The organism is Staphylococcus cohnii subsp. cohnii, from assembly GCF_002902365.1.
Classification (GTDB): domain Bacteria; phylum Bacillota; class Bacilli; order Staphylococcales; family Staphylococcaceae; genus Staphylococcus; species Staphylococcus cohnii.
Genome location: NZ_PPQC01000046.1, coordinates 258269 through 315939, shown reverse-complemented (window position 1 = coordinate 315939; position 57671 = coordinate 258269). Strand labels below are relative to the sequence as shown.

Sequence of the window (57671 nt, the reverse complement as noted above, 5' to 3'; positions counted from 1 at the left end):
AACACTATATATTGTGGTATAAATTATGTTTATATACAATATATAGAAAAGAAGGGGTAAAATGAATAAATTAGAACAAGATTTGACGAAACTTATTACAAAAGATCCTACAGTTATTAACGAAAATGCGAATAAAGATAGTGCCACTTTTTCTACGATGAGAGATTTAACAGCAGGTGTTGTATCTAAATCATATGCTTTAGATTACTTATTGCCTAAACATATAGCAGAGGCACATAAAAGTGGTGATATACATTTCCATGATTTAGATTATCACCCTTTCCAACCACTCACTAACTGTTGTTTGATCGATGCTAAAAATATGTTGAAACATGGCTTTCGAATTGGCAATGCATCTGTAACATCTCAAAAATCAATTCAAACAGCTTCAGCTCAGCTAGTTCAAATTATCGCTAACGTTTCTAGTAGTCAGTATGGGGGTTGTACCATTGATAGAGTAGATGAATTATTAAGTGACTACGTAAAATATAATGAAGCAAAACATCGAAAATTAGCGCAACAATTTGTTGAAGATACACATATTGATGCTTATGTTGATCATCAAATTACACAAGACATTAATGACGCAATTGAAAGTCTAGAATATGAAATAAATACACTTTATACTTCAAATGGACAAACGCCATTTGTCACTCTTGGTTTTGGCCTAGGTATAGATGAATATAGTAGAAAAATTCAACAAGCTATATTGAAAACACGAATAAAAGGACTCGGAAAAGATCGTATTACAGCCATCTTTCCTAAACTCGTTTTTTCCATTAAAAAAGGGGTGAATTTTAGTCAAGATGACCCTAATTATGATATTAAAAAATTAGCGTTAGAGTGTTCTACAAAAAGAATGTACCCAGATATATTAAATTATGATAAAACAGTAGAAATTTTAGGTGATTTTAAAGCGCCAATGGGTTGTCGTTCTTTTTTACCAGAATGGAAAAATAAGCAAGGTGAAGCAGAAAATAATGGAAGATGTAATTTAGGGGTAGTTACGCTTAATGTACCTAGGATAGCTATAGAATCAAATGGTGATATGGAAAAGTTCTGGGAAATATTTCATGAGAGAATGCAAATTATGCACGATGCATTAGTTTATCGCATTAAACGTATGGAACAAGCTACGCCTGATAACGCCCCTATTTTATATAAAAATGGTGCTTTTAAACATTATTTAAGTGATGAAGATAGTGTAATGTCACTATTTAAAAATAAACGTGCCACGCTGTCGATCGGTTATATAGGTTTGTATGAGGCAGCTACAGTGTTTTATGGCCCTAAATGGGAAAAAACAGCAAGAGGTAAAGCATTTACGCTTCAAATATTAAAAGCTATGAAAGTTTATCAATTGGAATGGACAGAACGCTACGATATTTGGTTTAGTATCTATAGTACACCAAGTGAGTCTTTAACAGATCGTTTTTGCAGATTAGATAAAGAAAAGTTCGGAGATATATTAGATATTACGAGCAAGGGATATTATCAAAATTCGTTCCACTACGATGTGCGAAAAGATATTACACCGTTTGAAAAGATAGATTTTGAAAAAGATTATCCATTTTATGCTAGCGGTGGTTACATACATTATTGTGAATATCCAAAATTAGATCATAATATTAAAGCATTAGAAGCGGTTTGGGATTATTCATATGACAAAATCAGTTATCTAGGAACAAATATCCCTATAGATCATTGTCGTTTATGTGATTTTAAAGGTGATTTTAAAACAACCCCAACAGGATATCAGTGTCCGGAATGTGGAAATAGTGATCCTAAAACCGTAGATGTAGTAAAACGGACATGTGGTTATTTAGGAAATCCAGTGCAACGTCCTACAATCGAAGGTAGACATAAAGAAATTTGTGCAAGAGTAAAACATATAAAAAATCAATCGATATGACAATATTAAATATCATAAATGGACAAGGTTATATTGCCAAAATAGAGTCACAAAGTTTCGTAGATGGCGAAGGTGTGAGATGTAGTTTATATGTTTCAGGATGTCCATTTGCATGTTTAAATTGCTATAATAAAGCAGCACAAAATTTTAAATATGGTGAAAAATTTAATGATGAAATTTTGAAAGAAATAATAGAAAATTGTGAACCGGATTATATAGAAGGTTTAAGCATTTTAGGTGGGGAGCCATTTTGCAACTTAGACATAACACTCAAATGTGCTCATGCATTTAGACAACGTTTTGGTCATGAAAAAACTTTATGGGTATGGACAGGATTTTTATTTGAATACTTAAGGAATGATCAATATCAAAGAAATGAATTATTAAAAAATATAGATGTACTCGTGGACGGTCCTTTCATTCATCACTTATACAAACCCAATTTACCTTATAAAGGTTCATTAAATCAGCGTGTCATCGATGTGCAAAAATCACTAGCTAGCGGTAGAATTCATGAATATATAATTTAATGTTGTGATTCCATAACTATTTCCTGAAATTTAAGCGAATTGCTATTATTATGATATAAAGTTAATTACAATCATAATGAAGACAAAAATAGATTTAGTAAAGTGCTATTAAAGGAGCGTATAAGCAATGTGTACAGGTTTTTCATTTATGTCTGAGAATCATCAAGCTATATTAGGTCGAACAATGGATTTTGTTTATCAATTAAAAGGCAACCCAGCAGTTCAACCACGTCACTATTACTGGGAATCACGTGTAGAGTATAAAGGTGAAACATTATATGGTTTCGTAGGTTCAGGCAGTGATATGGAAGGTTTTTTATTTGGGGACGGTGTTAATGAGCATGGCATTGGCGTTTCAGTACAATATTTCAGAGGCTACGCTTCTTACGCAAATGAAACTAAAGCAGGCTATATGAATATTGCTCAAAATGAAGTGATAAATTGGATACTAGGTTATAACAAAAACATAGCTGATTTAATAAAAAATGCCCAATCTGTCAATGTTGTGGCGCATACTCTGAATGACCTCTCTGAAGTTCCACCGTTACATTATCATATTTCTGATGATACGGGTAGAACAGTAGAGCTTACTTTTAATAAAGGTCAAATAGTGGTTAATGACAATCCAGTTGCCGTTTTGACTAACAACCCTGATTTAAATTGGCATTATGAAAATTTAAAGAATTACATAAACATTACACCCCAAAAGCCAAAAGAAAAAAAGTTTGCTAATATTAATTTGAAATCGTTGGGAAATGAAGGCGGCACGTATGGCTTACCAGGTGGATATACTTCAGCAGAGAGATTTATTCGCATTGCTTACTTGAAAAATTATTTAGAAGAAGCAACAAATAGTCCAGAACAAGACATACTTAATGCATTTAAATTATTGGAAATCATGAGTATACCTAAAGGTGCAGTTAGAGATGAAGAAAATGAGTTACATTATACCTTGTATCAAACCGTATTAAATTTAACGACACGCACATTTTATATTAAATGGTATAATTCTAATAAAATTACTGAATTACATTTATCAGAAGACTTACTAAATAAAAAAGAAATGACGATTTTTGAGCCAACTGAAGGATTAGCAATAACTCGTTTGAACTAAAATTCAAACCGAGTACATGTATCGAATGAACTTTAAATAATAAATAACTAATAAAAGACACATAAAAACTGCTGTTTTTATGTGTCTTTTTTATGTTTATTAACAATCATTTTTGATGGTAAAACGTATTAATCTCACTATTTTACTTAAAAATTCAAATTTTTTACTGACTTTCCATTGCGTATTTTTGTGAAGGAGCCGGATATATTATTACGGGCACTTTTTTAGTGGCTATTATTAAATCAATACCCTCGTTGTCAGATTATGCGGCATTAAGTTGGATGTTTGTTGGATTAGGTGCAATACCATCAACTATTCTTTGGTCTATGTTGGCCGATGTTTTAGGTCATGGTAAGGCAACGTATTTAGCTTTTATTTTACAAATAATAAGTGTTATTTTACCGATATTATCAGAAAGTATGTTGAGTTTAATATTAAGTTCATTATTATTTGGTTCAACGTTTTTAGGGCTTACTACATTATTTATGTCCAAAGCACAAGCTTTAATGTATCAGAATAATAGTAGATTGAACTTAGTTGCGATATTGACTGTTATATACAGTTTGGGACAAATGATTGCACCTGCATTATCTGGGTTATTAATTGGAAACGAAGGGAACTTCAATGCAGCATTGATTTTTGCTGCTGTTATTTTATGTGTAGGTTTATTTAGTAGTATGTATAGTTATCGGACTAGGAATTAAATGAAATTTGTCTTATAACTTTGATATTTTTGCTAAAGATATGAAGAAATAATAGTATAGATTGTTTCCATGTGTATATCTTGAACTGCTTTCTGAGTCTTTCAAGCGTACAATAGACTTTTTAGTGATTGTGTGTGATGTTTCAATTATTTAAGTAATGAGTCTTAGTTGGGAGTTGCTTTTTGGAGTGTTTAAATCTTTTTGTATAAGTCTTATTTTTGTGGTAATATCGTCATGAATAAAAATTCGAGATAATAATAGATAAGAAGGTTAAAAAATATATGAAAGAAAATTTTTGGCGTGAATTACCGCGTCCATTTTTTGTTTTGGCGCCTATGGAAGACGTAACAGATGTAGTCTTTCGTCATGTGGTCAGTGAAGCGGGAAGACCTGATGTCTTTTTCACTGAGTTTACAAATACGGAAAGCTTTTGTCACCCTGAAGGTGTACACAGTGTACGTGGCCGTTTAACGTTTACAGAAGACGAACAACCCATCGTTGCACACATTTGGGGAGATAAACCTGAACATTTTCGTGAAATGAGTATTGGTATGGCAGAGATGGGTTTTAAAGGTATTGATTTGAATATGGGTTGTCCAGTTGCGAATGTTGCAACAAAAGGTAAGGGTTCAGGTTTAATACTACGCCCAGAAACAGCAGCTGAAATTATTCAAGCATCTAAAGCAGGAGGACTACCTGTAAGTGTTAAAACGCGATTAGGTTATTCTGAAATTGATGAGTGGAGAGAATGGTTGAAACATGTTTTCAAACAAGATATTGCGAATCTATCCATCCACCTTCGTACACGTAGAGAGATGAGTAAGGTAGACGCACACTGGGAATTAATCGGCGAAATAAAACAACTGCGTGATGAAATTGCACCAGACACATTATTAACGATAAATGGTGACATTCCAGATAGAAAAACAGGACTTGAACTGGCAGAAAAGCATGGTATTGATGGCATTATGATTGGTCGAGGAATTTTCCATAATCCTTATGCCTTTGAAAAAGAACCAAGAGAACATACGAGTGCGGAACTTTTAGACTTGTTAAGACTTCATCTTGATTTGTTCGACAAATATTCACAAGAAGAAACACGCTTGTTTAAACCGTTGCGCAGATTCTTTAAAATATATGTGCGTGGTATCAGGGGTGCAAGTGAGTTAAGACATCAACTGATGAGCACAAATACGACTGACGAAGCACGTGAACTATTAGATGAATTTGAATCTAATATGGAAACAACAATACAATAGTAAAAGTTTGAATATATAAAAAGGCTTGAAAATCTAAAATTTTAGATTTTCAAGCCTATTTTTGCTTAATGGTAAGCGAAATAACGAATGCAATAATCATAAAACTAGTAATCATTAAAACGACACCTGGCCATTGAATATAGTTATAAAACACACCGGCTAAAGTACCTCCTACAGAAGACCCCATATAATAAAACAATAAGTAGAGGCTAGAAGCCTGTGCTTTATGATCTTCCGCACGACTGGTAACTACTGCACTTGCGATTGCATGACCACTAAAAAAAGCATAAACACTAAAGGCTAAGCCAATAATTTTGAATGTTAGCGGTGGTAATAAAGTGATGTTAATACCAAAAATTAACAATAAAACACTAAATTTTAAAGCATTTAAAGTACCTAATTTAGTACGTAATTTTGCATTTAGTATTGAGGAAATCATACCTATTAAAAACAATAAATATATAAAACTAATGATACTATCATGTAAATTGTATGGCTTTTCTGATAACACGAAACCAATATAGTTAAAGGCAGCTATGTTACAACCAAGTAGCAGAAAGCCAATCATAAAAGGTTTGAGTAATCGAATATTTGTTAGATGTTTATAATAACTAATTAATAATGCTTTGACAGAAAAACGCTGCTTATCAAAATGTTTAGATGATGGTAGTAAAAATGTAAATAAAATGGCTGCAATGACACTGATAACACCTATGCAAATTAGGCCAGTTTGGTATCCATAAATACTTGAAATAAAGCCGGTGAATATTCTTCCAAAGGCACCACCAAAAGCGTTTCCACTAATATAAATACCCATCGCTTCAGGTAGATTGTGCGAAGAAATTTCTTCACCAATATATGCCATTGCGATTGATGGTAAACCAGCTAAACATATGCCTTGTATCAATCGTACAATTAAAAAGGTATTGAAATCTGTTAAAAATGGTTGGATTAAGGCGAGTAAGGATACAGAAAGAACGGAAAAAATCATTATAGGTTTACGGCCTAACACTTCAGATATGGCTCCGAAAAATAGCATGGCAAAGGCAAGTGTTAAAGTTGCTGATGATAAAGCTAAACTTGCCTTTGTTTCGCTCACATTAAAAGATTTTGTGAAATGAGGGATTAATGGTTGAACACTATAAAGTATTGAAAATATGGTGAATCCAGAAATAAAAAGAGCCACAATTACTTTAATATATGTCTTTGATCCTTTTACTGCATAATTATTATGAACTTCATACATGTTGAATCCCTCACTTTTAATTAATAGTTCTATGTTAGCACGTAATATAGCATACCAAAAAGACACTGTTTTTAATTTTTGATAAAGTAATTTGTAATATTTAAGAAAAAATGGATATGAAATTAGGAGGTTAAGTGTAAAAAGTTAACTGTTATAGTTGATTTACAACAACTGTAATATAGATGTATAGGGTTCAATTAAAAGTAATGGAAACGCTATCTGCTTATCTAGAAGGAATTTTCAAAAAATTTACGTTACATCACAAACAAATTACTAACAAATTAAAAAACAGTTTCTGCTATTCTCTTTATACAGTTTCTCTGATACTATTATGTATGTAAAAATTTTGGGAGAACTTATTAATTATGAAAAAAATGGTTACAGCAACAATTGCTACGTTATCTTTAGGTGCAATTGGTGTCGCACAGGGAGAAGCACACGCTTCAGAAAACAATCAATCAAATACACAATATACAAGCAATCACGCGAATAGTGATATTTTAACTATGGTTATATCGATCAAGATGATAATGGGAACTATCATCACACATTAGATGGAAACTGGGATCAATCTATGTTTGATCAACAACAATATTATTTCTATTTAATAGATAATGAAGGGAATTATCATTACTATTATTTCCCAATGAATAATCAAAGTGCTAACACTTCAAACGTTGAAAATGTAAATGCTTCAGATGATAATAACTACACTGATGACCAAAGTCATGAAGAAGTACAATCAGAAGGTTATGACATTAACCAACCATCACAAAACAATGATGTTGATAATAGTGCAACAACGAACCAAAGCACTGAATCTGAACAAACAGCACAAAGTAATTCTAATAACGTAAACAATACAGCAAATAATGTACAAAATAATACACAAAATAACGCATCAACAAATAACAATTATGAAACGAATTACACACAAAATAATGGTACTAATGATGTGCAACAAAACGCTACATCAAGTAATGATTCAACACCACAACAACAAGCTGCACCACAACAAAACAATACACAATCAGTAGCAGCGTCAAACAGTAGTAGTAATAATAGTACGCATTCATCCAATTGGTTAACTAAAAACCGTCAATTACAACCTTATGGTAGCTACCATGGTGGTGGTGCACACTATGGCGTTGACTATGCTATGGATGAAAATACACCTGTTTATTCACTAGCAGATGGTACTGTAATTCAAAGTGGTTGGAGTAATTATGGTGGTGGTAACCAAGTTACAATCCAAGAGAAAAACAGTGATAACTATCAATGGTATATGTATATGAATTCTTTAAATGTTAAATCTGGCCAAGAAGTTAAAGAAGGACAACAAATTGGTTTATCAGGAAGCACAGGAAATTCTACTGCACCTCATCTACATTTCCAACGTATGTCAGGTGGAGTGGGTAATGGATATTCTGTTGATCCAACTTCATATGTAAATTCAAAATCATAATATACGACACATATTGGTCGCCTTTGAAATCCTTTTAAGGATGTAGAAGGCGACTTTTTGTTTGATTTTCGACTGTAAACTATGATTTTTTGTCGATAATAACTTAGATAATTTGAATTATGGTTCATGACATATCATAATTACACTGAAATCACATTGAAAGGGAAGATGATATGTTTACAGTTTATGCTCATAGAGGATTATCAAGTAAAGCTCCTGAAAATACGTTGGCAGCATTTGAAGCAGCAGCAAATGTGACTGGATTAAAATGGATTGAGCTTGATGTTGCAATTACAAAAGATGAACAGCTGGTCATTATTCATGACGATTTTTTAGATCGAACAACAGATATGATAGGTGAAATTACACAATTAAATTATGATGCAATCAAAGATGTATCTGCTGGTAATTGGTTTAATGCAAAGTATGCAGAAGAAAAATTACCGACTTTTGATGATGTGATTGCATTTGCTAATAAATATAAAATGAATTTAAATATAGAATTAAAGGGTGTAACTGGTGGAAATGGCAGTGCTTTATCAGAAAGTATGGTTAAACAAATTGCAGAAAAATTAAAAGCATTAAATTCAAGCTCGGACGTTTTATTATCTAGTTTTAATATTGTTTTATTGAAATTATCACAGCAATTAATGCCACAATATAAGCGGGCAGTTCTTTTTAAAGCAGCAGCTTTTACAGGTGATTGGAGAACACTTTTAGATTATTGTGGATCAACGATTGTCAATATAGAAGATGCAAAACTGAGTCAAGCACGCGTGCGTTCAATTAAAAATGCAGGTTATGAGTTAAATGTATGGACTGTAAATAGTAAAATGAGGGCAAATCAATTGTCAAATTGGGGCGTAGACGGCGTCTTTACAGATAAAGCAGATGAGTTAGTCCATTTAAATAGTGGGTTTAATGCTTAGTAAGTTAAATATCATTATCGTATATAAAACGGGGCTATTTAAACGAATTGAAGTTTAGTAGCCCCGCTTTTATTTAGATATAAAAAAAGGAGAAGTTTTTTAAATACCGCTATGTTATTCATTATTTTTTATAATTAGCAATTGTTCAAAAATGATATAAAGTTATAAAAATTTAAAATGTCCTTTGCTTTAATTATACTATGAGAATTTCAGATATTATAGTCTGTATTTTCCAATAGATATTGCATATAATAATTTAACAGCTTAATGATTATGAGGGGGCTACACGATGAACAGTACAAAAGCGCAGTTTGGGCAAAATTTATATATACATGGGACGAAAGCTAAATTGGAGATTGGTGATTTATTATATACTTTGTATAAATCTAATTATCAGGACCGAATTATGAATCATATATATTTCACTGGTACATTAGAAGCAGCAAAATGGGGAGCTGAACTTGCAGTTGCTTTGTCTAAAGATATAGCAGAAGAGCATATTTATGTTGTTGAACCATTAGGAGAGTTCGAAGACGATCCGAATGTCACAGATAAAAAATTTCCTGGCAATCCAACGCTTTCTTATCGCTCTAGTGAACCACTGAAAATTGTCGCGGAATTAAGCGCATGGGAAAGACATTCGGATGGCGAAATTAATCAAATGCTCAAAAGCATAAAGGAATTGCGAGACAAAGGACTAGACGTTATTGAAGATTAATATACTGATATGAATGAGACATTCAACTATGCGTACCAATTGAATCAATGTACAGATAAAGGCATAATAAATTAAGTCAAATGAAAAAACGGTTATGAAATAATAATCTTATTTTACACATAAATAGTATGGACATAGTATAGTAATCATATAACTATATAATATAAAAGGATTAAAAATTATGTTTTATAAATTGATAAAAGTATTACCAACAGCTATTTGTGGATTAGCATTAGGGATCGCGTCGCTTAGTAATTTGCTGTTTAATATGACTTGGCATGGCTTAGCGGTGTTATTTTTTATATTGAGTTGTATCATTTTATTGTTATTTATACAAAAATGCATATTATATCCCAATACAGTACAGGATGAATTGAGCGATCGTAATATCTGTGCTACTTTCCCAACTTTTCCAATGGCTCTAATGACAATCATTTACATCATAAAGCATCACTTAAACGTCAATCTAGGTATACTAATATGGTTATGGTGGTTAACGATTATCATCCAATTCATCATTATCGTAGGTTTCATTTACTATCATCTAATATTACCTAACAAAGGTACTGTTTTGCCGAATACGAGTTGGTTTGTCACATTTGTAGGAATAGGTGTAATATCTGAAACTGCAAAAGAATTTAATCCAGTTTTAGGGGAATTCACGGTATATATAGCAACTTTTTGCTTTATAATATTAATAGCGATTATTTTAATCAAAAAAACTTGGCGCTTATATAACGAAAACCAATTTCCAATGGCAGTCATCATAGCGGCTCCAGCAGCACTTTGTTTTAATGGCTTTTTAATTAGTGCAAAATTTGATGACTTCATATTGACGATATTTGGCTTTATCATATCCCAATTACTTTTTGTAGTTTCATTAACGTTTATTCCTAAGTTAATGGCTATCAATTTTAAATTTTCATTTGCTGCTTTAACGTTTCCATGGGTAACAACAGCGACTGCTTATTTTAATTTTATGTATCATATGCGTTTTCCGAGCCCAATACATACCTTATTACAATTCATGTTGATATGTGAAATTATTTTTGTGTCATTGGCCGTGGTATATGTCATTTTGGGTTATATTGTTTTTTTGAGAAAAAGAATCAACAGTAAAGTGATTTAAGATAAAGGAGTGGTTGTAATGACTTATAATTTTAATGAAGTTGTTAATAGAAAACAGACGAGATCAGTTAAATGGGATACGATGGAGGATGTGTATCATATTGATGATGCTTCAGACATACTGCCAATGTGGATTGCAGATATGGATTTTAAGGCACCTCAACCAGTAATTGATGCATTGAAAAATTGTGTCGATCACGGCGTGTTTGGCTATTCTTATTTAGATGAACACTGTAAAAATGCAATTCAATCTTGGTTTAACAAACGTCATGAGTGGCATATTGGGAAAGATTGGATTCTTGCGCATTCTGGCGTAGTTCCTGCGATAGCGTCAATTATTGAGACATTTACGGCTCCAAAAGATAGTGTTTTAATTACGCCTCCAGTTTACCCACCTTTTTCCAATTTACCTTCAGGTATGAATCGACAATTAATTACGCGTGCTTTGATAGAAGATGATAGAAATTACTCGATTGACTTTGAAGACTTTGAAGAAAAGTTGAAGCAAGGCGTAAAAATGTTTATCTTATGCAACCCGCATAATCCAGGCGGGATTGTTTGGTCTAAAGACACTTTAAAAAAAGTGATTGAACTTTGTGTTAAATATGACGTGTTAATATTATCAGATGAAATCCACGCCGATTTGGTATTTCCAGGTTATCAACATATTTCTCTTGATAAATTAGCATCTGATAAAGAAGCACAAAAAATCATTACATGCACTGCACCTACAAAAACATTTAATCTAGCAGGTATTCATGCTGCTCTGATTATTTCGCCTGATAAAGATGTTAGACAAGCATTAGCGGCTAATTTTACGGCACATGGTTTAGGTGTTAACCGTATTAGTCCATTTGGAGCAGCTGCACTAGAATCTGCTTACAACCATGGAGAAGATTGGCTTAATGAGCTCATAAATATTGTTTCTTCAAATATGGATTATGTTATTTCAGAAATTACCAAAGCTATACCACAAATAAAGATTAAAAAGCCTCAAGCAACCTATTTGTTATGGATTGATTATAGAGAAACTGGCTTGACTGAAGAAGAAATAATGACAAAATTACTAGAAAAAGGTAAAGTCGCGCTTGAACCTGGGACAAAGTATGGTGAAGAAGGCAGAGGGTTTTTAAGAATGAATGTGGCTTGCGCACCCCAAACTGCTAAAGACGGCGTTGAACGTTTTATTAAAGCGTTGAAATAAATTTACCTCCCAAAATTTTAAGACATATTTAAAAAGGATTGTGACTTATGGAAATAAAAAATAATGACTATGAAAATTTGCTATTTTACTTTGCATATAAAACATTTATTACGACAGCGGATGAAATCATTAAAGATTATGGTTTGAATCGCCAACACCATAGATTTTTATTTTTTATTGAAAAAGTCCCTGGTATCTCGATTAAAGATTTATTGAAAAATCTAGAAATTTCAAAACAAGGTAGCCATGCAACTTTAAAAAAACTAAGAGATGAGGCATTCATTGTAGAAAAACAAGCGCCAGAGGACAAGCGTATTAAAACGTTGTATCCAACAGAAAAAGGCCGGAACTTAGTTCGTAAATTAAATAAAGCGCAAAATGATATGTTTAAAGAAATTCAAGAAAAAGTAGGCAATGATTGGTATGCAATTATGGAAGAATTTGCTTCGTATAGAGAAGGATTTCAATCAGTAAAATATTTGAAAGGCGACCAAGAATAATTTTTTAAGTATTTTTGTCAATAGTATAGCGAAGTTACATTTACTGAATACAATTATTTATATCAGAGGTTTGTTTTCTAGATTTTAGAAAGCAAGTCTCTTTATTTTGTTTGGAGGTATAAATAAGTCAACAAACTTGACCTAATTTATTTAACAAGTTATATTTAATGTGTAATGAAAATGAAACACATTAAAGGAGAAATGATGTATGCAAAAAAGAGTAGGACAATATTTGATGGATGCAATTCGCTCAGTTGGTGTTGATAAAGTATTTGGCGTGCCTGGTGATTTTAATCTTACATTTTTAGATGATATTATCAATCGAGATGATATGGAATGGATTGGTAACACAAATGAACTTAACGCTAGTTATGCAGCAGACGGCTATGCAAGAATCAAAGGCATTAGTGCTATGGTAACAACATTTGGTGTGGGAGAGCTAAGTGCGGTTAACGGTATAGCAGGTGCTTATGCAGAACGTGTACCAGTCATAGCAATCACAGGAGCACCAACTCGTGAAGTTGAACGTGCTGGTAAATATGTTCACCATTCATTAGGTGAAGGCACATTTGATGATTATCGAAAAATGTATAAACCTATCACGACAGCACAAGGATATATTACTCCAGAAAATGCACAAACTGAAATTCCAAGATTAATCAATGCAGCAATTAATGAAAAACGTCCCGTGCATATACACTTACCTATCGATGTAGCTGCTGTAAATATTGAAGTACAAACACCGTATCAATATACGGCGCCAGTCAAACAAGATGTTGACAGTTATATAGACATAATAGAAAACAAATTGAAAAATGCGAAGCAGCCTTTAATTATTACTGGTCATGAAATCAATAGTTTTGGGCTGCATGACAAACTAGAACAATTTGTTAACCAAACGCATATACCAGTTGCTCAATTGTCCTTAGGTAAAGGGGCTTTCAATGAAGAAAATCAATATTATATGGGTATTTATGATGGAAAGATCGCAGATGAACAAATTAAAGCTTATGTAGATCATAGTGATGTAATTTTGAATATTGGAGCAAAACTTACGGATTCTGCTACAGCTGGATTTTCTTATAAATTCAATTTAGAAAATGTAATCATGATTAATCATCATCATTTCAAAGTAGATGAATTACGCGATGAAGAAGTAAGACTTGCAGATTTACTAGATAGTTTATTGGAAATTGATTATACGGCTGACGTAAGCTATCCGCGTTATCAATTAACCAACGAAACAGTTGAATTAAGTGATGAGCCATTAAAACAGTCAACATATTTCAAATTAATGCAACAATTTATTCAACCCAAGGACGTTATACTTGCTGAACAAGGAACATCATTCTTTGGTGCTTATGACTTACTTTTCTCTAAAGATAATACATTTATAGGACAACCATTATGGGGCTCAATCGGTTATACTTTACCTGCGACTTTAGGAACACAAATTGCAGACAAACAACGTAGAAATGTGCTGTTGATTGGTGATGGTTCACTACAGTTAACTGTTCAAGCATTATCAACAATCATACGTGAGGATTTAAAACCAGTTATTTTTGTAATAAATAACGATGGTTATACAGTGGAACGTAAAATTCATGGTGAAAGCGCACCATACAACGATATCAAAATGTGGCACTACAAACAGTTACCGTTCGTGTTTGGTATGAAAGATACGGAAGTTAAGATACATGATGTTACAACAAGTAATGCGTTAGCAACAGCATTAAATGAAATCAATCAAACTCCTAACATGATGCATTTTGTAGAAGTGCACATGGATGTACATGATGCACCAGAAAAATTAGATGCGATAGGTAAAGCTTTTGCCCAACAAAACGGGTGATAATTGGAAATTTTTTAAAAACAGCACATATTCGTTTACAATGGAATTGTGACGTTAGGTTAACTATAGGTTTAAATAAAGTTATTATCAATAACACCAAAACAAAGGAGAGATTGTCATGACAGTAAATATAAAAGATTATGTTGATGAGAATTATGGATTGTTAATTGATGGTGAATTTGTAAAAAGTAATAGTGGAGAAACATTAGAAGTTGTTAATCCAGCTACAGGGGAGATACTATCAAATATTTCCAAAGCTGACGAAACGGATATCGACAAAGCTGTATCATCAGCCCAAAGCGCCTTTGAATCATGGAGTTTAACTTCTAAAACAGAGCGTGCGAATTTATTAAGAAAAATCAGTGAAAAATTGATGGCAAATAAAGATAAACTTGCAACAGTGGAAACCTTGAATAATGGTAAACCGATTCGTGAAACTTCAACGATTGATATACCATACGCTGCAAGACATTTTAACTATTTTGCAAGTGTTATTGAAACACATGAAGGTTCGGTTAATGATATTGATAAAGATACTATGAGTATCGTACGTCATGAACCTATTGGCGTTGTTGGTGCTGTAGTAGCTTGGAATTTCCCAATGCTCTTAGCAGCATGGAAAATTGCACCAGCCATTGCTGCAGGGAATACAATTGTTATTCAGCCATCTTCCTCAACGCCTTTAAGTTTATTAGAAGCAGGAAAGATTTTTCAAGAAGTATTGCCACAAGGTGTGGTTAATATTGTAACTGGTAAAGGTTCAGAATCAGGTAATGCTATTTTTAATCATGAAGGTGTAGATAAATTATCATTTACAGGTTCAACAGATGTCGGCTATCAAGTTGCCGATGCAGGTGCAAAACGTATTGTCCCTGCCACATTAGAACTTGGTGGTAAAAGTGCCAATATTATTTTGGATGATGCAAATTTAGATTTAGCTGTTGAAGGTATCCAACTCGGTATATTATTTAATCAAGGTGAAGTATGTAGTGCAGGCTCACGTTTATTGGTTCAAGAAGGTATATACGACACGTTAATTTCTAGATTAAAAGAGGCATTTTCAAATATTAAGGTTGGTGATCCATTAGATGAAGATACTCAAATGGGCAGCCAAACGAGTGATGAACAGATGAATAAAATATTGTCTTATATCGATTATGCTGAACAGTCAAATGCTGAGGTGTTAACTGGAGGCAAACGTATTGTTGAAAATGGATTAGATAAAGGATACTTTATAGAACCAACGCTGATTGCAGTTAGTGATAACCAAAATAAATTAGCGCAAGAAGAAATCTTTGGTCCAGTTTTAACAGTAATTAAAGTGAAAGACGATCAAGAAGCGATTAAAATTGCTAATGATTCTGACTATGGTTTAGCAGGTGGGGTATTCTCACAAGATATTACTCGCGCATTGAATATTGCTAAAGCAGTTAGAACAGGCAGAATTTGGATAAATACGTATAACCAAGTGCCTGAAGGCGCACCATTTGGTGGTTATAAAAAATCAGGTATTGGTCGTGAAACGTATAAAGCAGCATTGAGTAACTATCAACAAGTTAAAAATATATTTATTGACACAAGTAATGAATTAAAAGGTTTATATTAAACATTTGCCAATACACTTTGTGAAAATAGTATTAAAAAGCAGGCTCGGAAATTTGAACATTAATTTTCGAGCCTGCTTATTTAAAAAATGTTTAACAAAATATGATTAAAACAAATATCAAAGCGCATCTTAGTGCATTTTGTAACTAGTTATTAAGTATTGAATTTGTTGAATACATGTATGATGATTTTCATCGTGTGTGCTTTTAGAATCATAATTTTTATATCGTGGAAGTCTTATGTCCCATTTTTATGATCTACTTCTTTATAATTTACTTCATCATAATTTGTTTCAAGTTTACGCAATTCATCTCGAGTTTCTTTCTTTAATCCTTCACCATAATCCATCATTTTTACAATATCTTTAAAAGCAGCATAAGGGATAGCTAATTCATCTATATCTTCCAGAGTTACATGTAAATCTATGTCATTTGGTCTTTGTTCTTTTAATTTAGTAACGAAGTCTGGTTCAGTGACGAATGGTGATGACATGCCCACCATATCCGCATTTTGTAAGGCATCCAAAGCACTATCAGGAGAATTAATACCTCCGCTAGCTATGAGTGGAATGCGTCCGTTGAGATATTTATAAACGACCGCATTGACATATTCTCCGTTATATTTTCCTTCAGAACGTACTTTATTTTGATAGATTTGACGTCCCCAACTTGCAATCGCTAAATATTGAATGTCGGCAGTTTCTAACACCCAGTCTAAGTGACGGTTAAACTCATCAACAGTGTAACCTACATCACTACCACGTGTTTCTTCGGGTGTGGCACGATAACCTAAAATAAACTGTGAAGGTGCTTCTCGATCAATAACATTTTGAACAGCTTTTAATATTTCTAATTCAAAGCGTGATCTATTCTCTAAATTTTGGCTACCATATTCATCGGTCCTTAAATTAGAGAAAGTCGAGAAAAAAGTTTGGATTAATAAACGTTGTGCAGCTGAAATTTCAACACCATCAAACCCTGCTTTAATTGCACGTGATGTTGCATCTGCGTATTGTTGTATAACGGATTTGATTTTGTCTGTAGTCATAGATAAAACTTCATGCTTAATTGGAGAATTTAAGGTCATCGCACTTGGACCATATACTTGACCAAAGTTTAAAATAGCTTGATTTGAAAAACGACCAGCATGCGTAAGTTGTAGTATTGCTTTGTTGCCGTTTTGTTTCATAGCATTAGCTAAAGTTGTTAAGCCAGGAATACAACTATCATCAGTAATGCTAAAACCATATTCAAATAATTGTCCATAAGGTTCAATATAAGCGGCGCCAGTAACTTGAAGTGGTGCTGAGTGTGCACGACGTCGTGCATAATTAATATCTGCTTCTGTGACATGTCCGTCTTGTGTAGAAGAATTAGTTGTCATTGGAGATAAAACAAAACGGTTGTTTAAGACAATACCATTTGGCAATGTTAGTGGCTTTAATAATGCATTGTAATTCATATTCATAATTATAACCTCTATCTTCGTTGTTATTAATAATTTTAAAGTAACACTTAAATATAAAAGGGTCAAAACGATTAAAAAGTAGAAATTTTTTAAGCAAAATCTAACAAAAATTCTCTATATCCGTTATCCTATAAGGTGTAGACAATTTAAAGTGGACGCATGTTGTATTAAGTAGAGTGTATAGTGATGTTACGTTGCATTTATCTTAACTGAAAGTCATAAGATACTCAAATATACTTGCTTTAAGAACAATCGTTAACAAAGCGTATTGTATAATGTATGATTGGTGGAGGTGGTAATTCAAGTGGTTCAATTTAATGTGTTAGATTATGCTGTGATTGACGAAGGCAAATCTGCCGAAGAAGCTTTACAAGATACTGTTCGATTAGCACAGTTAGCTGACAAACTCGGCTATAAACGTTTTTGGTTAACAGAACATCATAATGTACCAGCATTTGCATGTAGTAGTCCTGAATTATTAATGATGCAAATTTTAAATAAAACAAAAAACATTTCTCTGGGGTCAGGTGGGGTGATGTTACCTCATTACAGCCCATATAAAGTTGCTGAAAACTTCCGTATGTTAGAAGCACTTCATCCTGGACGTGTCGATTTAGGTATTGGCAATAATGCAGGTACTGCTCAAGTGAAATCGGCGATGAATGAAACAAAATCACACTTTTTAGACTACGGGCAGTCTATTGAAGATGTGAGACATTATTTAACAGAACAACAGACGCAGCAGCGACATCATCGCGTTGTAGCACAACCAAGTACGAAATTCATGCCCAGCATGTGGTTGCTGAGCACCAGTGTAGCATCGGCTAAAAAGGCGGGGGCACAAGGTATAGGTTATACATTAGGTACTTTTCTATTACCTAATGCTAAAGCAATAGCTAAAGCAAAAGATAGTGTGAAAATGTATAGAGACGCATTTCAACCATCGTCATTAAATATGGCGCCATCTGTGATGATTACTGTTTTTATTGCATTAGCTGATACAGTAGAAGAAGCGGAAACTTTGGGCCGAAGTCTAGATATATGGTTATTAGGTAAGGAACAGTTTGCTGAATTTGAACGTATGCCCTCGCCTGAAACAGCACAATCTTATCATTGTACAGAGAAAGATGAGCGACAAATAGCTCAAAGTCGTGCACGCATCATTGTGGGCACCAAAGAAAGTGCGAAGCCACAAATAGATCGCATGATACAAGATTTTAATGCAGATGAAATCATGGTAGTGCCTTTGATACCGAGTATTGAAGCACGTTGTCGAGCTATTGAATTGCTTGCAGAAATATATTTATAAATTATTTATGAAGGGAAGTATTTATTATGAAAAAATTAGCGAATTATTTATGGGTAGAAAAAGTAGGCGCACAATATGTTTATAGTATGACGCCAGAGTTACAAGACGATATAGGTACAGTTGGGTACGTAGAATTTATAGGTAACGATGAAGTGAAAGTAGATGACGAAATAGTAAGTATTGAGGCTTCTAAGACAGTGTTAGATGTTCAATCTCCATTAGCTGGTATGATTGTAGAACGAAATACAAAAGCAGAAGATGAACCAACAATTTTGAATTCAGAAAAACCAGAAGAGAATTGGTTAGTTAAATTAGAAAATGTTGATGAAGCAGCATTTAACGCACTACCAGAGGCATAATATATGCAACAACAAGAGCGCTTATCTTATTTAATTGAATATTTATGGCGTGAAGCACATGGTGAAACAACTTTAAATTTACCGGAAGATGAAACATCACGTTGGGAAATGTATAGAGGGCTCGCCAATGTAAGATTACCTCGACCTATTGCTGACACTTATTTAGATGTACAAGATGCATTTTTACAAACGATGAATCGTCAACATGTTACTCATATTGATACATTGTCGCCAATGATTGGTGATGATGTATTTTTATGGCAAGGAGATATCACTCAACTCAAAGTAGATGGGATAGTGAATGCAGCAAACAGTCAATTATTAGGTTGTTTTGAAGCTAATCATAATTGTATTGATAACATCATTCATACTAAAGCTGGGGTACAGTTACGTTTGGCATGTCATGAAATTATGGAAGCACAAGGGAAAAAAGAAGGTATAGGAAAAGCTAAAATAACATCAGCATATAATTTGCCAGCCCAATATGTAATTCATACAGTAGGGCCACAAGTTCGCAAATTACCTGTATCTGATATGAATAAAGATTTGTTGGCACGCGCATATCGAAGTTGTTTAGAAATTGCAAAACAACATTCGCTAAAAAGTATAGCGTTTTGCTGTATTTCTACAGGTGTGTTTGGCTTTCCTCAAGCAGAAGCTGCAAAGATAGCCATTAACACTGTATTGGATTATAAAAAAGAGCATCATATGGATGATACGAAGATTATTTTTAACGTGTTCACTGATACAGATGCACAATTATATAAGGAGGAGCTAAAACGTTATGACTGAAACAACATGGCGTGTTATGTCAACAAATCAAAGTAGTCAATCTGATGTATTAGCACAAGCTATAGATGAAGCAGATGCAGTAGTTGTAGGCATAGGAGCAGGTATGTCTGCTTCAGATGGGTTTACGTATATAGGAAAAAGATTTATCCAAAATTTTCCGGATTTTATAGAAAAATAGGGTTTTTTTGATATGTTGCAAGCAAGTCTTCATACATTTGAAAGTTGGCAAGAATACTGGGCATTTCAAAGTAGATTTGTTGCATTGAATTATTTAGATCAACCAGTAGGTGCATCCTATGTTGCGCTGAAAGAAATACTAAAAAACAAAGCGCATCATATTATTACCACTAATGCAGATAATGCATTTGCAGTTGCTGGTTATGATTTGGACAAAGTATTTCATATCCAAGGTGAATATATTCTATGGCAGTGTAGTCAACATTGTCATCCACAAACCTATAGAGACGATGAGGCAATCCGTCAAATGATCCAAGAGCAATCAAATATGGAAGTGCCGCGCGAATTTGTACCACATTGTCCCAAATGTGATGCACCTATGGAAATTAATAAGCGAAAAGCACAAGTCGGTATGGTAGAAGATGCAGATTTTGAGGCACAATTATCTCGTTACAATCAGTTTCTTGAAAATCATAAGGAAGGAAAAGTCCTATATTTAGAAATCGGTATTGGTTATACTACACCTCAGTTTGTGAAACATCCTTTTCAACGTATGACAAGACAGAATTCTGATGCATTATTTATGACATTAAATAAAAAAGCATATAGGATACCTCAAAATATACGTGAACGAACAATACATTTAACGGATGATATTTCGACATTAGTTTTAGAAGCAAATAATAAATTAGCAAAGTAGGAGAAAACTATGTATTTAATTGAACCGATTCGAAATGGTGAATATATAACAGACGGTGCAGTTAATACTGCAATGCAAGTCTATGTAAGTCAAAATATTTTTTTAGATGATGATATTTTATTACCTTATTATTGCGATCCAAAAGTAGAAATAGGTCGTTTTCAAAATACAGCAGTAGAGATTAATCAAGATTATATAGATGAACACGGTATACAAGTGATGCGTCGTGAAACTGGAGGTGGCGCAGTTTATGTAGATCGTGGTGCTGTGAATATGTGCTGTCTTTTACAAAATGATAATTCGATATATGGTGATTTTCAAAAGTTTTATGAGCCAGCAATTAAGGCGTTACATAATTTAGGTGCTACTGAAGTCGTTCAAAGTGGGCGTAATGATTTAGAGATTAATGGAAAGAAAATTTCTGGTGCTGCAATGACTTTGATCAATGGACGTATCTATGGTGGTTACTCACTCTTATTAGATGTTGATTACGAAGCAATGATTAAAGTGTTGAAACCGAACCGTAAAAAAATTGAATCTAAAGGAATTAAATCTGTTAGGTCGAGAGTTGGAAGTATTCGTGACAATTTAGCAATTGAATATCAAAATATTACTATACATGAGTTTAAAGACTTAATGATTAAACAATTATTGGGCTTAGACGATATCAATGACGTTAAACGTTACGAATTAAGTGAAGCAGACTGGCATGTAATAGATGAAATGGTGGCAAAAAAATACAAGAATTGGGAATGGAACTATGGACGTTCTCCACGTTATGAATATAATAGAGATGCGAAATTAGCTGCAGGCACCATTGATATCACACTAGCCGTTGAACAAGGTCGTATTGTTGCATGTCGTATTTATGGTGATTTTTTCGGACAAGGTGAGATTAAAGAAGTTGAACAGCAACTTATTGGTGTTCGAGTTGTTAAAGCAGATTTGCTTGATGCTTTAAGTGAAATTGATATTCCTTACTATTTCGGTAAAACGTCAGCAGAAGAACTCGTTGAATTAATTTTAAGTTAATAACAAGAGTGAACATTTGCTAAAATCAATGTAGTGGTAAATGATTTGTACACAAGCAGTTATTTCTTGGGAAATAGTACAAGACCACGTAATAAAGTGATATTAACTCAACATTTAAAATTGTCCTGAAACATTCAAATATAATTATATACAGATGATAAAATGGACAAACAAACTATGACGTATTATGCATTATAAGGCTGAACAGATAAATATTACAGCCTTTATGATCGTAATGGATGATTTGATTTTTGATTCGAAAAAGTCATAGTTATTTCAATATAGACAATAAATTTTTATGATAAAAAAGGGGAAATTTATGAATATAGGTATAGTTGGAGCCGGAAAAATTGTAAAAGAAGCATTGCCAGTGATGTCAGAGGTACCTGAAATTCATATACAAAGCATAGTGACTACTGGACGTAATCCTGAGAATGTAGCTCAATTGCAAAAGCAATTTGATATTAAACAAGTCTATGAAGATTATCAAGCGTTTATAGAAGATGAAAAGATAGATACTGTTTATTTGGCTGTTCCCAATCATCTTCACTTTGAATACGCACGTAAAGCAATAGCGCAAAATAAGCATGTGATTTGTGAAAAACCATTTACATTAACTGCAGAAGAGCTCATCACACTAAAAGATTTAGCCGAGCAACAAAATGTGATTATAATTGAAGCTATTACAAATTTGTATTTAAGTAATTATGACGTACTAAAGCAAAGCATACCAGAAATTGGGAATTGCAAAATTGCTCAGTTTAACTATTCTCAGTATTCTTCAAGATTTGATGATTTTAAAAATGACATTATTCAACCAGCATTTGACCCAAGTAAGGGCGGAGGCGCATTAATTGATATAAATGTTTACAATATCCATTTAGCAGTAGGCTTATTTGGTAAACCTAATAAAGTGACATACTTTGCAAATATTGAAAAAAATATCGATACTTCTGGAATCTTACAATTAGAATATGAAGATATGAAAGTGGTTTGTATCGGAGCTAAAGATTCTAGTTCTGATAATCAATCTTATATTCAAGGAGACAAAGCTACAATTAATCTTAAAGGTCCTACAAACGAGTTGAATGCATTCGAATTAAAATATCACACTGGTGGTACACAGTATTATCAAGTAAATGCACACAAGCATCGAATGTATGAAGAATTTGTGAAAATCGAAAAAGTGATTCGGGAACAAAATACTATATTTGCAACAAGACAATTAGAACACAGTATTCATGTACTAGATGTCTTAGAGCAAGCATTAACGAGTGCAAATTTAAGCATAGGACCTTCAATTAAATAAAATTTGAACACAGTTGATTTCATAATATTAAAAATAACAGCTAAAAGACAGAAATAAGTCGTCAATACGTCAGTTGATCACTATTTCTGTCTTTTTTGTAAATAAAAGTTTTGAAATTACGTTGTTTAAAATATTAAAATACTATAATATGTGTAGTGTGATACTTATTTGTCATTGCTGCAATTACAGCTATTGTAGACAAACCGAATAATCCACTCCAAGGATCAAATATTGAGCCTAATAAGAGTCCTACCGCTAACCCAGAAAAATATTTTGTTGTTGTTAATAGCATACCTTTTTTTAAGGCTTTACCGCCAATTTTTAAATTCATTTGACTTCCTACACAAAAGATAAAAAGTGCAATTAAGACAAGTGCACTATCTTTGAATAGTTCTTGTGAAAATCCCCCGATTTGAAGCATTTCGTAATAGCCTTGTTCAGTTTTGGGTGCACCGAGTGACTTAAGTAGATTCATTATAGGGCTTAAATGTAATTGATCAACGGTGTTTATAGTAGCACCTAAAAGTAATGGGACTACCATCAATCCTCCAGGAATTTTTTCTATTGTATCTTTAATTCTCATAACTAACATCCCCTTAATATGTTATTGGTTATGGAAAAATGTTTTTACAATATTCTTGGTTGTTTGTTTTATCAATTTTTCCGATTTTGAAAATGTTTCTTCTAATGACATAGGTCCGTTACTTAAACTAAAAGCGCTGAGAATTCCACTGTCTTTTAGGTCTTTTGCATCAACTTCTACTGATCCTCCTATAAAAATAACTGGAATATCATATTTTTTGGCACATTGTGCAATGCCGATTGGTGCTTTTCCATAAAAAGATTGTTTATCAATTTTTCCTTCTCCAGTAAGAATTAAGTCTGCTTGTTTTAAGTATTTTTCGAATTGTATATATTCCATAACTACCTGAATACCTTCTTTAAAGTAACTTGGGAAAAACGCTTTGAATGCACCTCCTAAACCACCTGCTGCACCAGCACCAGGTAAATCGTGTAGTCTAACGCCTGTGGTATGTTCAACTAGATTAGCCCAATGCGTGAGATTATCATCAAGTTGTTGCATATTTTGTGCAGATGCACCTTTTTGTTTCCCAAAAATAAATGATGCACCATTAGGTCCTACTAATGGATTTTGAACATCAGTTGCTATAATAAAATTGCAATGATTTATTCGAGGATCAAAATTTGATAAGTTAATTTGAGCTAAACTTTGTAGTTCGCCACCCCCAAAATTTATTGAGTGATTTTGATTATCTTTTAACTCTGCCCCTAAAGCTTGTAACATGCCAGCGCCAGCATCATTTGTAGCTGAACCACCAATCGCCAGTATGAAATTTTTATATCCTTGATTCAAAGCGTGTAAAATTAATTCACCTGTACCATATGTTGTTGTAGATAAAGGATTTAATGCCTCTTGGGCCAAATGCTTTAATCCTGAAGCTTCTGCCATTTCTATGACACAAGTATGATTATCTAGAACCCCGTATTGAGCTGTTACTTTGTCACCAAGAGGTCCGGTTACACTGACCGTAGTAAACGTCCCATTTGTTGCATTTACTAATGCTTCCATTGTGCCCTCACCACCATCACCGATTGGTAAATCATGAATGGTAGATTCAGGGAAAATTTCCAGTATGCTATCTTTCATATACTTTGTTACTTCGCTTGCCTTCATACTTCCCTTAAATGAATCAGGTGCTAATATGATTTCCATTGTGAATTTCTCCTTTTAAGAAAGCGCTTTCTAAAATGTGTTGTTTTAAGTTTAACGATTTTATTATATTGAAAAAAGGGTTAAACTATACAAAAATAATACTTTGAATTTGTATATAAATAACAAGTGGTGAGATAAATGGATATATTGACTGAAGAAATGGCAACGCTAATCGTTAAAGAAACAGCTAAAAGAACCAAAACTAATATTAATATTATGAATTTTAATGGAGTAATTATTGCATCTTTCGATAAAAGTCGTATCGGTACGCTTCACGAAGGTGCTATTGAAGTGTTGAAACAAGAAAAAACAGTGGTAATCAACCAAGAAGATAGTTTGCATTTTAAAGGTACTCAGGCAGGTATAAACTTACCCATAATTTTCCAAGATAATATCGTTGGTGTTATTGGTATTACAGGTAATCCTAATCAAATAACACATGTAGCAGACTTAGTTAAAATGTCTACAGAATTGTTACTTTATCAAAATTATTTTACGTACGAATTGGAGGGACAAATACGAAGTCAAGAATTATTTATAGAGGAGTTATTAAAAAGTGAATCATCAAAATCCTTTATTCAATATTTAATGAAACAACTTAATATTGATTTATTAACTTATAGAAAATGTATCATTATCGATATCGAAAAACAGATATTTTCTAGAAATAGTATTGTTCGTTCATTAACGAGCAGGATAGATGCTAGTTCATTTACAATTGCATTTACGAATTATAACCGCATCGTTATTCTTGCTACTGCTCATTCGATGCAAGCTTTAGATAATAAAATCAATAATATATACCAAATATTTCAAAATTTAGAGCTGAAAGTCCAAATTGCCTCAAGTCTTATGTTTAAAAGATTAAAAGACTTTAGAAATGCATATGAAGAATGTGAGTTGGTGTTTATGTTAGCTGAAAATGGAAAGACTGTGACTTCATTTAAAGATGTGGAAGAAAAAACACTTTTATATCAAATTGATAAAAATATAAGAGAACGATTTAAAAAAAGGATATTAAGTAATGTGGATCAGCAGAGTATAGATACACTAAAAGCTTTCTTTCAAAATGATTTAAATATAACGCAAACTTCTAAAAAATTGTACATCCATAGAAATACTTTATTGTATAGGTTAGAAAAATGTGAAAAAGAAACAGGGTTAAATCCTAAAAAGTACTCTGATGCTGTCAAATTACAGATTGCAATATGGTGTTAACAACGAAAATAATCGGAGCGTTTTATAAGAAAGTTTAACAAAAATAATTGGTACAAAAGTAAAAATATTTTTAGTAATTAAAGCTTAAATGTAACTTTATTTTACTATTTTAATTATGACATACGTTAAAAATTAAAAGTCCTAAGCATGTGATGAAATCGTATTGCTTGGGGCTTTTTTATATGGTTTTATTTTAGCTGAGCAAATTAAGAAAGTGAACGATAAAAAGTAATCATTAAAATTGGTTGTTTTTTATAAAACAATATGACATACTCAATAATAATTAGCATGACATATTAAAAACTTGAGGTGAATCTGTATGACAAAATATATTTATGCATTTGATGAAGGCAATAAAGCCATGAAAGATTTATTAGGAGGTAAAGGTGCTAATTTAGCTGAAATGAAACGTTTAGGGTTACCCGTACCGGATGGTTTTACCCTTACTACACAAGCGTGTATTGAATATTTAAAGCAAGGCGCTCATCTTTCAGATGAATTAGTTGGGCAATTACATGAGCAATTAGAAGCATTTTCTCAACGCACACAAAAATCATTTTCTTCTAAAGAGTCACTTTTATTAGTGTCTGTAAGAAGTGGTGCAAAAATTTCCATGCCTGGAATGATGGATACTATTTTAAACTTAGGGCTGAATGATAATAATGTAAAAACATTAGCAGAAAAGACAAATGATGCACGCTTTGCATATGACTGTTACCGTAGACTGTTACAAATGTTTGGCGAAGTAGTATATGGCATACCGATGACGTCATTTGATACATATTTTAATCAATATAAAGCACAACACGATTATCAAAGTGATGCAGATATCCCAGCTGAAGGTTTAGAAGAAATATGTGATTATTTTAAAGGTGTTTATTTGGAAGAAGTATATAAACCATTCCCACAAGAGCCAATTGTGCAATTAACGGAAGCAATTGAAGCAGTTTTTAAATCATGGGATAATGATCGCGCACGTGTATATCGTCAATTAAATGAAATACCACACGATATTGGTACAGCAGTTAATATCCAAGAGATGGTCTTTGGTAATAGTGGTGCACAAAGTGGTACAGGTGTTGCATTTACGCGTAATCCAGTGACTGGTGAAGCAAAATTATTTGGTGAATACTTATTAAATGCCCAAGGGGAAGATGTTGTTGCTGGCATTAGAACACCAAAAGATATCAGTACATTGAAAGCACAAATGCCTCAAGTTCATCAACAATTTTTAGAAGTTTCTCAACAATTAGAAAAACACTATAAAGATATGCAAGATATTGAATTTACTATTGAAAATGAGCAATTGTATGTCTTACAAACGCGAAGCGGTAAAAGAACTGCTAACGCAGCGATTCATATTGCCGTAGATTTAGTGGAAGAAGGTATTATTTCTAAAAATGAAGCAGTTATGAATGTTGAAGTAAAATCAATTGATCAATTATTGCATCCTAATTTTGATGATAATGCCCTTGAGAAAGCTACAGATGTTTCGAAAATGGGACTGCCTGCTAGCCCTGGTGCTGCAAGTGGTGAAATCGTATTTTCTGCTGAAACTGCAAAATTAAAAGCTGAACAGGGATATAAAGTAATATTGATGAGACCTGAAACCTCACCTGAAGATATCGAAGGCATGGTCGCAAGTGAAGCGATAGTTACCACACATGGTGGTATGACTTCTCATGCGGCAGTTGTAGCCAGAGGAATGGGTAAATGTTGTGTGACTGGATGTTCAGACGTTGAAATTAATGTTATAGATAAAAAAGTGACATATCCTAACGGAACATTAAATGAAGGGGACATTATCTCAGTAGATGGCGCTAAAGGTGATATTTATTTAGGTGAAGTTGAAACGATTAAAGCTGAGAGAAGTAAGGCTTTTGAACAATTTATGCAATGGTCAGAAGAAATTGCAAGATTAGATGTTCGCATGAATGCAGAAACATCACAAGATATTCAAGCTGGCTACCAATTTGGTGCGAAAGGTATTGGTTTAGTTCGTACTGAGCATATGTTTTTTGGCCCTGAACGTTTGATTGAAATGAGACGTTTCATTTTATCCGATACACAAGATAAAAGAGTGAATGCTTTAAATAAAATTAAGGAATATCAAAAAGAAGACTTTGAAACTATCTTGAAGTTGTCTGGGGAACGTCCAACAATTATTCGCTTGCTTGATCCGCCTTTACATGAATTTTTACCTAAATCAACAGAAGAAAAAAATAGCGTGGCAAGTCAACTCAATGTCACTGTTTCAGAGTTAGAACATTATATTGAAAGTTTAAATGAAGTTAATCCTATGTTAGGGCATCGTGGATGTCGCTTGGCGATTACTTACCCTGAACTTTATATTATGCAAGCAGAAGCTATTATGGAAAGTGCATTGAACCTTAAACAACAGGGTATTGATTGTCAACCTGAGATTATGATTCCGCTCGTATCAACTGTTTCAGAATTTACAACGTTAAAGTCGCAAGTTGTTGAACGCATTGAAGCCTTACAAGCTGAAATGGGAGCAAGTGTTCACTATATGATTGGAACGATGATTGAAACACCAAGAGCATGTCTAATCGCTGGAGATTTAGCACGAGAATGTGATTTCTTTAGTTTTGGCACAAATGATTTAACACAATTAACGTTTGGTTTCTCACGTGATGATGCTGGTAAATTTATTAGCGCTTATTCAGAGCAAGGTATATTAACAATAGACCCATTCCAAACACTCGATATAGATGGCGTTGGACAATTAATTAAGCAAGCAACAGAACAAGCAAAAGCGGCAAATCCAACGATAAAAATTGGCGTATGTGGAGAATTAGGCGGTGATCACAAATCAATTCAATTCTTTAATCAATTAGATATGGATTATGTATCATGTTCTCCATTTAGAGTGCCAGGTGCCTTGTTATCAACCGCTCAAAGTGAAGTCGAAGGCGGTAGATTGCGTGTTAAATGATAATGAAAAAAACCAGTTAACGTTATTCGTTGTATCTGACTCTATAGGTGAAACAGCACAGCGAATGATTCATGCGACATTAACACAATTTCCAGATGTCACGCGTATAGAAATTAAAAAATTTCCTTTTATAAAAAATCAAGATGAACTACTTAATGTACTTTCATTGGCAAAAGCGCGTGGTGCAGTTGTTATAACGACTTTAGTTAATCCAGAATTTAATAAAAAAGGTCAGGCATATGCTCAAGAACAACAAATTCCGTATGTTGACTATATGTCTGATTTAATTAACATTATTCAAGAACATACGAATTGTTCACCCATTTTAGAAAGTGGTGCTTTGCGCAAGTTGGATGACAACTATTTTAAAAGAATTGAGGCAATGGAATATTCTGTTAAATATGATGATGGTAAACATTTCACGGATATAGGAGAAGCAGACGCTTTAATTTTAGGTGTTTCTCGTACATCAAAGACGCCTTTAAGTATGTATTTAGCGAATAAAGGTTATAAAATAGCTAATATTCCTTTAGTTCCAGAAGTTGATATCCCAGATGAGGTCTTTAGAAATAAAAATTTAAAAGTATTTGGTTTGACTGCGAGTCCTACTTATATCTTAAATATTCGTACGGAACGCGTGAAGGTTTTAGGTTTACATGGACCTACAGATTATAATAGTGTCGATAGAATTAAAGAAGAGTTGATGTATGCCGAAGAAATATTTGCTAAATTAAATGCTACAGTCATTAATACGGAGTTCAAATCAATTGAAGAGTCAGCATTTTATATTGAAAAGTTTTTATAAGAATGAAAATTATAATTAAGTATGCAATTCAAATGTATTGTTAAAACTTCAATTGTCTAAATCTGTGTTTAAAGGGTATGTTTGATATTAGAAAATGATATTAAAAAAGAGGGGATATTATGTTGAAATCGACAGTGCCGTATTTGTTTTTTAACGGTCAATGTAAAGACGCTTTGGCATTTTATAGTAAGGTGCTGAACGGGGAAATTAAAGCTACAATGACGTATGGTGAAGCGAATGAAAGTGTTGCAGATGATCCTAATCGTGTCATTCATGCGCAGTTAGAAGTTGATGGAAACTTATTCATGTTGTCAGATATACCCAAAGACGATGACACAATGCTCCAAGATAGAAATGTTTATATTGTTTTGGAATTTGATAGTGAAACAGCAATCCAAGAAGTGTATGAACAATTGAAAGACGAAGGCGATGTTCAAATGGAACTAGACACTATGTTTTGGGGAGCGAAATATGCCAAGCTGGTTGATAAATACGATATCGGTTGGGATTTAAGTTACACATTTCCACAATAATTAAAGTTGTAATTCGAATATAAATATTCACGAATATGTATGTTAGTCTGATTAAAGGTAAAGAGATGTTTATTAAAGTATAACTACAGATAATAAAAAACAACTGCATTTTCATTTTTGAAGAGAGCCCCTCAAGTTGCATAGCTATTTTAATGCTATCAATTGAGGGGCTTTACTTTAGAATGGATTTGTATTTTTTATTTGAAATGGTATGTAAACTGATCCATTGAAGTGACAAAACATTTAACGGCAGCAGCGTTTTTCACACTGCTAATGTTAAAATTAGGCCTTCATTTTTTATAAGTACGAATGATTTTGGATTTGGCTATCATATATATGATCAATCCTGTAATCATGGCAATGGTTGCAGTCGTTGGGATTTGAGAACTTAAAGCTGTGATTTTAGGAAGTTCTTGGTGTGTCACAAAGGGAATAAGGTAATTATTGATGTTGAAAATTATAAACATAACAAATGCAAATAGGATACTGCCGTTACGTGCTTTTTTGATGTATTTTTTGTATTCATCTTTAGAATCGACATCAAATAGGTCTACTTTTTTATTGTGAAGTGCGCGTGTGAGTATGATTGAAGCTACCATCAATCCAATCAATGCAATGATACTAACAAATGGTATTTGTTGAAAATACATAGAGATAAAACAATCTAGTGCGGAAATCATCAATGTTCCCCAAAATATCCAGACATAGAGTTTGGCGTAGAGGTTTAATAATACTTGCCGTTCATATTCATCAGTAAATCTATAGTTTGGAATTAAGCGAAGTGTTTTTTCATTAATCAAGATGATTGACCTCCTATTCTATTAATTTTATGCGCGAATCTTTGTTAACTGTAAAGATGACGATCAATATAAAGGGGATATAGGTACTTATATTTAATAAATAGCTAAAATTCATTGGGTTTCCTGCAAGTAGTGGTGCGATGATTGTTGCAGTCCCTAACATATAAATTAGGGCTATAACCAAGAAAATAATCCTTTTATTTCGTGTTTCTTTTAGTAGTTTATGATATGTATGTCGTTGATGTACTTCAATTTCAATAGCATCTGCACCGAGACGATTCATGCTCATTCTACAGAATAGAATAATAATTAACAGGGCACCACCAACGGTAAATGGTGATAAAAATGCTCGCTCTATATCAAGGAAAATAGATAAATAAACAAGTGCAAGTAACGTATATAAAGCAATAATTGAAATTTTTGCTAATGTTTTATCAATTTCATGTCGTTGATATTCATCAGGTGTATCAATTAAACCGGCGAAGTTTTGATATAACCATTTATCTCTTTTCTTCATCGTTATGATCCTCCCAAAATAAATCGTTTAATGTGACATTTAATGATTGTGCAATATTGATACATAAGTTTAATGATGGATTGTATTTATCATTTTCAATCATATTAATCGTTTGTCGTGAAACGCCTACGGAACGTGCAAGCGCAAGTTGAGATATTTGTTGTTGACTGCGAAAATGTTTTACCTTATTCAATTTAAATCATCACTTCTTTCTGATGTGTCAAATATATATGACATAACTTTTCTCGTCAAGGTAATATAAAAATTAATAAATAGTTATATATTAAATAAAGTGCGCTATATAAAATGTTTCTAAAAATAAAAGGGGTAGAAATCATTTGATAACATTTGATTTCTACCCCTTTTTTGATTGTATATGATAGTTCATCGTTGGATGTGTCGTACCTTGGCAACAGTATCATTGGTCGTTATTTTTAAGAAGCTTAATGACCATTTTGATGATGAATTTTATTTATCTGTGTATGTAACATTGATAGTATCTAATGTTAGGTGAAATTTTAATTCGATTGTTATTGTGCCTGATAATGAATAGTGGCGGTGAGTATAACAACTTCATCCGTTGGATTATAGTAAAGATGTGCTACATCACTATTAAAACGAAAAGCTTGGTTACTGCTAATTGTATAAGAAGTTTGAGCAACTTCAATTTTTAAAGTACCTGAGTTAACGATGATAAACTCTTCTGATTGTATATGATGTGGATCAGAAACCATTTTACCACCTGGTTGAATTTCCATTTTAAACATTTCGAAATGCTTTCTTTCATTGTAAGGGAAGTATGGGAAAATCTTAACTTTATCTTCAACAATAGGAATAATATCAGATTCATCTACAAAATCTACAGGCTCGTGCATTGTTGATGTCAGTTGTGACAGGGGTAAATGAAGCCCGTTAGCAATTTTCCATAATGTTGTAATTGTTGGATTAGATGTGCCTTTTTCAATTTGACTTAACATGTTTTTGCTAACGCCAGTTAGGTTGGCCATTTTATCTAAACTAAGTTGGTGTTTACTACGATAAGTTGCTAAATTTTTGGCAATAATATTTTGAATATAATACATGTGAATCGCTCCTATTTACATTATAACGTACATATTGTACCATATATAATGTTGTTTAGAAAATTTATGATGTAAGGTGAGCAAAATGGAAAATTATAGAAAAGTAAAACCATTTAATTGGCTATTATTTATAGGTATTTTATTAGTGGGTGCAAATTTAAGGGCGCCAATTACTTCCATCGGAGTTGCGCTACCTGATATAAAAAACGATTTGGCGATGTCTAACAGTGCTGTTAGTGTAATTACGGTCGTCCCATTAATCGCATTCGCAATCATTTCACTATTTGCAGCAAAAACGAGTTATCGTTTTGGATTAGAACGAACGATTTTTGTAGCTTTATGGCTAATATTGATTGGCGTAATCGTACGTTCTATCACAGGTGTTTCATGGTTATATATAGGTACCATCCTTATAGGTATTGGTATCGGTTTTGGTAATGTACTTGCACCTGCAGTAATCAAAGCGAAATTTCCATTGCATATAGGTGTGATGACGGGTTATTATACTGTCGTTATGAACGTATTTGGAGGATTATCTTCATATGGAACGGCACCGTTTGTCAAAGCGTTTAATTATAATATTGCAATTAGTGCGATCGGTGTCATTACATTGATAACCATTATTATATGGGCATTTCAATTGAAAAATAAAGAAGAAACAACGACATCATTACCCCAAGAGAGTGTCAATGTTTGGAAGTCGCCATTATCATGGCAAATAACGATACTTATGGGCGGACAGTCACTTATTTTTTATTCTCTAATTAATTGGCTACCAGCATATTTATCTCAAAGTGGTATGACTATCAGTGAAGCGGGGATGTATTTATCAATTATGCAAATCGCTATTATACCGTTAACATTTATTACACCTATATTTGCTACTAAAATGAAATCACAATTTTTATTAACTTTTATGACTGGTTTATGTTTTGTGGTGGGAGTTTCAATAATGTTATTTTCACCGCAACTTGCTTTAATTGCTACAATTTTAGTTGGTGTTGCAAGTGGTTTAGCGTTTGGACTTGTGAATACATTCTTTAGTTTAAGAACAGAACATAGTCAAACGTCGGCGAAGTTATCTGGCATGGCTCAATCTGTAGGGTACCTTTTTGCAGCAATAGGTCCTTTACTGTTTGGTATACTACATGATGTCACAGGTCAATGGATAGGTTCATTAAGTATATTATTAATCACTGCACTATTAATCACATTATTCGGCTCACAAGCAGGTCGTAATCGCACAATAGAAAAAACAATAGAACAATAGACAGTATCATGCAAATATTGTACGATATTTTACAACATGTTTTGTTTTTCAATGAGCTTTTAAAGTAATTGGATTTGATAAGTTGAGCTATATCTTAGTCAATTAAATGAGGAATATAGTTTCATTAAAATCTAATAAAAAACGATGAGGTGTCATTATGCAACTTATTTTTGATCCAAGTGTAAGTCCAATTTATAGAGGTGTACTTGCATTTTTCTTTGTTATTAATATAGCGCTCGCGTTTATTATTGTGTTTTTAGACAGAGATCGTAGAGACGCAACAGCGACTTGGGCTTGGCTATTTTTACTATTTGTAGTACCTATTTTAGGCTTTGTTATTTATATATTCTTTGGTCGAGCAGTGCGAAAAAAACGTGAACAAGGTTTCCATCATAATCAGATAGACGATGTGAAGGAACGAATGAAGACGCAGTTATCAGATGCTACCAACAAGATTAATCATTCAGATAACCGAATAGTTAAAAAACATGCAGATATTGTAAATACATTGCTAACGAAAGAACCAACGTTTTTAAGTTACGATAATAATGTCGATATTTATACTGATGGTCATGCGCTATTTGACCAAATGAAAGAAGATTTACGCAATGCAAAAACGTATATTCATTTAGAGTATTATGTGTTGAAATTAGATAAGTTGGGTTCTGAAATTGTCGATATTTTGCAACAAAAAGCTGAAGAAGGATTAGAAGTTAAAATACTTTATGATGCAGTAGGGTCTAAAACGGTACATAAATCAAAATTCAAAAAATTCCAAGAAGCTGGTGGACAAGTTGAGGCTTTCTTCCAAGCTAAAATTCCATTAATAAATTTCAGATTAAATAACAGAAATCACCGTAAAATTTTAGTGATTGATGGTATGACTGGTTATGTTGGTGGATTTAATATTGGTGATGAATATTTAGGTTTAGATGAAAAATTTGGCTATTGGCGTGATACACATTTAAGGGTTAAAGGTGATGGTGTTGACGCGTTACAGCTCAGTTTTATCCACGATTGGAACTCTCAATCACATCGTGAACAATTGGAGTTTAACGATAAGTATTTCCCAGATAATGCAAAGCAAGGTGGAGATGTGCCGATGCAAATTGCGCTTAGTGCTCCGAGTGATAATTGGCATCAGATAGAGTTTGGCTATATCAAAATGATCATGAACGCCAAAGAATCTATTTATATGCACAGTCCGTATTTTATACCAGATAAAGGTTATATCAATGCATTGCGTATAGCTGCAAAAGCTGGGGTAGACGTGCGGTTAATTATTCCTAATAAACCAGACCATATTTTTGTATACTGGGCGACAATTACGAGTGTCGCGCAGTTGATTAGAGATGGTGTCAAAGTTTATACGTATGAAAATGGGTTTATCCATTCAAAAATGATGATTATTGATGATGAAGTGGCAAGTGTAGGCTCATCAAATATGGATATACGTAGTTTTGAATTAAATTTCGAAATTAATGCATTTATGTATGATAAAAACATTGTCAAAGAGCTTAAAGCTGCTTTTATAGAAGATATGAAAGTATCTGAGGAATTGACAGAGGAACGCTATGAACAGCGATCAAATTGGATTAAATTCAAACAATCAATTGCTAAATTAGCGTCACCAATTCTATAAAAATATAAAGCACATTGAAGTGACAGTGCATACGATTATATGTATTTATCAATGTAACAATCGATTGCGTTTCTGGCGTTTCGATAACATATTGTAGTTTTTAAATCATAAAATTGGTCTGACGAGGGCGGAATATGAAATCAAATTTACGTTTTGGTTTCTATACCGTCCTCGTTTTCATTATAATGAGTGATATGAGACAACGGAAAAATGGATGAGGTGAAGAGGGGGATTGAATGCAACGAGAAAACGGTCAATTTATTTATCGTCAATTATACAGACAATTAAAAGAAGATATTCTCGCATTTAAATATGAGAGTCATGAAAAATTGCCTTCAAAAAGGGATATGGCACAACATTTAAACATTAGTGTGAATAGTGTAAAAGCAGCATATGAACAATTATTGGCTGAAGGCTATATTTATACTAAAGAACGAAAAGGTTATTTTATTGAGCCTTTAGAAAAATTAATCATTGATCCAAATGCGCAAATTCCTCTAGATGTGCAAGAACATCATATTGAAGCTACATACGATTATTCATTTTCACATATGAGTACTGATATTTCAGCATTTCCTGTAGAAATATGGACCAAGCTTGTTAAGCGTGTATTTCAAAATTATGATTATGAATTGTCTTCGATACCTCAAATTAAAGGTCCAATAGAGTTAAGGCAATCAATTGCTAAATTAGTATCTTATCAAAGAGGCATCCAATGTCATCCGGAACAAATTGTCATTGGTTCTGGAACTAATACACTGTTAACCAAATTAATTCAACTATTACCAGATGAAATCACAATAGCAGTAGAAAACCCTGGATACTCAAGATTTAGAACACTAATCAATCAAACATCTGCGCAGTTAAAACCGATTGCTTTAGACCGTAAGGGGATATCTATTGAAGAAATTAAGCAAGCTCAGCCTGATGCTACGATAGTGACACCTTCACACCAGTTTCCAATGGGTATAATCATGCCTGTATCGCGTCGTATTGATCTTCTGAATTGGGCAAGTCAAACGCAAAGTTATATCATAGAAGATGATTATGATAGTGAATTCAAATATGAAACAGATAATATACCTTCACTGTTTAGTTTTGATAAAAATGAACGCGTGATTTACCTAGGTACTTTTTCAAAAACTTTGATGCCGGGATTACGCATGAGTTATATGATTTTGCCTATAAATTTAATAAAGAAATTTGATTGTCTTAATTTAAATATGATTCCTGATTTTTCAACGATTCATGCACTTACGCTAAATTTAATGATCAAAGAGGGTTACTATGAAAAATATGTGAAAAAGATGCATCAGATATATGGAAAAAAACGAGAAACGCTCATCACACACTTATCAAATAGCTTTAAAAATGATATTCGAATTAAAGATACACAAGCTGGTTTGCACTTTATTGTAGAAGTTAACACACCATTTTCTTACCAAGAAATTGAAACGCGCGCTAAAGAAATGAAACTTGAGCTTTATACGTTAAATCGATTTTCTGTGAAAGCGCTTGAAAAAAATAATACATATAAAACGCTTATCATAGGTTTTTCAAAAATCAAGCAAGACCAGATTCCTCAGGCAGTCCAGAGATTGAAAGAAGTCGTATCGGGATAGTCTGGTTCCATTAAATTATCTTAACTGGTACTTTACACTATACCAATAATCCCTTAAATTTTAGAAAACCATGCGTCTTACGTGGAGACAAAGAGGAGGGATTATTGATGACAAATCAATTCGAAAGCTATAAAAAACAACGTGATAAATATGTAGCACGCGGTGTTGGGAACGGCAATCTGCATGTTGCGGATTATGCACAAGGTGCTACGGTCACAGATGTAGACGGTGCACGTTTCATTGATTTCGCGGGAGCTATTGGTACATTAAATGTTGGGCACACGCATCCTAAGATAACCAAACATTTAAAAGAACAACTGGACAAGTTTATACATCCTGGTTTCAATGTCATTATGTATAAAAGTTATCTTAACTTAGCACAAAAATTAACTGAAATTACGCCTGGTGATTTTGATAAAAAAACGATTTTACTTAATTCAGGTGCAGAAGCTGTAGAAAATGCTGTAAAAATTGCTAGAAAACACACCAGAAGGCAATCAGTTGTATCATTTGTAAGAGGTTTTCATGGCCGTACAAATTTAACAATGTCTATGACAAGTAAAGTAAGACCTTATAAGCTTGGTTTTGGTCCTTTTGCACCAGAAGTTTACCAAGCGCCATATCCTAATATTTCAGAAAAATCCGAATCTTTATCTGAAACAGCTTATATTGAACAAATGATTAATAAGTTACATGATTTCTTTGTTGAAACGGTAGATCCTAGTGAAGTAGCTTGTATCGTGATGGAACCTGTTCAAGGAGAAGGTGGATTTATTATTCCGGATAAAAAATTCGTCAAAGCAGTTAAAAAAATATGTGAAGATCACGACATTATTTTTGTGGCGGATGAAATTCAAACAGGTTTTGCTCGAACAGGAAAAACATTTGCGATTGAACATTTTGACATAGAACCTGATTTAATAACGGTGTCTAAATCATTAGCTGCAGGATTTCCATTAAGTGGTGTAGTTGGCAAAGCTGAAATCATAGATAGTGCATCTCCAGGAGAACTAGGTGGCACATATGCTGGTAATCCTTTAGCGTGTGAGGCTGCTTTAAAAGTCATTGAAATCATCGAAGAAGAAGATTTAAACAATAAAGCAGAACAAATTGGACAACAACTTGAAGATTTCCTATATCACAGCGCAGAACAACATTCATTTATAACGAACATTCGTAGACTTGGTGCTATGGTAGCCTGCGAAATCATCGATGATCAAACTGGCGAACCAAATAAAGCATTAACTGGAAAAATTACTCAAACGGCAAATGAAAATGGTTTGTTATTATTATCTGCTGGTATTAAAGGTAATGTTTTACGTTTCTTAACACCGCTTGTAATTTCAGACGATGAATTACAACAAGGATTAGAAATATTGTCTGAGACTTTTAAAAATGTAGACGCAACAGAAGCGCATACAAACGCCTGAAATTTTATTTTTAAATAGAGGGTATAGATAAGTCATACCTCATAACAAAAATAAGTGTAAGGGAGAGGATAAAAATGGGTCAATTAGAAGTTTATAATCCTTCTACAAATGAAGTTATAGAACGTTTGAATTACACGAGTCATGATGAAAGTAATTCAAAAATTGAACGTGCACATAAAGCATTTGAAGAATGGAAATTAGTGGATGCACACGAACGTTCAGCAAAGTTGTATCAATGGGCGAATCTCATTGATGAACATCAGGATGAACTTGCGGAACTGATTACACTTGAGGGTGGAAAACCATTAGCAGAAGCCAAAGGGGAAGTCATCTATGCTAATGCTTATGTTAAGTGGTACGCAGAAGAAGCTAAGAGAGTATATGGACGTACAATACCAGCAAACACGCCATCTAAAAAGATAATGATTGATAAATTTCCAGTAGGTGTAGTAGGTGCAATTACACCTTGGAATTTCCCGGCAGCGATGATAACACGAAAAATGGCGCCTGCATTGGCAGCTGGATGTACGATTATTTGTAAACCTGCTGTCAAAACACCATTAACAACCATTAAACTTGTTGCGCTTGCACATGAAGCAGGCATACCTGAAGGTGCAATATCTTATATTATTGCGTCTGGTAAAGATGCAGGTGATATCTTCACATCTCATAAATTGATTAATAAAGTGACATTTACTGGATCGACTGCTGTAGGAAAATCATTGATTGAACAATCCGCGCAAAGTGTAAAAAATGTAACGATGGAGCTAGGCGGTTTAGCACCTTTAATTGTGCATAAAGATGCTGATATTGAAGCGGCCGTAGATGGCACCATTGCTTCTAAATTTAGAAATGCTGGTCAAACATGTATCTGTGCGAATCGTATCTTTGTACATCAAGATATTGCTGATCAATACACAACGCGCTTGATTGAGAAAGTTAATGAATTAGCTGTCGGTGATGGTTTTCAAGCGGACGTTAAAATTGGTCCGCTAATTGATAAGGCCGCAGTTGAAAAAGTAATGACACATATCACAGATGCGCAAGCTAAAGGTGGAAAATTATCACGGACAGTGGATGATATACAAGCGTTAAATGGAAATTTCCTAAAACCAGTTGTTATCTCTAATGCAAATTTAGATATGAAAGTGATGCATGAAGAAACTTTCGGTCCTGTTGCACCAGTTATGGTTTATGAAGATTTAGATGAAGCAATAAAAATGGCAAACGATACAGAATTTGGTTTAGCTTCATATTTCTTTACAAATGATTATCGTACAGGACTAAAACTTTATAATGAATTAGAATATGGTGTTGTTGGATGGAATGATGGTGGCCCTTCAGCTGCTCATGCGCCATTTGGTGGTTTGAAAGAAAGTGGCTATGGTAGAGAAGGTGGCACTGAAGGTATAGAGCCATATTTAGAAACGAAATATTTATCCATAGGTATTTAAAGTGCAAGCGAAGCATTACTAGTGGTAAGTAAAGCAAAACTTATGAATCTATATGAACAAGAAAGTGATGATTAGATTGAAACTAATATAAAAAATTTAAGCTCATTCACTTTTAATTCAATGAATGTTATGGGGTATGTAAAATGAAATCTCAATTTAATAAGACGATGAATATTGTTGATGTCTTATTCTTGGCGATTGGCGCAATGCTTGGATGGGGCTGGGTCGTATTGTCAGGGGAATGGGTATCAACAGCAGGTTTTATAGGAAGTATTGTGGCATTTTTACTCGGTGGATTTTTAGTCATTGTTATCGGACTTACATATGCAGAATTAGCTGCTGCAATTCCAGAAACTGGTGGGGGCTTTGTATTTGTTAAAAAAGCCTTCACTCCAGGAATTGCCTTTACATCAGGTTGGTCTGTATTATTTGGCTATGTCTCTGTAATTACGTTTGAAGCGGTTGCATTGCCTACCGTGATTGACTATGTCATTCCTTTTCAACATCAAGGATTGATGTGGAATATCGCAGGTTGGGATGTATATTTTACATGGGTTATCATTGGCTCAATTGGAAGTGTCATTTTAACCTCACTTAATTATTTTGGTGTCAAACCTGCAGCGATTATGCAAACTGTTTTCACAATTTTTATTGTAGGTGTTGGTTTGTTACTTGTATTTGGAGCGGGCTTTAATGGTAATTTTAACAATTTACAGCCATTTGAGAATGGGGTTAGTGGAACAATGTCTGTATTAATGATGATTCCATTTTTATTTGTTGGTTTTGATGTCATTCCACAAATCGCAGAAGAAGTTAAAGCACCTGCGAAAAAAATCGGCGGTATTTTAATATTATCAATTATCGCCTCTGTGATTTTTTATTTGCTCATTGTTTTTGGTGTGGCAACAGGCTTATCAGCCAAAGCTTTAAGCAACAGTAATTTGGCAACAGCAGATGCAATGGTTAACTTATTTGGTCATAGTGGATTTGGTGTCTTACTTGTATTAGGTGGTGTAGCTGGCATAATTACAAGTTGGAATGCTTTTATAATTGGTGGTAGTAGAATTTTATATGCTATGGCAAAGAATCACATGATTCCTAAATGGTTCGCATTTATTCATCCTAAGTATAAAACACCTACACACGGTATTTTGTTTCTTGGTATATTAGCTTTCGTTGCACCACTTTTAGGAAGAGCAGCACTAGTATGGATTGTTAATGCTGGCGGTATTGGTGTGGTATTAGGGTATTTACTCGTAGCAATTTCATTTATGAAGTTACGTAAGGTGCAACCTGATTTAGCTAGACCTTATCGTATAAAAAATGGAAAACTCGTTGGTAGCATAGCAATTATTTTAAGCATTTTGTTTATAGTCATTTATTTACCTGGAATGCCATCATCATTGGCATGGCCTTCTGAATGGCTTATCGTATTGGCTTGGTATCTTATAGGGGCGATTTTATATATAACACAAACAAGAAAATCTACTACGAATGTACCTGTAAATGCACATGTAGATAAAGAGTAAAATGAAATAAAGCTATGAACATAATGTTATTATTGAAAATAGTTATATTGATCTGGCAAAGCTCACGCTTGAAAATGATGAGTGAAATTTAAACATAATTAAATAAATCAAAATATAGCAAAGCCTGAGGCATTTATGTGTCTCAGGCTTTGTTTTTATATAGAATATCATTGCTAATTTGCAATGTGAATTAATTGATCGCCAGGACTTATCCATTGCTTTTTTAAACAAAGTTTATAAAGAAAGAAACTAATGATGGCTGGCAATAAAATATGGAAAGTAATGATTAAGCACCAAGTCTGTATAGAACCACCCATTGTATTGATAGTCATAATTTGACCGATGAATCCACTCGTCCCCATACCAGCACCTGCAGCGTTATTCGTCATAGGAAAGAACGTTGTCATAATAGGTGCGACAATCGCACTGGTAACAGTAGGCGGTAGTAAAATCATTGGATGCTTAATGATATTAGGGACTTGCAGCATACTTGTGCCAATACCTACTGAAAGCACACCACCCCAACCATTATCTTTGTAACCAGTAACTGCAAAACCAATCATTTGTGAAGCGCAACCGATTGTTGCTGCACCTGCAGCGAGCCCGTTCAAGTCTAACATCAACGCTAATGCTGCACTAGATATCGGTGCAGTTAAAGCTAAACCAAAGATAACAGCAACTAAGATACCCATGATGAACGGTTGTTGCTCCGTAGATACAATAATAATTTTACCTAAGCCTGTCATAAATTGATTTAATGCTGGTCCGAAAGCTTTTGCAATAAACCCACCAATTAATATCGTTAGTAGTGGAGATAAAATAATATCGATTTTAGTTTTTCCAGCATATAATCTACTCAGTTCAACAACGATAACTGTAGCAATATAAGCGCCTACTGGACCACCATCAAAAGTTGTATAACCTAAGGTACCTACAATAACACAAGAAAATGTAACGAGTGGTTTTGCGCCTAAACCGTAAGCAATCGCCACACCGATAGCAGCACCAGTCATGGACATTGCTACTTTACCGATTTCTGATAGAAATGTCAGATTTAATTGTGGTAGTAATGTTTGTTCTCCAAGCGTTTCTAAAATTAAGCCGATAATCAAAGAGCCAAATAAACCTAAAGCCATATAACTTAGCGCTTCAATAATCCATCTATGTAAATAATTTTTCATATTTCCTCTCCTTAAAATCATTGGTAATTAGCAAATTAATATAATTATATAGTTTGTTGTTATTTATGGCTAGACTATTTATCGATTTCTCATAAAGTTTCATCGATGAAATAAGCTATAGATTCGGAGTGTAAACATTTTTAAAAATAAAATTACTCGCTACTGTGATAAATGACATGTGTGTACGTTAGATTGCGTACAGAGGACAATAAATATAGTTTGAATTTATAAATCATTGATACAACTTGTATTTAAACATTACTATATAAAAACACACACTAACTTTAATAGGTCAGTGTGTGTTTTAAATGTTACTTATATTTGCTACTTTTCCTGGGAAATATAAAAATATTACTGATTGATCATTAAGCTTTATTTACTGATGCATCGTAGATAGAGTCGATTGTATCTGCTAAAATTTTATCAAATTCTTCATCTGATTGATTGACATTTAAGTCATTGATTAATGCACGAGAGAAACTAGCAATTAAGTCTTTGTTTTGTTTTAAAACTTCGTTAGCATGCTCTCTACTATAACCACCAGATAAAGCAACGACACGAATCACATTAGGGTGTGCGATTAATTCTTGATATTGGTTTGCTTTAGTTGGGATTGTTAATTTTAGCATTACGAGTTCATCGTCATTTAATTTATTTAACTCTGCTAAGATTGCACTTGCTAAATATGATTCAATTTCTGCTTTGTTATCAGCATTGATATTCACTTCTGGTTCGATAATTGGTACTAAACCGGCAGAGATGATTTGTTTTCCGATTTCGAATTGTTGTTGTACGACTTGATCAATACCAGTTTTATTAAATTCTAAAATATTTGAACGCATTTTTGTACCAAAAATTTTATGGTCATTTGCGCGACTTAATAATTTATCTAAGTCTGGAATTGGCTTCATTAACTGTACGCCGTTTTGTTCTTCGGCTAAGCCTTTATCTACTTTTAAGAAAGGAACGACACCTTTATCAGCTAAATAGTCACCAGTATGTTTACCTTCTACTTCACGATCCATTGTTTGTTCGAAAAGAATTGCACCGATAATTTTATCAGAATTGAATGAAGGTGATGAAACAATTCGTGTACGCATATCATGCACAAGTTTAAACATTTCATCTTCACTGTTATATTGGTCTTCAGTTACACCATAGTCACTTAATGCTTTAGGTGTACTTCCACCACTTTGATCTAATGCAGCAATGAAACCTTTACCATTTTTTACTTTATCAAATTGTTCTTTATTCATTCTTACCACTCCTTTTGCTTTTATTCATATATAGTATGATAAAAAATAGATGCCAACGCAAGTTGTAGGCTCTAAGTGAAACGAATTATTCATATTTTAATAGGATGAGCAATGTGTTCAGTTTCATTGGCACACATTATTTCGTTAATGCTATTAAAAATATAGGTGTAGGATTATAAAATTCATCTTGCGTTTGATAAATACGTTGATAAATTGTCGTATCTACATGAATGGACTTCGTATTTATTTGCTTAAGGATATTTAAATCGTATTGAGGGCGGCTATAGTGGTTAATTGAAATACTTTGCTTTATATTTTCACTCTCCGCTAACATCGTGTTTTCTAAAGCATGATGTGCATGGTGATTTGGTAAATTACTATAATCGGTAAAAGCATCTTTTCCATAATCTCCATCGATATTAATGAGTGTAGCATTTGGTTTTAAAACCCGTAACCATTCTTGGTAGGCAGCTTTTGTATCTGGCAATAACCAAGTGACATTTCTAGAAATGATTAGGTCAAAACATGCGTCGTCAAAGTGTAAATGTTCAGCATCCATGACTTGAAAGTTGACATTCATATTAAAATGTAAAGCATTTTGCTTTGCAGATTGAATCATTTCAGGTGAAAGGTCAATGCCGGTAACTTGTGCGCCTTGTTGTTGGCAGAGTATTGCCAGAAAACCTGCACCGGTGCCAATATCTAAGATTCTCATACCAGGTTTAATTGTTGTAATCTGGTTTATTTCAGCTAACCATCTTTCTGCGTGCACACTTTTTAGTTCTGCTTGCTTATCTTGACTAAAAGATGTCGCACGCTTATTCCAATAATCAATAATTTTGCTTTTGTTCATGATAAATACCTCATTTATTATAAATGCACTATATATAGATTATAAGCTATTTTAGTGGAAAAGTATGGAATTAATAGTTTAGTAAAAAGAAAAACGGGACAGGAATCGCTTGTAAAGCATGATTTCTGTCCAGTTCTTTATGTGCGTTATTCTAACTACTTACGTGGTAGTCCGTATTGATTACCTGCTTTGTCACTGTCAGTAATCATGTAAAAGAATGCGACGATATTTAAAATGAAGAAAATAATACTGCCAATGCCTAAAACGCCTTCTAAGCTATTGAAAAATATGCCTTCGCTGTATGAGGTATATGAACCAATTGGAAATAGCACAGAAAAGACGCTAAATATAATTGGAAAATGCTCTTTGTTAAATCTTGATAACCACCAACATTATTTTAACAAAATTAAAATCTATCGCAATTTAATAGCACATTAAAGTTGTTATTTCAAAAAGAAAATAACAACTTTTTGAAAAAAATAAAACTAATATTAATACATTTAATACGTATAAAAATACAAAAATAAAGTTCGTTCTATTTGTTAATTTCGTTAAATTTAAACTTAACACTGCGATTAGAACGAATTTCAAGACTGTGGATGTTATAAAAATTATATATTTATTCATCTTTTGAGTTTGATATTTTTGAATGTAATTTGCATTATTATTAAAAGTTCGTTAGGCTCATGTTTGTAATTTAATAAATGTTTTTGCTAAAAAATTACACTAATTAGCAAAGTTTTTACATATTTTACTAACAATAAGGGGTGTCTATTGTGAAAAAAGAAAGAGTAAAAGTAATGGATTGGACGACCTTTATAGGGTCTTCATTGATATTACTTATTGCAGTTATTCCGATGATGGTTTTTCCTAAGGCCAGTCAGGATATAATAACGCATTTAAATGAAGTCGTGTCGAGTACACTCGGCTCAGTATATTTATTGATTGGACTTGCGACGTTAATATTTGTACTATACATCGCATTCGGTAAATATGGTAATGTTACGCTTGGTAAAGCGACAGACAAGCCAGAATTTAATAATTTTAGTTGGGCAGCTATGTTGTTTTGTGCTGGAATTGCTTCAGATATTTTATACTGGGGCGTTATTGAATGGGCATTCTATTATCAAGATCCACCACATGGCGGTAAAGGAATGACGGATAGTGCATTGAATTACGCTACTATGTATGGCATGTTCCATTGGGGTCCAATTGCTTGGGCTACATTTGTACTGCCAGCATTAGCAATTGGTTATCTTGTTTTTATCAAGAAAAAACCAGTTTACAAAATCAGTCAAACAATGAGTCCGATCTTAAGAGGTCAGACAGATGGCATTATAGGAAAAATCGTTGATATTCTATTTATCTTTGGTCTGCTTGGTGGCGCAGCTACCTCACTAGCACTTGGTGTACCAATGATTTCTGCAGGTATAGAAAAATTAACAGGTATTGGAGACAGTATGTTGATGCGTAGTATTATTCTATTCACAATTACAGCTGTCTTTGCATATAGTTCTTACTCTGGTTTGAAAAAAGGAATTAAAGTTTTAAGTGATGCAAATGTTATTTTATCTTTTGTATTATTAGGTTTTGTATTTATTGTTGGACCAACGGTATTCATCATGGAAACCTCAATTACAGGTATGGGTAACATGATTAAAAACTTCTTCCAAATGGCTACATGGATTGAACCATTTGGTGGTATAGGTGGTCGTAAAGAAACGAATTTCCCACAACAATGGACGATTTTCTATTGGTCATGGTGGATTGTATATGCGCCATTTATAGGCTTGTTCATTGCACGTATTTCTAAAGGGCGTACACTTAAAGAAATTGTGCTTGGTACAATCATTTATGGAACGTTAGGATGTGCACTGTTCTTTGGTATCTTTGGTAACTATGCAGTTTATTTACAAATCACTGGTTCATTCGATGTGATACATTTCTTAAATACGCATGGCACAGAGGCTACTATTATAGAAGTTATGCATCAATTGCCGTTCCCTAATTTAATCATCGTGCTATTCTTGTTATCTGCATTCTTATTCTTAGCAACAACATTTGATTCAGGTTCTTATATATTGGCTGCGGCTTCTCAAAAGAAAGTCATAGGCGAGCCGTTAAAAGCAAATAGATTATACTGGGCTTTTGCACTATGTCTATTACCATTTGGATTGATGTTAGTAGGTGGGGAGCGAGCTTTAGAAGTCTTAAAGACAGCTTCTTTATTGGCAAGTGTTCCTCTGTTGGCTATATTTGTCATGATGATGATTTCATTCTTAAGGACATTGTCCGAAGATAGATTGAAGCTTGAAGATAGAGCTGAAAAATATAGAGAAGTAGAAAGACGTTCGTTACGCATAACACAAGTAAGAGAACGTAGAGAAAATGATAAATAAAAAAGTAACAAGCGCAGCAAAATCTTATTTTACGGTAAGATTTTGCTGCGCTTTTTTTATAATAATTACTATTAGTCAAACTTTGTAAAGTATAGGTATTCGTCCTGTTTCAATACATATGAACACATACTTAAAGCTGAGACAGTTCATTATGTCTCAGCTTTTTGTTAGTCTTTTTTTTCTGGAATTGGGAAATATTTAAATATTTCACCGGATTCTAATGCATTGCTTAAATTGTCTAGCCATTCATAATAAGGCAAAGTATCAAGTAATTGTTGTTTAACTTCCTCTGCTTCCGATTTTGTAGCTTCATCTGCTTTGTTGTTATCAATAATCTTATCAAGTATAGCTACTGCATCGTGAACGCCTTCTGAATTAATAACAATCTCCCGACGCCATTTGCGTGAAAAGAAATTACTAAAGAAATTAAAGAAATCCTTTTCGGCGACAAAATGTTGTTTTCTACTTCCACGTGTGAATTGTTGTTTAACAATATCAAATTCTTGAAGTCTTTTAACGCCAGCACTCATGCTGGGTTTGCTCATTTGTAACTGTTCTCTCATTTCATCAAGTGTCATACTGTCTTCAAAAAACATTGTTCCAAATAAGTTTCCTACACTTCGATTGATGCCGTATAGATCCATAGTTTCACCTATGGCATTAATAACGATATCCTTAGCTTCTTCTAATTGATAATCAGGGTTGGTCGAATGTACCAATTGTCCACCTCCGTTCAAGTCCATATATAGTTAAGTGAAAAATAAATAGTGAGTTCCTATAGTTTACATTCCATACTCAAAAGATGCATGTATAAACCCCTATCATATTTAAACACATTTGACACTTTTTCAACTACTATGATAACATAAAGTTCATAAAATTCGTTAAATAAAAATTTAACAAACTTAACGGAGGTAATTTTAATGGAACTTGTAGATCATTTATCTCGTCTTCAATATATAGATGGAGAATGGGTAGAAAGCTCAAATAAGCAAACGAGAGAGATTATTAATCCATATAATCAAGCAGTTATTTTTGAAGTAGCAGAAGGAACTGCAGAAGATAGTGAACGTGCAATTTTAGCAGCAAGACGCGCTTTTGAAGAAGGAACATGGGCTAATGAAACAAGTGAAAATAGAGGCAAGAAAGTTAGAGCAATAGCTAATTTAATTGAGACACATCGTGAAGAATTAGCGAAACTTGAAACGTTAGATACAGGTAAAACATTAGAAGAATCTTATGCTGATATGGACGATATTGCAAATGTATTTAACTTTTTTGCTGGGTTAGCAGATAAAGATGGAGGAGAAATTATTGATTCTCCAATCCCAAATACAGAAAGTAAAGTCGTTAAAGAACCAGTAGGAGTAGTAACACAAATCACACCTTGGAATTATCCTTTACTTCAAGCATCTTGGAAAATTGCGCCAGCATTAGCGACTGGTTGTTCTTTAGTAATGAAACCAAGTGAAATTACACCATTAACAACAATCCGTGTGTTTGAATTGATGGAAGAAGTTGGCTTCCCTAAAGGTGTTATTAACTTAGTATTAGGTAAGGGTTCTGAAGTAGGAGAACCATTATCATCACATAAAGATGTCGACTTAGTTTCATTTACAGGTGGTATTCAGACAGGTAAACACATTATGAAACAAGCGGCAGATCATGTAACGAATGTTGCTTTAGAATTAGGTGGTAAAAATCCTAATATTATATTCGCTGATGCAGACTTTGAACTTGCAGTTGATCAAGCGCTTAATGGTGGCTTTTTCCATGCAGGACAAGTTTGTTCAGCTGGTGCCAGAATTTTAGTAGATAACAAAATTAAAAACCAATTTGAACAAGCATTAATTGAAAGAATCAAAAATATTAAATTAGGCGACGGCTTTAACCCAGAAACTGAAATGGGTCCAGTAATCTCTGTAGAACATAGAGAAAAAATAGAGAAATACATGGAAGTAGCTAAATCAGAAAATGCCACTATTGCAATAGGTGGTAAACGACCAGAACGTGAAGATTTACAAGATGGCTTATTCTTTGAACCCACAGTGATTACTGATTGCGATACTTCAATGCGTATCGTTCAAGAAGAAGTGTTTGGCCCTGTTGTAACAATCGAAGGTTTTGATACAGAAGAACAGGCAATCACACTAGCTAACGATTCTATTTATGGACTAGCTGGCGGTGTATTTACTAACGATATTGGTAAAGCAGAACGTGTCGTTAATCAATTAAGAATGGGCACTGTTTGGATTAACGATTTCCATCCATATTTTGCACAAGCACCATGGGGCGGATATAAGCAGTCAGGTATTGGTAGAGAACTTGGAAAAGAAGGTCTAGCAGAGTATCAAGTTGAGAAACATATCCTTCGTAACACAAATCCAGAGCCTGTGAATTGGTTCGGTAAAGCGTAACGTTAATCACTAAAATTAACTATGAATCTTAGAAATATATATCAGGAGGCTATATAAAAATGAGAGAAGCGTATGATTATATTATTATTGGAGGCGGCAGTGCCGGATCAGTATTAGGTGCGAGAATTAGTGAAGATGTATCTAATAATGTACTTGTACTTGAAGCAGGACGCAGCGATTATCCTTGGGATTTATTAATCCAAATGCCAGCTGCTTTAATGTATCCAGCAGGCAATAAGCTATATGATTGGATTTATGAAACTAATGAAGAACCACATATGGATGGTAGAAAAGTAGGTCATGCCCGTGGTAAAGTGCTTGGCGGTTCAAGTTCTATTAACGGCATGATTTATCAAAGAGGTAACCCAATGGACTATGAAAAATGGGCAAAACCTGAAGGCATGGAGAATTGGGACTTTGCACATTGTTTACCATACTTTAAGCGTTTAGAAACAACATTTGGTTCAAGTAAAGATGATCCATACCGTGGCCATCATGGTCCAATTAAGTTAAGAAGAGGTCCAGCAACAAATCCACTATTCCAAGCATTTTTCAATGCAGGTGTAGAAGCGGGCTATAATAAAACACCAGATGTTAATGGTTTCAGACAAGAAGGATTTGGTCCTTTTGATAGCCAAGTTCATAATGGTCGTCGTGTTTCAGCTTCAAGAGCTTATTTACATCCAGCTATGAAACGTAAAAATTTAGACGTACAAACACGTGCTTTTGTTACTAAATTAAATTTTGATGGAAATAAAGTAACTGGTGTTACATTCAAGAAAAATGGTAAAGAACATACAGTTAATGCTAAAGAAGTTATTTTATCAGGTGGTGCAATTAATTCACCACAATTATTACAATTATCAGGTATTGGTGATTCAGAACATTTACGTTCTGTAGGTATCGAACCTCGTTTACATTTACCAGGTGTTGGAGAAAACTTTGAAGATCATTTAGAAGTATATGTACAACATGCATGTAAACAACCTGTATCATTGCAACCAAGTTTGAATAAATTGAAGATGCCATTTATTGGTTTGCAATGGATATTAGGTCGTAAAGGTGCTGCGGCATCCAATCATTTTGAAGGTGGCGGCTTTGTTCGTTCTAACAATGAAGTAGATTATCCAAATCTAATGTTCCACTTCTTGCCAATTGCAGTGAGATATGATGGTACTAAAGCGCCAACAGCACATGGTTACCAAGTACATGTTGGTCCAATGTACTCTAATTCACGTGGTCACTTGAAGATCAAATCTAAAGATCCATTTGAAAAACCTGATTTTGTCTTTAATTACTTATCTACTGAAGAAGATAAACGTGAATGGGTAGAAGCAATTAAGGTCGCTAGAAATATCTTGTCTCAAAAAGCTTTAGATCCCTTCAATGGTGGAGAGATTTCACCAGGACCTGAAGTTCAAACAGATGAAGAAATTATCGAATGGGTAAAACGTGATGGAGAAACAGCATTACATCCATCTTGTAGTTGTAGAATGGGACCAAAATCTGATGAAATGTCAGTAGTTGATCCTGATACATTTAAAGTACATGGTATGGAAAATTTACGTGTTGTAGATGCTTCAGTTATGCCACGTACGACAAATGGTAATATCCATTCTCCAGTATTAATGATAGCTGAAAGAGCTGCTGATGTAATCAGAGGTAAAAAACCATTAGCACCTGAACATATTGATTATTATCGTCATGGTGTACATGATAAAGATGCAGGAACAGTAAAATAATTTATACGTTATGACATTATATAGCACAATCCCTTTTTCATTCATTGTGAATGAGAGAGGGATGTTTATATTTAATGTGTTGAATTGAGAGTAACTGCTGTAAAGTGCAGCCTCTTTAAATTATGAAGTTTAATGCGTTTAGACGAAAATATGTTTACTTGATACTTTAGCGTATCAGTTAAAGTGATTTTGCATTGTGCTGACGCCCTGGGGATAGTATGAGTGAGAGACTACAGGCTCGAGCCATATCCCAGGCAAGCATGCACGGTCAAAATCGCATATGATTCTTATATCAAAAGTTCCAATTCTTTATTACTTATGATTTCAGGCTGATTCATGTTATTAATTTTATAAAATAAGCACTTCATCAATATATTAGAGGGAATGAATTGCTTCAAATGAGCCTTTGCTTTTGTATCTTGATAAATATTCCAAACGATTTTGCAATCGTGCTGACGCCCGGGGAAATGATATGAGTGAGAGACTACAGGCTCGAGCCATATCCCTAGGCAAGCATGCACGATCAAAATCAGAAGATTTTAAACAATATAAAGAGGACAAATCCATTGTTAAGGATTTGCCCTCTTATTTTGAGCATAAGCATGTATATCCATGCCCTTTGCATCATACAATATTTATTGGTTTTTAGTAATTAAATCAGCGATTGCTTTAGAAGCATTACCATTTTCAATTGAACAAAAATCGTTATAAAACTTATTGATTTCAGCTTTATAGTCATTTTCAATTTGATCTAAGTGTTGTAGGTCCTCTGCTAGTTTATATGCATCTTGATAAATAGGTCCCGGTAAATCTTTGTGATAATCTAAATAGAAGCCTCTTAAATCCTTGGCATATTTATCTAGGTCATAAGCAAAGAAGATTTGAGGTCTTTTTAGCACACCATAATCAAACATTACTGAAGAATAATCTGTGATTAAACAGTCAGAAATAAGATATAATTCTGAGATATCACTATAATTTGATACATCAATTGCAAAATCTTCATAACCTCTTAAATCTAATGCGTTAGCGATAAGGTAATGCATTCTTAATAGAATAACATAGTCATCACCAATTTTTTCTTGCAAGTTATTTAAATCGATTTTTAAGTCGAATAAATATTTTCCTTTTTTGACAAATTCATCATCACGCCAAGTTGGTGCGTACATAATTACTTTTTTGTCTTCAGGCAAGTTTAAGTTTTCTTTAATTTCTTGAATGTAAGCTTGATCATTTGCACGATTAACTAAGACATCATTTCTAGGATAACCAATTTCAAGTATTTTTTCTGGCGGCATCCAAAAAGCTGTTTCAAATTTCTTAGATGAATAAGCGTTTGGAGAGATAAGATAATCCCATCTGCTTGTTTCTTCCTTGAAATTACGTTTATAGTTATCAGTTGTTGTTCCAGGCATACGGATGACTTTCATATCATTTGCTAAACGTTTTAAAGGTGTTCCATGCCAAGTTTGAATATAAACTTGGTTAGCTTTTTTATTCAAGTATAAAGGTAGTCTCGCATTTGTTACCCAGTATTTCGCGCTAGCATATGCTTCATAGTATGCTTGTGAACCTTTTTTAACTTTTTTAGCAGGTCCTGGTAAATATACTTGATCAGGTTTTCTGAATACCCAAATAAATTCATAGTTTGGATGGTATTTCATCATATATTCATAGATATACTTTGGACTGTCACTATAATTTTTACCACCAAAAGCTTCGAAAATGATTGTGTTCGGCTTAACTTTGTTTTCATTATCTGTAAGTTGATATAATGAACGGTTTTTATTTTTTCGACGTAAAACAACATTTTTGGCTAAGCGAGCACGCTTTCTAAATCTGTTAACTTTAAATGCTGGTGTTTTCTTATTAAACATAAGCATTAATGATTCTAAAATAAATAATGGTTTTTCACTCTTGAATATTGTAGTCATTAACTGTCTAGTGACTTTTGGTAAAAGTTCGCTATTTGATTCATATCTTTCTGGTGTTTTTCTTAATGACGGTTCAAAAGAATCTCTATATAAATTCTTCATTTTAGTTTTTATGAATTTTTTATTTTCTTTTAAAGGCGCACGTTTTACAGCGTCGGAAAAGCTATATACATAGTCATTAAAAATAATATTGAAATCTTGAGTTGATAAAGTCGGTTTTTCAAAAGGATCATAGATTTCTCCTTTAATATAGAAAGGGAATCTACTGATTCTTACAAAACCATTAGAATATTTAATAAATTCTAAGACGAAAGACCAATCGATAAAGATATCTAAATCTTCATTGAATTTAATATTATGTCCACGCATGATAGCTGTTTTAAAAACAATGTTACAAACAGAATGTTTACGCAGAAACTGATTTGATTTTGTTTTAGTGTTTAAATATTGCACTTTCACTAAATTTTGGTCAACGTATTGTGGCACATCTAAAGTGAAAGAATGAATAGGTGCAATTAAAGCATCGTATTGATTTAAATGTTTCATATAAAAAGCGAGCGCGTAAGATGCAAGATAATCATCAGAATCTATAAATATAAAATAAGGTGATGTTACTGCTTCTAGTGCGGTGTTTCTTGCGTAAGCATGTCCAAAGTTTTGAGTTAAATCAATTTCTTTAATTGAGATGTTCCAATCTTTGATTGTTTCAGTCGCAATATGTTTTGAATTATCAGTTGAACCATCGTTAACTAATATTAATTCAAAATCTTGGAATCTTTGATTTTTTAAGCTGTTTAAGCATTTTTCAATATAATCTTCTGAGTTATAATAAGTTACAATAACAGATACAGATTTCATTATTTTACCTCTTTCTCCATTAACTCTATTTATTATTTGAATAGCACACATCGTCTGCTAATGTTCAAAATAATAGGGTGTTTTTTTAAAAAGCAATTTCACCGTTTGGAGTTAAAACGGATTATTTTAATTTTACTATAATATAAATATATATTCAAAACATCAACTATTGTTTAATCTTAATTATACTATATATGACTTATTGAGAAAAAATATTTTTCTTAGTTTATTCATTGTTTTGATAAATCAAAAACTTCATTATAGGAAATTCATGGGTCGAAGTAATGTTGTTCTCAAACTTTAAAAATCATTAAAATTTTAAACAGATGATTTGTAAAATATAACAAATTGCGTATAATTTGATTTTGTAAAAAAAGACTAAGGAGAATTTTGAAATGAAAAATAATGATTTTGAAGATGTTGTATTAAATAGAAAATCTGTGAAAGTGTTTGATGAGCAAGTTAAAATTCCTAGATCAGAAATGGATGAGATGATACAAAAGGCAACCAAAGCGCCATCATCTGTGAATATGCAACCGTGGAGATTTTTAGTGGTTGAAAGTGAAGCAGGGAAAGAAAAATTGAAACCACTTGTTCGTTTTAATACACGCCAAAACGATACATCCGCAGCTATGGTTATTATATTTGGCGACATGCAAAATTATGAATATGGAGAAGATATTTATCATAATGCAGTTTTAAATGGTTATATGCCTGAAGAAGTAAAAGTTGAAATGTTAGGCAAAATATTGCCCTTATATAAAAGTTTAAATCGTTCAGAAATGAATGATATTATTAAAATTGATAGTAGTTTAGCAGCAATGCAATTTATGCTCGTTGCTAGATCTTATGGTTATGACACAAATCCAATTGGTGGTTTTGAAAAAGATCAAATTGCTGAAGCATTCGATTTAGATCCAGAACGTTTTGAACCAGTAATGATTGTTGCAATTGGAAAGGCTAAAAATCCTGGACATGAATCATACAGATTGTCAGCAGAAACTGTTACAAAATATGTTTAAAAATTATAATTTTGATAAAATTCGTCTAATTATTAGTAATAATTTCAATAGTAAATAGATTATTATTGAGGTGTAATATTGACCTAAATATGAATTTGCATTTTTAAAAGGACAAAAATTATAAGTTAATAAAAACAAAAAGAGTTTATACGTAAAATTTGATACTCAAAAAAAGCGCGCGAGTCCAACTAGGGTTTGCGTGCTTTTTTAAAACGTACTTACTACACAAAAAACATTAAATTCATTTGAATATATGTAATAAAAGCTTAATTATTTAAAGTTTGTTATGATATAAATAGTTTATAAAGGTATGAAACGATTGAATTTATAATTCTAAAAATATTTCAACAATTTATATTGTATGAAAGGGGGTATAGGTGTTGAGATATAAAATTTTACTTCCTTTATTGTTTTTATGTTTTATCGTAGGTAGTGCCTGCTGTTTATTAAATATTAAGCATTTGAACCATAATGTTTCATTTTATGCAGTGGGAGATAACTTAATTCATCCAGTAGTATATAATGATGCTTCGGTGCACAATGGAAATTTTGATTTTAAACCAATGTATCGTCATTTAAAAAAAGATATTGAAGCTTCAGATATAGCTTATATAAATCAAGAATCTCCCATTGGTGGAGATAGTAAAGGTTTGTCTGGATTTAAGCGATTTAATACACCAGAAGCTTTAGCAAAAGATTTATCGAATACAGGGTTCAATTTAGTGAACGGTGCTAATAATCATGCATTAGATCAAGGGACGAGCGGACTTATGAATGAAATTGCACTATGGAAGCAATTCGATGATATTGAATATTTTGGGACATACAATTCGCAAAACAATAGAGATGAAATCCAAATCATGAATAAAAACGATATTAATATAGCTTTATTGAGTTATACATATGGCACGAATGATATTCAATCTTATAAACCATATTACATTAATTATTTTGATGAAAAACAAATTAAAAATGATGTGGCTAAGGCTAAAAAACAAAGTGATGTTGTCATCGTTTCAGCGCATTGGGGTAATGAAGGTAAACATAACCCAAATAAAACACAAAAGAAATTCGCGAAAGTGTTTGCGGATGCTGGGGTAGATGTAGTGATTGGGACACATCCCCATGTCATTCAACCTGTGAAGTGGGTTGAAGGTAAAGACAATCATAAAACACTAGTGGGTTATTCCCTGGGGAATTTTTTGAATGGTCAAGCAACAGGTGATGAAAACAATGTATTGGGAGGCAATTTAACGTTCAATATTGAAAAGTCTCCGAAACAAACTAAAATTAATCAGGTTAAATGGAAATCACTGGTAACACATTATGAGCTGGAACCTACGTTGTATAAAAATAAGAAACAAAATTTTAAAATGTATCCATTGAATCAATATAATAATGAATTGGCACATAGGCATGGGTTAAATCAAACAAAGCAAGGTGACGTTAACGTACAACGCTTAGAGCAAATCACTAAAGCACATATTGATCCTGCATTTTTAACAGAAGAAAGTTTCTGATTATTAACTGTTTATAAAAGCAAAACATATATTTTTAAACATAAAAAGAAGAAGCATAATCAATTCACATATTTTGATTATGCTTCTTCTTTGATTTACATATATTTATTTTACTTGCTTAGCTAAATTTGTGATGTAATTAAAGAAACTATCATGTTCAACATGATGTACCACAGAAACTAATCGACCGTTTTCTTCATCGATGTATGTACTTCCTTGACTAGGGCCATCAATATGAACAGAAGTTTTAACATCATGTTGTTTTACTAAGTCTGGTTTACCTATGTAAGCAGTAGTTAAGACATCCCATAAGAAATATGTAGAATTTGTTTGGAAATGTGTGAGTGGAGGCACTGCAGCATAACTTACACCTAAAAAATCAACACCGGTATACGCGCGTTCGTTTGCCCACATTTGTCTGATATCCCAAGTCATAGGTACTTGATTTGTACTTTCTAAAGCGACCATATCAATTTTTAGTGTTGTATCAAAAACAGTTTTAACTGCTTCAGGATCCCAAAATGAATTCCATTCAGCTGTACCATCATGTTCGGGTTCTTCAACATTACCTTTATCTAAAAACGT

47 protein-coding genes and 3 pseudogenes (1 of these 50 cut by a window edge) are annotated in these 57671 nt (G+C 33.2%); 35 read left to right on the top strand and 15 right to left on the bottom strand.

Annotated features, from left to right (window positions below; genetic code table 11):
* Nucleotides 1-61 precede the first annotated feature (61 nt).
* The 5 genes and pseudogenes from nrdD (at nt 62) to CD032_RS09165 (ending at nt 5519) form a co-directional block, all read left to right on the top strand.
* Entirely contained in the window at nt 62-1912 is a 1851-nt protein-coding gene (gene nrdD, locus CD032_RS09185; RefSeq protein ID WP_103211419.1) for an anaerobic ribonucleoside-triphosphate reductase, read from the top strand.
* Nucleotides 1909-2442, top strand: coding sequence for an anaerobic ribonucleoside-triphosphate reductase activating protein (nrdG, locus tag CD032_RS09180; RefSeq protein WP_019469157.1), 534 nt, complete (start codon nt 1909-1911; stop codon nt 2440-2442). The genes nrdD and nrdG overlap by 4 nt, the downstream gene beginning before the upstream one ends.
* Before the next feature lie 127 nt (nt 2443-2569).
* Nucleotides 2570-3556, top strand: coding sequence for a choloylglycine hydrolase family protein (locus tag CD032_RS09175; protein ID WP_019469156.1), 987 nt, complete (start codon nt 2570-2572; stop codon nt 3554-3556).
* 173 nt (nt 3557-3729) lie between these two features.
* Nucleotides 3730-4260: pseudogene (locus CD032_RS09170) on the top strand (YbfB/YjiJ family MFS transporter); the annotation flags it as partial.
* A gap of 281 nt (nt 4261-4541) precedes the next feature.
* Nucleotides 4542-5519, top strand: a complete 978-nt coding sequence (locus tag CD032_RS09165) for a tRNA dihydrouridine synthase (RefSeq protein WP_019469154.1) — start codon at nt 4542-4544, stop codon at nt 5517-5519.
* Nucleotides 5520-5574: 55 nt separating this feature from the next.
* Here the strand turns inward: CD032_RS09165 and CD032_RS09160 are convergent, their stop codons facing one another.
* Nucleotides 5575-6765: an MFS transporter gene (locus tag CD032_RS09160; RefSeq protein WP_019469153.1), complete on the bottom strand. Its 1191-nt coding sequence runs from the start codon at nt 6763-6765 to the stop codon at nt 5575-5577.
* A 365-nt stretch (nt 6766-7130) separates the two neighbouring features.
* Here CD032_RS09160 and CD032_RS13455 point away from each other — a divergent pair, with 365 nt between their 5' ends.
* The 9 genes from CD032_RS13455 (at nt 7131) to CD032_RS09115 (ending at nt 16167) form a co-directional block, all read left to right on the top strand.
* Nucleotides 7131-7319 (top strand): hypothetical protein, encoded by a 189-nt coding sequence (locus CD032_RS13455; protein WP_019469152.1) that lies wholly within the window; start codon nt 7131-7133, stop codon nt 7317-7319.
* 20 nt (nt 7320-7339) lie between these two features.
* Complete coding sequence (locus tag CD032_RS09150) at nt 7340-8230, top strand: M23 family metallopeptidase (RefSeq protein ID WP_103211418.1); 891 nt, start codon at nt 7340-7342, stop codon at nt 8228-8230.
* Between the two features lie 173 nt (nt 8231-8403).
* The gene (locus CD032_RS09145; RefSeq protein ID WP_019469150.1) at nt 8404-9159 is read left to right on the top strand and encodes a glycerophosphoryl diester phosphodiesterase; all 756 of its coding nucleotides are present in this window, start codon (nt 8404-8406) and stop codon (nt 9157-9159) included.
* 289 nt (nt 9160-9448) lie between these two features.
* On the top strand, nt 9449-9877 hold the full coding sequence (arr, locus tag CD032_RS09140) for an NAD(+)--rifampin ADP-ribosyltransferase (RefSeq protein ID WP_103211417.1): 429 nt from the start codon (nt 9449-9451) through the stop codon (nt 9875-9877).
* 181 nt (nt 9878-10058) lie between these two features.
* Nucleotides 10059-11006 carry an SLAC1 family transporter gene (locus CD032_RS09135; RefSeq protein ID WP_103211416.1) on the top strand — a complete coding sequence of 316 codons (948 nt, stop codon included), beginning with the start codon at nt 10059-10061 and terminating at the stop codon, nt 11004-11006.
* 18 nt (nt 11007-11024) lie between these two features.
* Entirely contained in the window at nt 11025-12209 is a 1185-nt protein-coding gene (locus CD032_RS09130) for a MalY/PatB family protein (protein ID WP_103211415.1), read from the top strand.
* Between the two features lie 47 nt (nt 12210-12256).
* Complete coding sequence (locus CD032_RS09125; protein ID WP_019469146.1) at nt 12257-12709, top strand: MarR family winged helix-turn-helix transcriptional regulator; 453 nt, start codon at nt 12257-12259, stop codon at nt 12707-12709.
* 208 nt (nt 12710-12917) lie between these two features.
* Nucleotides 12918-14561 carry an alpha-keto acid decarboxylase family protein gene (locus tag CD032_RS09120; RefSeq protein WP_103211414.1) on the top strand — a complete coding sequence of 548 codons (1644 nt, stop codon included), beginning with the start codon at nt 12918-12920 and terminating at the stop codon, nt 14559-14561.
* 118 nt (nt 14562-14679) lie between these two features.
* Complete coding sequence (locus CD032_RS09115; RefSeq protein ID WP_019469144.1) at nt 14680-16167, top strand: aldehyde dehydrogenase family protein; 1488 nt, start codon at nt 14680-14682, stop codon at nt 16165-16167.
* A gap of 236 nt (nt 16168-16403) precedes the next feature.
* On the opposite strand, the gene CD032_RS09110 is transcribed toward CD032_RS09115, so the two are convergent.
* The gene (locus CD032_RS09110) at nt 16404-17633 is read right to left on the bottom strand and encodes an NADH-dependent flavin oxidoreductase (RefSeq protein WP_103211413.1); all 1230 of its coding nucleotides are present in this window, start codon (nt 17631-17633) and stop codon (nt 16404-16406) included.
* 304 nt (nt 17634-17937) lie between these two features.
* Between CD032_RS09110 and CD032_RS09105 the strand changes: the two genes are divergently transcribed.
* From CD032_RS09105 to CD032_RS09080, 6 genes and pseudogenes are all read left to right on the top strand, one after another.
* Entirely contained in the window at nt 17938-18942 is a 1005-nt protein-coding gene (locus tag CD032_RS09105) for an LLM class flavin-dependent oxidoreductase (protein WP_103211412.1), read from the top strand.
* 26 nt (nt 18943-18968) lie between these two features.
* Nucleotides 18969-19301 carry a glycine cleavage system H family protein gene (locus CD032_RS09100; RefSeq protein WP_103211411.1) on the top strand — a complete coding sequence of 111 codons (333 nt, stop codon included), beginning with the start codon at nt 18969-18971 and terminating at the stop codon, nt 19299-19301.
* A 3-nt stretch (nt 19302-19304) separates the two neighbouring features.
* Nucleotides 19305-20093 carry a protein-ADP-ribose hydrolase gene (locus CD032_RS09095; RefSeq protein WP_071560224.1) on the top strand — a complete coding sequence of 263 codons (789 nt, stop codon included), beginning with the start codon at nt 19305-19307 and terminating at the stop codon, nt 20091-20093.
* Nucleotides 20086-20970: pseudogene (locus tag CD032_RS09090) on the top strand (SIR2 family NAD-dependent protein deacylase). Before CD032_RS09095 ends, CD032_RS09090 begins: the two are co-directional and overlap by 8 nt.
* Before the next feature lie 9 nt (nt 20971-20979).
* Complete coding sequence (gene lplA / locus CD032_RS09085; RefSeq protein ID WP_103211410.1) at nt 20980-22002, top strand: lipoate--protein ligase; 1023 nt, start codon at nt 20980-20982, stop codon at nt 22000-22002.
* Nucleotides 22003-22321: 319 nt separating this feature from the next.
* Nucleotides 22322-23311: a Gfo/Idh/MocA family protein gene (locus CD032_RS09080; RefSeq protein WP_071560221.1), complete on the top strand. Its 990-nt coding sequence runs from the start codon at nt 22322-22324 to the stop codon at nt 23309-23311.
* A 166-nt stretch (nt 23312-23477) separates the two neighbouring features.
* On the opposite strand, the pseudogene CD032_RS09075 reads toward CD032_RS09080, so the two are convergent.
* A pseudogene (locus tag CD032_RS09075) lies at nt 23478-23894 on the bottom strand (2-keto-3-deoxygluconate permease); the annotation flags it as partial.
* Between the two features lie 21 nt (nt 23895-23915).
* The gene (locus CD032_RS09070) at nt 23916-25046 is read right to left on the bottom strand and encodes a glycerate kinase (RefSeq protein WP_071560220.1); all 1131 of its coding nucleotides are present in this window, start codon (nt 25044-25046) and stop codon (nt 23916-23918) included.
* Nucleotides 25047-25184: 138 nt separating this feature from the next.
* On the opposite strand from CD032_RS09070, the gene CD032_RS09065 reads away from it, so the two are divergent.
* From CD032_RS09065 to CD032_RS09050, 4 genes are all read left to right on the top strand, one after another.
* The gene (locus CD032_RS09065; RefSeq protein WP_103211409.1) at nt 25185-26264 is read left to right on the top strand and encodes a CdaR family transcriptional regulator; all 1080 of its coding nucleotides are present in this window, start codon (nt 25185-25187) and stop codon (nt 26262-26264) included.
* 319 nt (nt 26265-26583) lie between these two features.
* Nucleotides 26584-29220, top strand: a complete 2637-nt coding sequence (ppdK, locus tag CD032_RS09060; RefSeq protein WP_071560218.1) for a pyruvate, phosphate dikinase — start codon at nt 26584-26586, stop codon at nt 29218-29220.
* Nucleotides 29210-30025, top strand: a complete 816-nt coding sequence (locus tag CD032_RS09055; RefSeq protein ID WP_071560217.1) for a pyruvate, water dikinase regulatory protein — start codon at nt 29210-29212, stop codon at nt 30023-30025. The genes ppdK and CD032_RS09055 overlap by 11 nt, the downstream gene beginning before the upstream one ends.
* A 119-nt stretch (nt 30026-30144) precedes the next feature.
* Nucleotides 30145-30558 (top strand): VOC family protein, encoded by a 414-nt coding sequence (locus CD032_RS09050; RefSeq protein ID WP_019469126.1) that lies wholly within the window; start codon nt 30145-30147, stop codon nt 30556-30558.
* Between the two features lie 290 nt (nt 30559-30848).
* Here the strand turns inward: CD032_RS09050 and CD032_RS09045 are convergent, their stop codons facing one another.
* The 4 genes from CD032_RS09045 to CD032_RS09030 all read right to left on the bottom strand — a co-directional run bounded on the left by CD032_RS09045 (nt 30849) and on the right by CD032_RS09030 (nt 32957).
* On the bottom strand, nt 30849-31358 hold the full coding sequence (locus CD032_RS09045) for a DUF3278 domain-containing protein (protein WP_071560216.1): 510 nt from the start codon (nt 31356-31358) through the stop codon (nt 30849-30851).
* A gap of 13 nt (nt 31359-31371) precedes the next feature.
* Complete coding sequence (locus CD032_RS09040) at nt 31372-31875, bottom strand: hypothetical protein (protein WP_019469124.1); 504 nt, start codon at nt 31873-31875, stop codon at nt 31372-31374.
* Nucleotides 31859-32068: a helix-turn-helix transcriptional regulator gene (locus tag CD032_RS09035; protein ID WP_019469123.1), complete on the bottom strand. Its 210-nt coding sequence runs from the start codon at nt 32066-32068 to the stop codon at nt 31859-31861. Before CD032_RS09035 ends, CD032_RS09040 begins: the two co-directional genes overlap by 17 nt.
* A gap of 337 nt (nt 32069-32405) precedes the next feature.
* Nucleotides 32406-32957, bottom strand: coding sequence for a helix-turn-helix domain-containing protein (locus CD032_RS09030; RefSeq protein ID WP_103211408.1), 552 nt, complete (start codon nt 32955-32957; stop codon nt 32406-32408).
* Nucleotides 32958-33042: 85 nt separating this feature from the next.
* Between CD032_RS09030 and CD032_RS09025 the strand changes: the two genes are divergently transcribed.
* The 6 genes from CD032_RS09025 (at nt 33043) to CD032_RS09000 (ending at nt 41904) form a co-directional block, all read left to right on the top strand.
* Entirely contained in the window at nt 33043-34227 is a 1185-nt protein-coding gene (locus CD032_RS09025) for a CynX/NimT family MFS transporter (protein WP_103211407.1), read from the top strand.
* Between the two features lie 157 nt (nt 34228-34384).
* Nucleotides 34385-35869 carry a cardiolipin synthase gene (gene cls / locus CD032_RS09020; protein ID WP_103211406.1) on the top strand — a complete coding sequence of 495 codons (1485 nt, stop codon included), beginning with the start codon at nt 34385-34387 and terminating at the stop codon, nt 35867-35869.
* A gap of 236 nt (nt 35870-36105) precedes the next feature.
* Entirely contained in the window at nt 36106-37491 is a 1386-nt protein-coding gene (gabR, locus tag CD032_RS09015) for a MocR-like transcriptional regulator GabR (RefSeq protein ID WP_103211405.1), read from the top strand.
* Between the two features lie 107 nt (nt 37492-37598).
* Nucleotides 37599-38921, top strand: coding sequence for a 4-aminobutyrate--2-oxoglutarate transaminase (gene gabT / locus CD032_RS09010; RefSeq protein ID WP_103211404.1), 1323 nt, complete (start codon nt 37599-37601; stop codon nt 38919-38921).
* A gap of 74 nt (nt 38922-38995) precedes the next feature.
* Nucleotides 38996-40375, top strand: coding sequence for an NAD-dependent succinate-semialdehyde dehydrogenase (locus CD032_RS09005; protein ID WP_103211403.1), 1380 nt, complete (start codon nt 38996-38998; stop codon nt 40373-40375).
* A 143-nt stretch (nt 40376-40518) separates the two neighbouring features.
* A complete protein-coding gene (locus tag CD032_RS09000) occupies nt 40519-41904 on the top strand; it encodes an APC family permease (protein ID WP_103211402.1) in 1386 nt (461 codons plus the stop codon).
* A 173-nt stretch (nt 41905-42077) separates the two neighbouring features.
* Here CD032_RS09000 and CD032_RS08995 read toward each other — a convergent pair whose 3' ends face one another.
* The 4 genes from CD032_RS08995 to CD032_RS13125 form a co-directional block, all read right to left on the bottom strand.
* A complete protein-coding gene (locus tag CD032_RS08995; RefSeq protein ID WP_019469115.1) occupies nt 42078-43085 on the bottom strand; it encodes a PTS sugar transporter subunit IIC in 1008 nt (335 codons plus the stop codon).
* 365 nt (nt 43086-43450) lie between these two features.
* Complete coding sequence (locus CD032_RS08990) at nt 43451-44341, bottom strand: fructose bisphosphate aldolase (RefSeq protein ID WP_103211401.1); 891 nt, start codon at nt 44339-44341, stop codon at nt 43451-43453.
* Nucleotides 44342-44477: 136 nt separating this feature from the next.
* Nucleotides 44478-45194 carry a class I SAM-dependent methyltransferase gene (locus tag CD032_RS08985; RefSeq protein ID WP_019469113.1) on the bottom strand — a complete coding sequence of 239 codons (717 nt, stop codon included), beginning with the start codon at nt 45192-45194 and terminating at the stop codon, nt 44478-44480.
* 155 nt (nt 45195-45349) lie between these two features.
* Nucleotides 45350-45526: a hypothetical protein gene (locus CD032_RS13125; protein WP_155385113.1), complete on the bottom strand. Its 177-nt coding sequence runs from the start codon at nt 45524-45526 to the stop codon at nt 45350-45352.
* 444 nt (nt 45527-45970) lie between these two features.
* Between CD032_RS13125 and CD032_RS08980 the strand changes: the two genes are divergently transcribed.
* On the top strand, nt 45971-47593 hold the full coding sequence (locus tag CD032_RS08980) for a BCCT family transporter (protein ID WP_103211400.1): 1623 nt from the start codon (nt 45971-45973) through the stop codon (nt 47591-47593).
* Nucleotides 47594-47760: 167 nt separating this feature from the next.
* Here CD032_RS08980 and cudC read toward each other — a convergent pair whose 3' ends face one another.
* Nucleotides 47761-48312 (bottom strand): choline uptake/conversion transcriptional regulator CudC, encoded by a 552-nt coding sequence (gene cudC, locus CD032_RS08975; RefSeq protein ID WP_103211399.1) that lies wholly within the window; start codon nt 48310-48312, stop codon nt 47761-47763.
* Nucleotides 48313-48516: 204 nt separating this feature from the next.
* Between cudC and betB the strand changes: the two genes are divergently transcribed.
* Entirely contained in the window at nt 48517-50010 is a 1494-nt protein-coding gene (betB, locus tag CD032_RS08970; protein WP_040030304.1) for a betaine-aldehyde dehydrogenase, read from the top strand.
* A 59-nt stretch (nt 50011-50069) separates the two neighbouring features.
* Nucleotides 50070-51752, top strand: coding sequence for a choline dehydrogenase (betA, locus tag CD032_RS08965; protein WP_019469109.1), 1683 nt, complete (start codon nt 50070-50072; stop codon nt 51750-51752).
* Nucleotides 51753-52387: 635 nt separating this feature from the next.
* Here betA and CD032_RS08960 read toward each other — a convergent pair.
* Nucleotides 52388-54544 (bottom strand): bifunctional glycosyltransferase family 2 protein/CDP-glycerol:glycerophosphate glycerophosphotransferase, encoded by a 2157-nt coding sequence (locus CD032_RS08960; protein WP_103211398.1) that lies wholly within the window; start codon nt 54542-54544, stop codon nt 52388-52390.
* 395 nt (nt 54545-54939) lie between these two features.
* Here CD032_RS08960 and CD032_RS08955 point away from each other — a divergent pair, with 395 nt between their 5' ends.
* Together CD032_RS08955 and CD032_RS08950 are read left to right on the top strand one after the other, a co-directional pair.
* Nucleotides 54940-55566: a nitroreductase family protein gene (locus CD032_RS08955; protein ID WP_019469042.1), complete on the top strand. Its 627-nt coding sequence runs from the start codon at nt 54940-54942 to the stop codon at nt 55564-55566.
* Nucleotides 55567-55943: 377 nt separating this feature from the next.
* Nucleotides 55944-57086, top strand: coding sequence for a CapA family protein (locus CD032_RS08950; RefSeq protein ID WP_103211397.1), 1143 nt, complete (start codon nt 55944-55946; stop codon nt 57084-57086).
* A gap of 105 nt (nt 57087-57191) precedes the next feature.
* Here CD032_RS08950 and CD032_RS08945 read toward each other — a convergent pair whose 3' ends face one another.
* A protein-coding gene (locus tag CD032_RS08945) for a nucleoside hydrolase (protein WP_103211396.1) crosses the window boundary here: on the bottom strand, nt 57192-57671 show its 3' portion. It continues 459 nt past the right edge of the window; 480 of the gene's 939 nt are visible here — the last part of the coding sequence; the start codon falls outside the window, past its right edge; it ends in the stop codon at nt 57192-57194.

Coding starts and splice junctions, on each gene's coding strand:
- CD032_RS08995 (WP_019469115.1), bottom strand. CDS start 43,085: ATGAAAAATTATTTACATAGATGGATTATTGAAGCGCTAAGTTATATG.
- nrdD (WP_103211419.1), top strand. CDS start 62: ATGAATAAATTAGAACAAGATTTGACGAAACTTATTACAAAAGATCCT.
- CD032_RS09175 (WP_019469156.1), top strand. CDS start 2,570: ATGTGTACAGGTTTTTCATTTATGTCTGAGAATCATCAAGCTATATTA.
- cls (WP_103211406.1), top strand. CDS start 34,385: ATGCAACTTATTTTTGATCCAAGTGTAAGTCCAATTTATAGAGGTGTA.
- CD032_RS09125 (WP_019469146.1), top strand. CDS start 12,257: ATGGAAATAAAAAATAATGACTATGAAAATTTGCTATTTTACTTTGCA.
- CD032_RS09115 (WP_019469144.1), top strand. CDS start 14,680: ATGACAGTAAATATAAAAGATTATGTTGATGAGAATTATGGATTGTTA.
- CD032_RS09005 (WP_103211403.1), top strand. CDS start 38,996: ATGGGTCAATTAGAAGTTTATAATCCTTCTACAAATGAAGTTATAGAA.
- ppdK (WP_071560218.1), top strand. CDS start 26,584: ATGACAAAATATATTTATGCATTTGATGAAGGCAATAAAGCCATGAAA.
- gabR (WP_103211405.1), top strand. CDS start 36,106: ATGCAACGAGAAAACGGTCAATTTATTTATCGTCAATTATACAGACAA.
- arr (WP_103211417.1), top strand. CDS start 9,449: ATGAACAGTACAAAAGCGCAGTTTGGGCAAAATTTATATATACATGGG.
- CD032_RS09135 (WP_103211416.1), top strand. CDS start 10,059: ATGTTTTATAAATTGATAAAAGTATTACCAACAGCTATTTGTGGATTA.
- betA (WP_019469109.1), top strand. CDS start 50,070: ATGAGAGAAGCGTATGATTATATTATTATTGGAGGCGGCAGTGCCGGA.
- CD032_RS09150 (WP_103211418.1), top strand. CDS start 7,340: ATGTTTGATCAACAACAATATTATTTCTATTTAATAGATAATGAAGGG.
- CD032_RS13455 (WP_019469152.1), top strand. CDS start 7,131: ATGAAAAAAATGGTTACAGCAACAATTGCTACGTTATCTTTAGGTGCA.
- CD032_RS09160 (WP_019469153.1), bottom strand. CDS start 6,765: ATGTATGAAGTTCATAATAATTATGCAGTAAAAGGATCAAAGACATAT.
- CD032_RS09040 (WP_019469124.1), bottom strand. CDS start 31,875: ATGAAGAAAAGAGATAAATGGTTATATCAAAACTTCGCCGGTTTAATT.
- gabT (WP_103211404.1), top strand. CDS start 37,599: ATGACAAATCAATTCGAAAGCTATAAAAAACAACGTGATAAATATGTA.
- CD032_RS08960 (WP_103211398.1), bottom strand. CDS start 54,544: ATGAAATCTGTATCTGTTATTGTAACTTATTATAACTCAGAAGATTAT.
- CD032_RS09065 (WP_103211409.1), top strand. CDS start 25,185: ATGGATATATTGACTGAAGAAATGGCAACGCTAATCGTTAAAGAAACA.
- CD032_RS08990 (WP_103211401.1), bottom strand. CDS start 44,341: ATGAATAAAGAACAATTTGATAAAGTAAAAAATGGTAAAGGTTTCATT.
- CD032_RS09000 (WP_103211402.1), top strand. CDS start 40,519: ATGAAATCTCAATTTAATAAGACGATGAATATTGTTGATGTCTTATTC.
- CD032_RS09130 (WP_103211415.1), top strand. CDS start 11,025: ATGACTTATAATTTTAATGAAGTTGTTAATAGAAAACAGACGAGATCA.
- CD032_RS09070 (WP_071560220.1), bottom strand. CDS start 25,046: ATGGAAATCATATTAGCACCTGATTCATTTAAGGGAAGTATGAAGGCA.
- lplA (WP_103211410.1), top strand. CDS start 20,980: ATGTATTTAATTGAACCGATTCGAAATGGTGAATATATAACAGACGGT.
- CD032_RS09050 (WP_019469126.1), top strand. CDS start 30,145: ATGTTGAAATCGACAGTGCCGTATTTGTTTTTTAACGGTCAATGTAAA.
- CD032_RS08985 (WP_019469113.1), bottom strand. CDS start 45,194: ATGAACAAAAGCAAAATTATTGATTATTGGAATAAGCGTGCGACATCT.
- CD032_RS08955 (WP_019469042.1), top strand. CDS start 54,940: ATGAAAAATAATGATTTTGAAGATGTTGTATTAAATAGAAAATCTGTG.
- betB (WP_040030304.1), top strand. CDS start 48,517: ATGGAACTTGTAGATCATTTATCTCGTCTTCAATATATAGATGGAGAA.
- CD032_RS09110 (WP_103211413.1), bottom strand. CDS start 17,633: ATGAATATGAATTACAATGCATTATTAAAGCCACTAACATTGCCAAAT.
- CD032_RS09080 (WP_071560221.1), top strand. CDS start 22,322: ATGAATATAGGTATAGTTGGAGCCGGAAAAATTGTAAAAGAAGCATTG.
- CD032_RS09145 (WP_019469150.1), top strand. CDS start 8,404: ATGTTTACAGTTTATGCTCATAGAGGATTATCAAGTAAAGCTCCTGAA.
- CD032_RS09120 (WP_103211414.1), top strand. CDS start 12,918: ATGCAAAAAAGAGTAGGACAATATTTGATGGATGCAATTCGCTCAGTT.
- CD032_RS09095 (WP_071560224.1), top strand. CDS start 19,305: ATGCAACAACAAGAGCGCTTATCTTATTTAATTGAATATTTATGGCGT.
- CD032_RS09100 (WP_103211411.1), top strand. CDS start 18,969: ATGAAAAAATTAGCGAATTATTTATGGGTAGAAAAAGTAGGCGCACAA.
- CD032_RS09030 (WP_103211408.1), bottom strand. CDS start 32,957: ATGTATTATATTCAAAATATTATTGCCAAAAATTTAGCAACTTATCGT.
- CD032_RS09025 (WP_103211407.1), top strand. CDS start 33,043: ATGGAAAATTATAGAAAAGTAAAACCATTTAATTGGCTATTATTTATA.
- nrdG (WP_019469157.1), top strand. CDS start 1,909: ATGACAATATTAAATATCATAAATGGACAAGGTTATATTGCCAAAATA.
- CD032_RS09165 (WP_019469154.1), top strand. CDS start 4,542: ATGAAAGAAAATTTTTGGCGTGAATTACCGCGTCCATTTTTTGTTTTG.